Raw genomic sequence first — 57,671 nt, forward strand, 5'->3', positions numbered from 1 at the left:
CATTTTCAGCCAGACCCTGACCGGCTTCTCCAGTCGTGTTTGTTCAAGTTGTTTTATCTGCTCCGGACTTTGGACGACAATATCAAGGTTTTCTGAGGCAATCTCTGTGAGTTCGCAAGGATCAAAGAATCCTTCGAGAATAAGCAGGCGGTTTCTGACGCCGGCTGCCCTCAGCTCCAGGGCTTCTTCAATGCAGGCCACCGCAAATCCGTCGGCTTCCTCTGACAGCGACTGTGCACAGCGGATGGCACCATGACCATAAGCGTCAGCTTTTACAACGGCCAGAACATTGCCCCCGGCTGCCAGTGATTTAGCCAGTCGATAGTTATACTTGAGAGCGTCAAGATGGATGACGGCTCTGGCCGGACGACTCATAGTTGCTGCATTTCCCCCGAGTCACATCAAACAGTCACGAGCTGAAAATGCAGCTCACGCTGAAGTCTGAATACTATCAGTTAATAATTTATTGCTCTTTAAGTGTTTTTATTAATTCTATTAGAGACTAAATAATACCCTGTATAGCTATATCTCCCTACAGTTTGTTTCTTATTGTTCTAAACAAAGAAGCACCATCTGTATCTAAACTGTCTCTCCACATGAACGTTCACAAGCGACTGAAGCTGTTTTTATACCTCCCCGATAGAGGTAACGTTTTTTCGGTCACGGCAAACACAGCGAACAAGCTAAAGAGGATTAGTATGATTTTTGTTGAAGGGCTGGAGTATCCTGAGTCCGTTTTGATACTAAACGACGGCAGTCTAATTATTTCAGAGGTCGGTCAGGAGAGAGGTCGGCTGGTTCGGATTGCGGCCTCAGGAAAAGAACGTCATGTTTTTGCGCAGGTCGACAGACCCAACGGTATTTTACAGGACAACCATGATGGCAGTATCTGGGTTGCCGAAACCCATGAACCGTCACTGATCAGGCTCAACCCGGATGGCTCGCTGGCAGAGAGGCTTTCCGGAGGCAGTGAAAGCCCCTTCCTTTGGCCCAATGATATGACTCTTGGGCCTGATGGGGCCATTTATCTGACGGACTCTGGTATCCGCGTCGCTGACCTGATCACGGAAGGGGGAGCCGATCCGGAAGTCTGGGAGGGGCCGATGCAGGGAAAATTGTTTCGAATTGATCCTGTCAGCAAACAGGTGGATTGTCTTGATGACGGGTTTCGTTTTGTCAATGGTATTGCCTTTGCTCCTGATGGAAAGCTCTATCTCAGTGAGTCGGTAACAGGGAATATCTATCGCTACCCGTTTACGGACAAACTGGAGGTTTCCAGTCGGGAATGGTTTGTATCGGTCACCGATACCGCAGGTCCATGCCGGGTTGTAGGGCCCGATGGCATCACTTTTGACAGAGAGGGTAACCTTTACGTTGCGATGTTTGGTCAGGGGCATGTGGCTACCGTCTACCCCAATGGTGACATTCATCGAACGATTGTGACCAGAGGCTCCTGCCCCACTGATGTGGTTTTCGGCGCAAAGGGCAGTAAAAGACTTTATATCACCGAATATCAGCGGGGTAGAGTTGAAACGACTGAAGTGTCTAACGAGGGTTTTACTTGTTAATTTTTGTGATTTTGGAACCTTCCAGAGTCAGGTTATACATCAATCCTTTGTTATTGCTGATAAAGCCGATGATGGGGGCTTTAGCGGTTTTGGTGTCTATAGCTTCTCCGGCACCAAACTCAGCAATGGCAATACTGCCATCGACACCTGCTTCCCAACCCTCGCTATTCAGGAAGTCGTTCAAAGCTTCGTTGGTCATGAACATGACAATCTGGGAACGAGCCTGTGCACCCAGCTGGAAACCGATAGAGGCTGATAACGTATTGTAGTAGTCTTGTATTGCTCCACCTTTTATAAGTGCGCCTTCACCGTATTCGCCACCCACAACCAGTCCGCCTTTAAGTACCTTGGGGAAGACCAGAATTCCTTTAGCTCTGCTGCCAAGAGATTTTGCAGCACTGCTCTGCGCATAAAGATTTTTTAACGCTTCATACACGGTCGCATTGAGTTCAGTGCTTGAAGCGGCGTGAGCAGAAAATGACAAGAAAAGGGTAAAAGCCGTTACGAGGAGATGTCTGAGAGAAGCCATATTAGTGCGATTCCGAGAAATACTGTCGGTTAATGATGTGACTTGCAGGTTGTGTAAAACAAATGTACCTGTTCAATTTTCCGGGAGGATAGTATCAGATAAATGAATTCAAAGGAGTGTTAAAAACTGCAATTTGGAAGGACGGGTGAGGAGGAAAACGAGAGTACAACACTCTGAAACAGAGTCCTCTCGAAAGCGTCAAAGCTTAGAAGTCGTACTTCATTCTCAGATAGTAGTTCTGGGCTTTGTAGTCTGAACTCTGGTTCAGTTCATAACCGACAACGAAGCTCATGTTATCGTTGCGACGATAGGTAACATCGGCTGAAACCTGATAGCTGTTCTTGACGGCGTCGGCTCCTTTAGAGGTGAACTCGGTGCCACCCAGAACGTAGCGTGTAGTGGTTTCTACCACGTCGCCCTTGAAGTCATGCCAGGCCATCAGTCTCAGAGAAGGCTCGACTTCGCCCTGACTGACTCTGAAAGCCTGACTGATTTCTACGCCAGCACCCAGCTCAACCTTTTGATACTTCTGGCTGTCTACATCCAGGGCAAAACCGGTGGCATACTTGTCTTCTTCTTTAAAATCTTCACTTTTGACCAGGGAATAGTTGAAACCGACCATTGGCACTACCTTCATCTCACCAAAGCTCTGGTTCATCCCCAATATGGTGGTCAAGCCGAACTGGTGACTCGTATAGTCTGAAGTAATCGGGGCATCGACAAAGCCATCGATGAAGCGGCTGCGCTCGTTGTTACTGCGACCGACGTTAATCACGCCATCCAGGAACCAGTTCTCCTGCTCCCATGAACCATAAAGGCTGAACTGATAGTTTTTGATGGTAGAGTTGTCATTAGAGTTGTGTTTGTTGACTTCAGCATTGGCCACTGTGAAGGCAGCTCCCAGCAGGTAGTCATCGCTGATGTTGGTTTCAGCGCCCAGTGTCAGACCGCTGAGATCTGCATCGAAACCAAACAGCTTGTCCCCACCATCGTTTCTGCGATCATCCTGAGTGACGTCTGAGCCCAGAACCTGCAACCAGAAACCCTGACTGGTGTAACTGCCACCGTATGCCAGTCCGGTGTTTGAAGCCTCATCCTCCTGAACTGCTCTGACGTGCGCCAGGACGTTGCTCTTAACCTTGGCTTCTGCCGTCACGTTGGTGATCTGGATGGCGTCAGAGTTGTTGAATTTACTTTCTCTGGCGACCTCAGCCAGTTTCTTTACATCCGTTATATTGGAGACCGTGCGGTAAAAGTTATTGAAATTCGTGGAGTTCACGGGATCTTGGGTAATGACTGCCATCATAGCGGCCAGAGCTTCTTCAGTAGTGGCGCCAGCGCCTTCCTGTGCAACCAGATTCTGAAGTGATTCGCTGGTTCTTGGTGTCAGATCTGTGATCAGAGTATTGCCGGTCTGTGTGACCGCGGGAGTATCAATCAACACAGAGTGCTCAATCGTTATATCGGAAGCATTCAGGTTGGTGGTGGCTTCAATGATTTTTGCATCTTCAACGGTGTTGCCAGATTCTACGACTTCCTGAGAAGGAATAATTTTCAGCTTTGAACCTGTACCAATGTCGGCAGTACCCGTGACAACCAGAGCTGCATTAGTGTCGGAATCTGTATCCAGCTCTGTTGTAAGGAGTCCTGTTGAATAAACAGTCAGATCACCATCAAGCGTCTGTGATCCGGGCTTGTCAAAGCTTGCAGTACTAAAGACTTTGACGTGTGTTGAACCGGAATTTTTCTTAATATCACCTCGGAAACTGGTGACGTCCGAACCTGATCCAGCGACTGTAATGGTTTCAATATCCTCAATATCGCCACCAAATGTCGAGTTACCAGCTATCGCCAGACTATCACCGGTGAGAGGAGAGCCCAGCACTTTTCCCTCTATCGTACCGTTAGTGACGCCCATGAGAAGGGCACCACCGGCACCGCTGAAGTCAACGGCAATCTCACCGTTTGTTTTCAGCGTACCGCCATTAACGACGATCGAAGCACCTGCTCCCAAAAAACCTCCATCGGCTGCTGTGATGGCTGTGTTACCTTGCAGTGTACCGGTTATGGTGACAGTGCCTAGCAGCTCTTCTTCAATTCTGAGAGCATCTCCGTCCTCGACCTGAATGGTACCGCCCAGGTAGGTCTCTCCAACATTGATTTGAACGACGCTGGAGGTGCCGTCTTTCAGCAGAATACCGTGAGCTGTACCTTTACCATAAAGGCCGCTGAACGCAGGCATGTGCACGGCGTAGCTGGTATTGGCTCCGTTATAGAGCAGAATGGCCACGCCATCGGGGTTGTCGAGATTGATATTGACGGGTTGGAATACAGAGCCCTGAACGTAGAAAGTACCGTTGTCTGCATCCAGAATGAATGCATAGGGGTCAGTCGCGTCAGCATTAACATTTCGAGTCACTGCGCCGAAGAGTCCGGTGGCGGCATAAGTATCACCATCGTTGGTGACTTCTGTAACGGCACTGGACTTGGCAGCAATAAGTGGAATGGTCGCAGCAATGACTGCTGCGAGAGTCTTCTTCCTGAACAGGCTCTTTTTCATCTTTTCTTCCTTGAGTAGAGGTCTGCGACTTTTTTCTATTTCAGAACTGGCTGAATCCGCTATCGGCAGAGAGTTGAGAATACTTCAGGGTTGAAGAGAAAAAATTGGAAAAAAAGCCTGGCCCGGGTCCATGGGCAGGTCTGGAAGTCGATATTTTTTATTCCGTTACTGTTTAGGATTAATGGATTGGTAAAACGCTTGCAGTAGCAATGAATCAAAGAGCCAGTGTTCCCATCATTCTCAGATAACGGATCGCAACCTTTATTGCTTCGGTCATGCTGACGGCAGAAGCAACACCTTTTCCGGCAATATCATAAGCGGTGCCATGATCTACTGACGTTCTTAGAAAGGGCAAGCCACAGGTGATGGAAATGGTTTTATGGAAGTCCACCATCTTGGTCGCGATGTGTCCCTGATCGTGGTAGAGCGAGATGACGGCATCAAACTGTCCATTCAGAGCCTGATAAAACACTGAGTCGGCAGGCAAGGGGCCCGACACGTTGAATCCAAGTTGTTGCAGTTTACGGACAGCGGGCCAGATTTCTTCTTGTTCTTCATGTCCAAACAGTCCGTTATCTCCACAATGAGGATTTAACCCTGCTATAGCCAGGTGAGGGGCCTCAATACCTAGCGATTTCAGGGCATCAACCGCGCTTTCAGCACATTGAATCAGGTTCTTTTGAGTAACGAAGTCACACGCCAGCCTGAGAGACAAATGTCGTGAGAGAAAAAATACTTTCAAGCCTGCAACCTCAAACAAAGTGAGTGGGTGTTTGCTGTCTGTCAGATCGGCAAGAATTTCGGTGTGTCCTGTTTCTCTGATATTGGCTGCGTCCAGAGACATCTTGTTAATGGGAGGCGTTACAAGAGCGTGGGCTTCTTTGTCCAGAGCCAGTTGAGTTGCGAGTTGAATACAGTCGTAGGCCATCTTTCCTGCGGCAGCGGAAACCTTGCCCAGCTCGAAAATTTGGCGGGGGTTGGGAGGCTCAAGGACATTGAGAATACCCGTCCGGGGATCAATATCTGCACAGGTCTTCACAGACTTGATAGTAAGGGGCAAATTGCAGGACGAGATAGTTTGCTGAAGGATCTCCACATAGCCGACGACCAGTAATCGAGAGGCATCGGAAAAGTCATTGGCTGAAAGTGCTTTTATCAGGACTTCCGGGCCGATTCCGGCCGGGTCGCCCATTGGCATACTGATCAGGGGTTTCATTACTCACAGCAACATCTGGCTGGTCTCAACCTATTTTATAGCTGTGAGTTTAGAAGATGTCACCACGCCAAAGAAGCTGTCGCAAAAGGTGTGATGAGATGCTGTCGCATCATCAGGAGCGGATAATATGACCGCCTGATTCCCTGATGGCCGCCAGACTCTCGTCATCGAAACGGCTGTCCGTGATAATGGTATCCAGCTCATCCAGCTGACAGATAGTCTTCATGCTGGAAGCTCCGAACTTGCTGGAGTCTGCCAGCAGAACACTGCGGGTTGCACGTTCCAGCATCTTGCGACGAATAAAGTAATGGTCGGTAGAGGCAGTGGTCATACCGTGTTGCAGACTCCAGCTGTTGGTCGCCAGAAAAGCAATGTCTGCGTTAATGCTGTCCAGGAAAGACAGGGCGGTTGTGTCACAGTGAGCCTTGGTAATGGCGCTGACCAGACCTCCCGTGGTGTAGACCCTGGCGGTGGAGGAGTCTGAAAGTTGCAGAGCGATCTTCAGGTCCGGGGTCACAATGGTGACCTTCATGCGCATCATCAGTTTGGCCAGGGCCATGGTGCTTGTACCGGCATCCAGCAGAATGATCTGTCCTTCCTTGACCAGCTTGAGGGCCTCGTGAGCAATGGACTTTTTCTCTTCAATGTTGACAGCGTTCTTCTTTTCGTAGGGGATATCTTCCATCAGGAAGCTTTTGGATACTGCACCGCCATAGGTGACGCGCAGTTTGTCCTCCTGCTCCAGAGTGCGTATATCGCGACGAATAGTCATCTGGGAAACATCGAATTTCTCCGCCATCTCTTCGATATTGGCACAACCTTTTTCTTCAACGTAAGACAGAATGTGCTCTCGACGCTCAACGGGAAGCATACCTTGACCTCTTGAATCATTGTGTATCTGTTATTGACGCCTCACAGTGAACCGGGGCGCAGTACTGGTCCGTGCTGCCGATATAGAGACAAGGCAATCAGAACAGCTAAAATTCACTGGCAGATTATATGGCAGAATTTGTTCAGTTTCTTCCCCAGATATACCTGTATGGTTAAAAAAGAGACGAGTTTTGATTCAGGCATCAGGCTTTGTCCTGACTGTGACCTGATGATAAATACCCCGGTCTTCAGACATGATCCAGCCTATCGGCAGCAGGCTGCATGCCCTCGATGTGGCTGTGTGCTGGAGTCTCACCGCCCTGCAGGCATCCAGCGTTGCCTGGCTCTTGTTGTGACCGGTTTAATTCTGTTCATACCGGCCAATTATTACCCTGTTCTGTCCATGGACATTCTGGGGAATGTTCAGCAAAGCACCATTTCCGGAGGTGTTGTCGCTCTTTATCAAGGGGATTATGGTGCAATTGCCTTACTGGTTCTGTTGTTTGCCATTCTGATCCCTCTGCTGCGTCTTTTGATTCTGCTTCAGATCATAGTGACTAGCATCAAAGTTCCTGCCGTCAACGGCCGGTGGCGCAGGTTATCCAGAAGTCTGCTCAGACTGTATGCCCATCTGCAAGAGTGGGGTATGACGGAAATCTATTTTCTGGGTGCCCTGGTGGCGGTCATCAAACTGGCAGATATGGCCAGTGCGCAGGTAGGCATAGGCTTGTATTGCTTTGCCGGGCTGATGCTTTGTGAATTGATCATCACCCTGAACCTGAATGAACATGAGATCTGGACAATGCTGGGAGAGGATGAATGACTGCATCGGATCCGGATCAATCCAGCCTGATGTCCAGTGGTGCTGACCGTGGGATAAAACTGTGTCTGGATTGCCACAAGGTTTGTCAGGCAGAAGATGACCGATGTCCCCGTTGTGGCAGTAAAGTGCGGTTAAGAAAAAAAGACAGTCTGTCCCGGTCCTGGGCTCTGACCCTGACCGCCGGACTGCTCTACATACCTGCAAATATGCTGCCGATAATGACCGTAAGCCGATTTGGGCGCAGCAAGCCGGATACCATCATGTCGGGTGTTATAGAGCTGGTGCATCATGGTATGGCACCCATTGCTCTGTTGGTTTTTACAGCGAGCATCCTGGTCCCTCTGATGAAACTTTTGGGCATGGTGTGGCTGCTGGTTTGTGTGCATACACGAAGGATGAACCCGGGTCGTCAGACCGTCTTGTATCGACTGATTGTCTGGATTGGCCGCTGGTCCATGCTGGATATTTTTATTATCTCGCTGCTCGTTGCACTGGTGCAGTTCGGGCATTTGGGCACTGTGACGGCGGGTCCTGCGGCTTTTGCGTTTGCTGCGGTAGTGGTGCTGACTATGTGGGCGGCAATGAGTTTTGATCCCAGATTACTTTGGGACCGGTCAAGGCAGTTCAGTCTGAAAGGAGATCAACAATGAGCGATAAAAAGATCGCTGTGAACGCTGATCTGAAAGAGCGTCGTCGTGTTCCAGCCATCTGGCTGCTGCCTGCCATTGCTTTGATGATCGTTGCCTTTCTGATCTGGAGAACCCTTTATCAACACGGTCTGGAAGTTCACGTTCACTTTGACAGCGCCAAAGGCATGCAGGTGGGCAAAACAGAAGTCAGGTACAACGGTCTGGCGATCGGTAAAGTGGCCCGAATGACCATGACAGACGACCTTGAAGGTGTCGATGTCGTGCTGGAAATGGACCGGCAGATGGAGAATTATCTCAGGGATAACAGTCAGTTCTGGCTGGTTCAGCCGCAACTTTCTGTAGCGGGAGTGTCTGGTCTGGATACTCTGGTCTCTGGCAACTATATCGCTTTTAAGCCTTCTGGGAAGGGTAGCAAGCAGCTGTCCTTTTCGGCGCTAAAGTCGCCACCCACGCCGGGCATTAACGAAGGTGGACTGAGCCTGATACTTCAGGCTGATGAGTTGTCTTCTGTGCAGGAGGGTAGTCCGGTTTATTATCGTCGTCTAAAGATTGGCGAAGTAACTCGTTACGCTCTCTCGTCCGATGACGAAAGGGTCGATATCCATATATACATCAAGCCGATGTTCAGACATCTGATTAGAAAAAATACCCGCTTCTGGAATGCAGGGGGAGTGGATATTTCCGGAAGCCTGACCCACCTGAAGGTGAGAACTCAGTCGTTGATTTCCATGATTCAGGGCGGGGTTGCTCTTTACACTCCGGAATGGGAGGAAAAAGAGCCGGAAGCTTCCGATGGAGCCCGCTTTCCTTTGTATAACGATTATGATGCAGCGGAAGCGGGTATCCGTATTTCTATTAAGTTCCCTCTGGATGTTGCCCTTGGTCAGGAGAAATCAAAAATACTGTTCCATGGTATGGAAGTGGGCGTTATCAAAGATACGTCGTTTAATGAGGATTACTCAGCCATTATTGCCGAGGCCGTTATTCGTCCCGAAGCCGGGAACATTCTGGTAAAAGGTGCCCGTTTCTGGATGGTGGCACCACAAATAAACCTGAAAGGCATCACCGGTCTGGAAACCTTGTTGGCTGGCCGCTATATCGCTATGGATGTCAGTCAGGTTGATATGAAAAAAGCAGAACCGGAAAAAGAGTTCATGGGTCTGGCCAATAAGCCTCCGGCTTCACCCTCCTCTCCGGGCTTGCACCTTGAACTCAGGGCCGACTCTCTTGAAGGCCTGAATCAAGGGAGTCCTGTCCTCTACAGAAAGATGCCTGTCGGTGAGGTGGAGTCCTACTCGCTGGGAAAAGACGGTGTGGTGGTCAAAATATTGATCAAGCCTGAATATCAACATCTTGTGAATAAAAGTACACTTTTCTGGAATATCAGCGGTGTGACATTGGAAGGTGGATTGCAGGGGTTCAAGGTCAGGGCGGGCACACTAAATTCTATGCTATCAGGCGGCATTGCATTTAAAACCCCTAACCCTGATGCAGCCAGAGTTCCCAACAAAACCCGGTTTATTTTGTATGACGATATTAATCAGGCAAGCGAAACAGGCAAGTTCATACACATTCAGTTTGAATCTGCGGATGGCCTTCAGGTAGGTACACGACTGAAGTACAAAGGTTTGGAAATGGGAAGAGTAACAGAGCTTAATCTGGATGATGCCAAAAAAGCCATACAAGCCACAATATTGCTTAATGAAAGCGCAGATTGGCTGGCTCGCAGAGGTTCCAGATTCTGGCTGGTCAAACCCAAACTTGGCCTGACTAACACGGCTCATCTGGAAACACTGCTGACGGGTCTTTATATCAGCGTGTCGCCGGCACGCTCTCAAGCTGCTGCCAAGCGTGATGTTTTTGTTGCAGACCCACGAGCGCCTGACGACCAGCCTCGCTCTGGTGGTCTGCGTATTCAGTTGGTCAGCACTCAACTGGGCTCCATTAAACCGGGCAATCCCGTTTATTACCGGGAAATTCCGGTAGGTGTGGTCACCGGATTCAAGCTAGGTAACCCGGCCAACAAAGTCATTATTTTTCTCAACATCGAGGATCGCTACGCTCCGCTGGTCACCAAAAAAAGCCAATTCTGGAATGCCAGTGGCGTGGATTTCCACTTTGGTTTGTTCAGTGGTGCCAGCATTCGAACAGAGTCTCTCGAAGCGGTTCTGGCAGGTGGCATCGCCTTTGCGACACCAGAGCAGGGAGTTCGGGTTGCTCCGGAAACGTCGTTCGAGTTGGCTGACGAACCGAAGCCTGAATGGCTGAAATGGACTCCTGCCATTGTGTATCCTGAATAGCTTCAGACATGCTAAACGACTATTTGCATCTTTTTCTCATGCAGGCATCATAGGAAACTGATTAAACAATAATACTGACAGCAGGAAGCCATTGCAGTCTATTCAAAGCAGGTTTCCAATTATAAAGAAGAATACTGATGTACCTGCATACCCTCTCTCCCCGCTTTTCTGAGACAGATGCCCTGGGGCACATAAATAACACGGTTCTGCCCGTATGGTTTGAACAGGCCAGAGAGCCGATCTTTCGTCTGTTTTCTCCGGGTCTGGATACCGAAACCTGGCGACTGATCATTGCCAGAATTGAAGTGGAATATACAGCACAGCTAAAGTACGGGGCTGATGTTGAAATCAGAACCTGCCTTGAGAAGGTGGGTAATTCATCCATGTGTATCTATCATGAAGCTTGGCAGAAAGACGTTCTGGCGGCACGAGGCAAGGCAGTGTTGATTCACTATGATTATCAGGCCGGGAAAGCTTCTCCCATCCCTGAAGATATCCGACAAGCGTTGTCAGAGCAGTCCGGTAATGGCTGATGTCCTTGAAATCAGGGCCGGTTCCGGGGCTCTGGCAAAAATACGAGATGAAGGTCTTCCTCAGTCCGGTATTGATGTCATGCTGGGAGCTTCGGGCGGTCCTAAATGGTTCGTGCTAACAGGTCTGGACAAGTGTCTGATAGGAGAATACTTCAAAGACAGGCAGCAACCCCTGAACCTTCTGGGTACCTCAGCGGGAGCCTGGCGTCTCAGTTGTTATGCTCAGGCAAATGCCCGGGAGGCCCATCACCGACTTGAGCAGGGTTATTTGCTGACGGAGTATTCAAGCAGGCCTGATGCCAGGGAGGTCAGTCGAAAGTGCCGGGTTCTGTCTCGGGACATGCTTGGGGAAAATGGAGCAAACGAGATTGTTGCCAACGAAATCATGCAGTTTAACCTGATCGCCGTTAAGAGTCGGGGGCCTATCAAAAGCGATGTGAACTGGAAACAGCTCTCGGGACTCAGCCTTGCAGCTATCAGCAATGCCATCAGCCGCAAAACACTGGGGGCTTTTTTTACCATTCAATGGAGTCAGCACAACAAACGTCTACTGACTCCTGAACTTGTGATGATTGCACTTATTGACTTATTCCACCATCAGTGGCGATTACGCTGACGGGAAGGCCAGGATTAATCCGATCTCTGAGATTGAGTCTACACAATGGGTGATATTCGTCATCCTGAATAACATAGGTTCGAGGGGTTGTAAAAAGGTGTAAAGATAAATCTGCATTGTGCTCGTTTTCACTGACTACATTCATAACGGCTGTGAGTACATTCATTAAGTTATGTTGTTTAAAACGCACTGGCAGGGGCAGGTTTTGTTCATTGATATCCATTGTCGGGGTTCCCCATACCAGATGAATATACGTAGAATCTGTTTGACCGTCACCGCTGCAAAGGCTGCACCCAGTGAATGCATCCGGAATAATAGCTGCAAGCATCACCGGCGTGACTGTGCTCGCGGCAGCCTGATTACCCCCATCGGCCACTGCCATTCGGGTAATGATCAGCTGTATCAAATTTCCTTCCTGAATAGCTTGAAAAACAGAAGTGAGATCGATCATCAGTGAGGCGTTCTGAAACTCAGCAGTGAGCAGGTGAAACATTCCCATATCTGACAGATCCGGCCATTGGGATGAGTCTATTTTCGCGGCTCTTTCTTGAGTCAGAGTTTCTACCCTTTCATGGATTGGGGACTTCATTACATGGATTGGGTGATTTATTACTATTGGCCATTCGGCTCCGGCTCCTGCTCTGCGCGCTGCCAGAAACATTTTTTTCAAGAACTCCATCTGCTTTTGCTTTTGCTCCACCATCTCAAATAGCTTTGGCAGACGCTCCCTATCCCCCTCGTCCAACTTAAAATTTACATGATCTAACCCCCTGAGATTGGCCACATCTACCAGATTAGAAGCAATCTGCTCAGCCAATACCCTGACACATTTATCGGCATCTGCTTCCCGCTCGATGGCATCAATAATCCTGCGTACGACTTTAACATGAACAATTAACGCATCATTATTTTCATCCTTCTCTACCGTCAAGAACCTATAGGGTAAGGGATAACCCTCATCGGGATCAGGTGTCTCAGAGCTCGTTGCTCCGGTGGTGTTTTTTGCTGCAGAGCTTTCCAAATCTTCATCAGCGCAGGATGACGAACCAGGTGGTGGAGAAGTAGAATTCCCGGAATCACAGGTTCGGCAGAACAGCTCTTTGCCGCAACGCTGACAGGTACAGGGGGCAGCCAGCACTTTCACACTAAGCAACAAAACAAATAAAGAAAGCCATCTCGATGGATGAATAACATAACCATGCATATCTCAATCCGTCCTTAATAAAAAAACGAATATGAGCATAGACTAAAATTTTGCACTGCCCGCCAACAGAATTCATAGAGAGAGGCAAGTCCCATACTACTCGATCATATGACGAGCTCGTCCGGGATCAGAGGTCAGTTCATGATGCGTTCAAATCGCATCGTCAGAATCAGTAGAGTAAACGTCTTCTGACTTATAAGTCAGTGATGATTGCACTGAATGTATTAATTCGACAATACTGTGCGCAGTCAAAAGGACTTATCAGTGGCAAAGCCGCCAAGAAAAGGATCAGGATTAATCGAATGTTCGATATTGATCGTTGATGGTAGAGGATCTTCGATGTCCTGAATAGACATTTGAGGGCTCAGAAAAAAGTGTAAAGATAAATGAGCATTGCGCCGTCTTTTACCGAGCGCCTGCATAATGGCTGTAAGTACGTTCATTAAATTATCCTGATTAACATGCACTGGCAGCCGCCCTATTAGCAGGTGCATATCCGTAGACTCTGTATGACCGTTCATAGCAGGGTCCGGAATAATAGCTCCAAGCAATATCGGCTTAACTGTGGCGGCGGCAGCCTTGTTGCCCTCATCGGCCACTACCATTCGAGTAATGATCAGCTGTATCATATTTCCTTCCTGAATAGCCTGAAAAACTGAAGTAAGATCCATCATCAGTTGGGAATTCTGAAACTCAGCACTGAGCAGGAGAGTCATTCCCATATCTGACAGGTTCGGCCATTGAGAGGGGTCTATTCTCGCAGTTCTCTTATGAGTAAGGGCTGTTGCCTTTTTGTGGATTGGCATCTTTTTTATCTGCAGGGCTCCTGCATTAAGCTGTGCCTGATGCAGTTCTTGCAACCTCTCCAACTGACTGTGAGCCCCCTTCTTCATCTGTTTTTGAAAGCGACGCATAAAAAATTTCAGGGACTTATGCAGGTTTTGAGGATCCCGCCTCTCCATTTTCTTTTGACAGTGATGCTCCCCCTCCAAACTAACATCCAATTCATTCACATCCATGTCTTCAGCAATCTCGGTCATATTCAGAGCAAGTATCTTGGCAACTGCCCTTGCATATGCATTGCCGTCTTCCCGCTCAAAAGCATCCAAAGTCTCGTCACTAACTTGAATTCGAGCCTTCAACGAACCTTCATTTTCATCCTTCGTTAACCAGATCCCATAGGGTGACGGATCTAACTTGGGGGGAACAGGTATCTCATCGTTCGTTGCTCCGGTGGCGTCCTTTTTGGCTGCAGAGTTTTTCAAACCTTCATTAGCGGGGGATGACGGACTGGAAGCCAGAGAAGTAAGCTTCTCGCAATCACAGGCTTGGCACAACATTTGCGGATCCTTACCGGGCTCATTCTCTTTACCGCAATTCTTACAGGGGCTAGCTGACACTTTTAGGCTAAACAACAAAATAAATAAGAAAAACCATCTCGCCAGATGAATAAAATAATGCCGCATATCTCAATCCGCCCTTAATCAAAAGCGAATATGAGCATAGACTAAAATCTTTCCCTGCCAGCCAGAATATGTCTCAACGAAAGGCAAGACCCGCCCGGCCCGATGATATGTCGGGGCCATGAAGGATCAGGGTTCATTCCATGATGCGGTTCAATCGCAACATCAGAACCAGCAGTCTGGCCGTTTAAAACTTTTCAACCTGAAGCGCTGATTTGAGGACGTCTTCAAAAATCACAACCCGGCTGCAAGCTTTTATCCCTCACAACGCAGGAGATACCCATCATGAATCAATTAACAAAGCACTTCCCGCGTCACCTGAGAACAGCGGCAAAAAATACATCCTCGGGCTGATCAAATACTGTTTGTGGTCAAAAGACCTTGTCGAAGGCAAATCCGCCAAGGGAAGGATTAAGATTAATTGAATTTTCGATATTAAACGTTGATGGTAGAGGATCTTCGTTATCGTGAAGATACGTTGGAGGGCTCAGAAAGAAGTGTAAAGATAAATGAGCATTGTGTTTGTTTTCACCGAGTGCCTTCATCATGTCTGTGAGTACGTTTTTTAAATTATCTTGATTTACTTGCACTGGCCGGGTTCCCGTGAGCAGGTGCATATCTGTAGACTCTTTATGACCGTCCATAGCAGGGTCTGGAATAATAAAGCCAAGTATCATCGGCGTAACTGTACCTGCGGCAGCCTGACTGCCCTCATCTGCTGCCACACTCTGAGTAATGAGCAGCTGTATCATATTTCCTCCCTGAATAGCCTGGAAAACTGAGGTAAGATCCATCATCAGTTGAGAATTCTGAAACTCAGCACTGAGCAGATTAGTCATTCGCATATCTGACAGGCTCGGCCATTGAGATGAGGCTATTTTCGCCGCTCTCTCATGATTAAGAGCTATTAGCTTTTCATGAATTGGCATCTTTTGTGTCTTCAGAGCGCCTGCATTGAGCTGTGCATGGTACAGTTTTTGCGACTTTTGCAACATCTTCAACTGCTTTAGTTGTTGTTCCACCATCTTCAACAACTTCTGCAGATGATGACTCTCCTCCAGCTTAACTTTCAGATGACTCACCTTCATGTTTTCATCAATCTCCATCAGATCCTGAGCAATAACCTTGGCAAGCACCTTAGTAAATGCATCGCTATCTTCCCGCACATCGCCATCAACAACCATGTCACTGACATGAATTCGAGCCATGTCATTGACGCGAATTTGAGCCATCAACTCATCATCATTTTTACCCTTCGATAACGAGATGCTATAGGATGACGGAGCTACCTTGGGAGAAGGTGTGATGGAGTTTATTGTTTCGGTGGCGTTCTTTCGAGCTGCAAAGTTTTTCAAACTTTCATTATCGGAGGATGACGGGCTGGGAGGTGGAGAAGTAAACTTCAATGAGTTACAGGTTTGGCAGAACATTTGCCCATCCTTACCGGGCTCACTCTCTTTGCCGCAATTCTTACAGGGGGTGGCTAGCACTTGCGGGCCCGTTAACAAAACAAATAAAAAAAGCCATCTTGATTGATGAATAAAATAATGACGCATAGCTCAATCCGTCCCTAATAAAAACGAATATGAGCATAGACGAAAAATTTGACCTGCCAGCCCGAAAATTTCTTCAAAGAAGGGCAGGTCCCCTCCAACCGGATGAGGCTCTAAGTCAGTGGCCGACAGATGGTTGGGCAGTTTAATTTCACTTCAGGAGTGGCTGGAGAGTAGTCCAGATATTTTTGAGCAGTTTTGGTTGTGCGCCGGCGCTTGGGTGGATGCCATCAGGCTGATTCAAATTACTGTTTCCTGCAACACCCTGAAGAAAGAAGGGTACAACAGTCAGGTTGTAGGTTTTGCCCAGTTCCTGAAAAATGTTTGTAAATTTACGGGTATAGATTGGTCCGTAATTGGGAGGAATCTGCATCTCAAACAGGACGGTTTTGACGTTATTGGCCTGGGCCATTTCAATCATTTTTTCAAGGTTCTGTTTCGTGCTCTCCAGAGAAGTGCCCCGAAGCCCGTCGTTTGCCCCCAATTCCAAGAGTATGAGCTTAGGCTTATATTTATCTAGTGTCGTTTTTAGCCGACTCAGGCCTCCCGCTGTTGTCTCGCCACTGATACTGACATTGACCACTTTCCAGTCAGGGTTGGCTTGTTGCATTTTTTGCTGTAATAAATGAACCCATCCTTGATTAATTTCAATACCATAAGCCGCACTGAGACTGTCACCATAAACCAGCAGGGTTTTCTCGGCTGCGGATGTATTCCAGCTCAGGGTGAGAGATCCGATAAACAGCCATGAGCGTATAGAAAGCCATGAGAAAAAAAGACTATTTTGTGTCATCCTCGAATATGAACGCGGGTAAAACGCACTATTTTTCACAGAAAAAAACCGCCCAATAACAATTAATTTATACATCGGCAAACAACTGCGTATGATTATTAGCACAGGATCCCCCATTGCCGTTTCGGCGCAATCTCTGATTAAAACAGTGACAGCCCGGAGTGGATCGCTCACCATCTTGTCCGGACTCGATCTCAAGATCAAGTCCGGGGAGTCTGTCGCCATCATCGGGACTTCAGGGTCCGGCAAATCTACTCTGCTGGGCATTCTTGCAGGTCTTGATCAGCCTACTCAGGGTGAGGTGGCTCTGGCTGGAAACCGGATTGATCATCTGGATGAAGACGCCAGAGCCCGGGTCAGGGCTGATCATACCGGCTTTGTTTTTCAGTCTTTCCATCTTCTGCCCAATCTGACCGCACTGGAAAACGTCATGCTACCCCTGGAACTGGCAGGAAAAGAGAGCCCCCAGACGCATGCCAGAACGTTACTTGAAAGGGTGGGATTATCTCAAAGGCTGACTCACTACCCCAGACAGTTATCCGGTGGAGAACAACAGCGGGTTGCCATTGCCAGGGCTTTTGCCGGGCAGCCAGACATTCTGTTTGCAGACGAGCCGACGGGCAATCTGGATGAAAAAACCGGGGAAAGTATCATTAACTTGCTCTTTGAAGTGAACCGGGAAAACAAAACAACCCTGGTTCTGGTGACTCACGATTTGCAGTTAGCCCGGCGCTGTCAGCGAGTCTTAAAGCTGACTCAGGGGCGTCTGGAAGAAGAGGTTGAACACTCCGGAGCAGCCAAATGAGTCGAAGTCTTATGCTCTCTTGGCGTTTTCTGGTGAGGGACTGGCGATCCGGTGAACTCTGGCTGCTGATGTTATCTCTTCTGATGGCAGTGAGCGTCAGCACCGCTATCGCGATTTTCAGCGACAGGCTACAACTTTCACTGGGTAGACAGGTAGCCGAGGTGATGGGGGCTGATCTGGTCATTAGCAGTCCCACAAAGCTGTCTGAAGAGGTGAGTCAGACGATAGCAAGCCAACCTGTTGAGCAGGCCACTGTTCTGGAGTTTCCTTCAGTAGTCATGGCTGGAGATCAGATGCAGCTGGTTTCAGCTAAAGCGGTATCCAGTAATTATCCCCTACGTGGGCAAATGAGAGCGGCTGATCAGCCTTTTGCACCGGATGAAGTGACTGAGGATACGCCTGACGAAGGGGAAGTCTGGCTGGAGCCCAGATTGTTTCCGCTCCTGGGCGTTGAAGTAGGCGACACTTTGATACTTGGGGAGTCAGAGTTCAAAGTCGCACGTGCCATCACTCTGGAAACCGATCGTGGGGGTGGTTTTTACAGTCTGTCTCCCCGCCTGATGTTCAACATAAACGATCTGGATGCTACTGGAATTATCCAGCCAGGCAGTCGGGTTCACTGGAAAACCTTGATTGCGGGCGAAGAACACCAGCTGACAGGATTCAAAAATAAGATTGAGCCCCTTTTATCCGACAGCGAAAAGCTGAATCTGGCAGAAGACGACCGTGAAGACCTGCGCAGTTCTGTTGTACTTCTAAGGCAGTTTTTGGGACTGGGCAGTATTGCTGCCATGCTTCTGGCAGGTATCGCAGTTGCCATGTCCAGTCGCCGCTTTGCCGAACGACGCTTTGATGGTATCGCTGTGATGCGGTGCATGGGAGCGCAGCAGAATCAGCTCATGCAGATTTTTATCGGAGAGCTGCTCTTGATGGCTATTCTGGTTGCACTACCCGGAGTGTTCATTGGCTGGTTGTTACAAACGGGAGTGGTCAAACTGTTGGCGGGTGTTTTACCCGTATGGCTCCCGGAGGCCGGTTCTATGCCCATGGTTCTGGGTGGTTTGACCGGAATTATTACACTGATTGGATTTGGACTGGCTCCCTTACTGAGGCTGAGGGAAGTTACGCCATTGAGGGTGCTAAGACGTGAGCTGACACCGTCTGCCGCAGGCGTTTGGTCAGTGTATGGGCTATCTCTGCTTTCCATGTTGTTGCTGCTCTGGTATCACACAGGCCAGTTTTTGATGACAGCGGGAATCATTCTTGGGGTCGGCACCGTCATATCAATAATCATGCTGGCGGTCAAAGTCGGACTAGCAAGCGTTCATCGTCGCCTTTCAGAGCAGCCCGTACCTATGGTCTGGCGGCTTGGTGTGAAACGACTGCTGCAGGAACAGGGACAAACATCTGCCCAGCTGATAGCCTTTACCCTGACGTTCATGGCTATGGCGTTGGTGCTGTTGGTAAGAACAGATTTACTGCAACGCTGGCAGCAACAATTACCTGAGAAAACCCCCAATTACTTTGCGATCAATATTCAGTCGGCAGAAGTGGAGCCCTTTCAGAACTTCCTGCAGAGCAATGATATAGAAGGAACGTCCCTTTATCCTATGGTTCGGGGTCGTCTGATTGAAATCAATGGTCAGCCGGCCAAAGAGGCTGTTTCAGAAAAGCAGAGGGATCATAACTCCCTGCATCGTGAGTTGAACATGACCTGGTCAGACCAACCTGTATCTGAAGCCGAGATAGTGGCAGGGGATTGGTGGCAACCGGGTGATACCGGTGAGATTTCCATTGAGAAGTCTATTGTCGAACACCTGGGGGTCAATCTGGGTGATGAACTGTCGTTCATGATTGCGGGGACGAAACTGACTGCCGAGGTCACCAGTATCAGGGAAGTTCAATGGGAGTCCTTCCAACCCAACTTTTATATGGTTTTGCCAGAAACTTCTCTGAAGGGGTTGCCAGCCACCTGGCTGAATAGTTTTTATCTGCCACCTGATGACCGGCTGGTTTTGAATGAACTGGTTCGACAGTTTCCAACCATCAGTCTGTTGGATATGGATGCTGTTATCAGTCAGGTTCAGATGATGCTTGAGCAGTCCGTTCTTGCGGTGGAAGCCATGCTTCTGGCGCTGCTGCTGGCGGGTTTGCTGGTACTGGCATCGGCTGTAGAAGCCAGTCTTGATACCCGACTGCGTGAGGGCGCTTTAATTCGATCTCTGGGTGGAAGCAGAAAGCAACTTGTGATCATGCAGACAGGAGAATTCTTCATTATGGGAGCATTCTCCGGCGTGATCGCCGTTTTAGGCACAGAACTCTGTAGCGTTTGGTTGAATGTTCAGGTCTTTGAGCTTTCCTGGCAGCCTGCTATCTGGCTCTGGTTTACGCTACCCATTATCAGTGCTTTGCTGATTGGCCTGTCAGGTTGGCTAGGTATCAGACGTGTGATCAGACAGCCGCCGGGTGCCGTTCTTAAGTAGCCGTCAAACCGCTTAAAAGGGTAAGTGGCCGGGCGAGGGTTATTTATTGAGGTGTTGGCTATTTTTTAACCAGCTCTTCAATGAAGCCGGATTCAAAGGCTGCTTTTCACTTATCCACAGTTCATTCAGGGGGTTGATAAGGGTTTTTGTGGAAAAGTGGATAACTTTTTTAACCAGAGATTTTTCCGGTTGTTGATGACCCCTGTTCAGAAGCTGGAAAATGGGTCGATTTTCTCTATGGGCAATTGTGATGACCATGTTACAGTGATTTTACGGGTTGCTTTCTGAAGGCTGTCTGAGTGACCCTCATCCGCAGTATTACTCAAGCCTGAAGACATTCGTAAGTCTTCTGATGAGGAGTTCTGGGTGCCCTAAAGGACCGAGGAGACACTTCATGACTGATCAGGAAGAAGCTTATCTATCCCTTTTGTGTCTGCGCAACAGCACTTTTCGAATTGCTCAGTTGTACTGGACCTATATCAGGCTTCGTTCACTAACAGGGCAGGCTCCTCCCATTCTTATCATTATGCTCAGTGTTCTCTGGGAAAAGCAGCAGGGACTCCATGACAGACTGGTAGCGGCTTACCCGGAAGATATGGCTGCTGAAAAATGGCACGGACAGGATGAAATGAATGATCGACTGGGTGATATGAGCAGGGAGACCCAGGCAGATCTTCAGAAAATTTGCCAGACAGAAATGCAGATGCTGCAACTGGTTGGCATGATGATGAAGCAATAGTGATAACGCAGAAATAATCTTTTTTCGCCAATGTGGGAAAAGATTATTTCTGTATTGCAACCCCCTTTCCTTTCTCACTGGCAACCGCTTTATAACCTTTCTGTAAAATCAGGTGTATCCTGTGGATAACTTGTTGGATAACTGTGTTTTTGCTGTTGTTTTTATGGTAGTTTTCCCCAATTGCCTGTCCTGTGAGCCTTGCTAAATCTGAGAGCCAGCTATACTCCCCTCTCCTGAATTGATAGGGGTATTTATGAACCGACTCACATTTCCTCCTGGTAGCCTCATTTTAATGCTGCTCCTTTTGACGCCCTGGGCCAGTGCTTCTTATTGGGTAGGGGTCAGTAAAGCGGATATCACCGGCCCGGCAGTGGGCAGTGGCATGATGGGTTATGCCGATAGCAGTCAGATCAGTGCCGGAATAAATGATCGTCAGTGGGCCAGAGCATTTGTGGTGAGTCAGGATGAGAAAAGTCATCGTCTTGCCATTGTGGTCATTGATGCCGGAGCTGTTTTTGCCAGTGTTTACCAAGCGGTTCTCACCCGGTTGGAACAGCAGTTTGGTTCTCTTTATAACCGTCATAACGTCATCCTGACAGCGACTCATACCCACAGTGCAGCAGCCGGTCAGTCCCATCATTTTCTATACAATATGCCTCATGGCGTATTCGATGACAGGGCTTTTGAAAAGATGGTATCGGGCATTGTTCAGGCCGTCAGGATGGCCCATGAAGACCTCGCTCCTTCTGAGATCTGGATGAAAACCGGGTTATTGGACAATGCCAGCCGCAATCGCTCTTTGTCGGCCTATGAAAATAATGTGGATGCCAGCCAAAAGGACTCTATCGACCGGATTGTTCAGCAACTCAGGTTTACCCGGGGTGGTCAACCATTAGGTGCCATCACCTGGTTTGCCACCCATGCAGTCTCCTATCCTGGCAGCAATCATTTATTAAGCAGTGACAACAAAGGCTATGCCAGCTGGGCTTTTGAACGTCATGCAAAGTACAACTGGGGAGTGGCTTCATTCATTGCAGCCTTTCCTCAATCTAACGCTGGGGATATGACGCCTAACCTGAATCTTGATGGCACCGGACCGGGTAAAACTCCGGATGAAAGTGTCAGGGAAATCGGCCAAAGACAGTTTAAAAAAGCCCTGGAACTGTTTAATGCCAGAGGCAGGAAAGTTTTTGGACCCATTGTGTCGGTGCAAAACTGGGTGGATTTTTCCAACTATGAAGTCCGGCAAGAATATTCGGGACAGCCAGAGCTGGTAAAAACCTGCAATCCAGCTATGGGGTATAGTTTTGCTGCAGGCACAGAAGATGGCCGGTCACCTTTTCTGGTGAGGTTAATACTGGGGGCTTATGAAGGCCGAAAAAATGAGCAATGGTGGATAAGAAAAATCACCGATTTTCTGACCTCTCCGTCAGAAGAAGAACTGAGATGTCAGAGACCCAAACCGGTCATGCTGTCATTGGGAAGTGAAAAAAACTTCCATTATTTCAATGATGTATTTCCCTCGGGTAACATGCATCGGGAAGTTATTAATCAGCCCTGGGTTCCCGAAGTCTTGCCTTTAATGCTGGCTCAGCTGGGGAATTTTCAGATTGCTGCATTGCCCGTTGAACCGACAGTCATGGCGGGGAGAAGGCTTCGAAAGAGGTTGTCAGAACTTTCCGGTATTCCCTTGAGACATATTGTAATCGCTGGGTATTCCAACGATTATGCCAGTTATTTGAGTACAGCAGAGGAGTTCTCTAAACAGCATTACGAGGGAGCCTCCACTTTATACGGTCCTTGGGAGCTGAGTGCCATGTTGCAGGCTTTTTCCAGTCTTTACATGCAATTGAGCAAAAAAGAGCCACCACCTGTGGATGAAGCGACACCGTTGGATTTGAGTTATCTGTACGACGATGTCCATATGGAGGATGTTCTGGAAAAATATGATGCTCTATTCGGAAAGGTGGTGACTGATAATCAGAGTAATATTCACTCAGGCCAGTCATTGAAGCTTCGTTACATTGCATCACACCCAAGATCGGGAATGGATCTTGATAGTTTTTTCTATGTGCAGAGGAAGGATGACTGTACAGGACTATGGGATACGATTGCTACAGATGACGACTGGACTACCCGGTTCAAATGGCAAGCTGGTGTTGCTACCGTCGAATGGACTCCTGATATGTACGACAAAGAAGGTTTGTATCGTATCCTCATTCGTGGTGAGTACTACAAGGCCGGGCCCAGGGGACGTCGACTGAAAAAACGTTATGAGTCTGTATCAGGCACATTCTATTACTCTGCTCATTATCCTGATACTGACACCCACTCCAGAGATTCATTCAACACTCTTCGAGGATCGGGAACCAACCGTTCTTGTGAAAAATGACATGAGCAAGAGAAGGGAAGTAGCTTATTTCGAGCTGCCACCTTTCAGCAGGTTTTTGAACTGAACAGCAAAATCCTGCTGATTTTCCTTCTTATCAGGCAGCAAGGGAGATTCGTCAAACGTATGAATCAGACTGACTTGCTGATTGGTGACTCCCAGCAGGATATCCTTTTCGCCAATTCGAATCAGACAGACTCTGGCCTGACTGGAAACCGGAATGCTGGAAACCACTTTTATCCCCTGACCTGCCGTGGGTGTGCCTATATTCAGTTTCTTCACGATCCAGGCCAGGGCAAAAATCAGCACAATGACAAAAAACAAAGGCGCAATGACCTGGGTGAGACTGAGGTCGGCAGGCCTGTCTACCGTTTCTTCTGCAAGAGCAAAGGCTGAAAAGCCGGACAGTAAAAGCAGACTGAGTCCGTGAGGATATTGTTTAAATCCCGGGTACGAACAAAGACTTTTCAGATAAAAAAATAGGCTTTTCACGCAGCCTCCTGCTTGCGCTGGGACGGTCCAAACACCTTTCATTAATTCTTATCATATTCAAGGCAAAGCGTGAAAAGCAAATTCCCGGAGGCTAGCAGCCTGTCGGACTTAAGGCTGTCCTACTGCGGTTGCAATAAATTGGTCTAAAAATTCCTGCTTCTTCGTCAAATAGCTCGCTATTCTCCTCAGAAGCAGAAATTTTTATCCTCAATTTCTTGCAATCCTCGCTACGGACGCTTAAGTCCGACAGGCTGCTAGTCTACCAATCCATAATATTCATCAGCATTCTGGTGAGCTTAAACAATAGCAAAAACTCAACGATATAAACTGGAGTGATCATCGTCTTAGACACTTCATTTGGCAGATGCCGTTAGCATGACTGTCTACACTCAGGCTCAGGCCGACATCGCTGATGGTAGAGAGGTTACCGATGAACAAAACCGACATTGTCAAAGAGAAGCTCCAGAATTCCATTTATACTCTTGGCGAGGCTATCCGAAGCAGGGATTGGACAACGCTGGAAGTTTTGGATTCTGAAGCACGTCAGGCGATCGAAGAAGCGCTGGAAAGTGGCTCTGCTCCCTCGGAAGAGGTGAAGGATCTGCTCGAAGAACTCCAGACGCTCTATCAGGGAATGATATCAGCCTGCCAGCTTGAACGAGATCGTGTACAGGAACAGTTGACGGTCAGTAAACGTCGCCAGCAAGCGATTGAGAACTATCAGAAAAGTAACAAACGTTGAGGTTGCCCGGTTCTGGATTTTGCAGACATTCATTCGAAGAGCTGCGGAATCATGGTGTTAATAAATCAGAACCAGAGTATTTCGAAGCCCACTTTCTTGGGGTGATCTATCCTTCTTGTCTGTGAACCAGAATGCCAGGATAGAATTATTCAATACCTACTCCTTATGGCGCCGCTGTTTTTGGTACTCGGGTTGTCTGTCGTCTGTCAGGCTGAACCGTGGACAGGATGTTTTGCTGTCGGGGCTGAACCAAATGCAGGATTTTCGCATCAGAGCTTTTCTATCAAAGGTGTCCGACATTCACCGCAGGGTAACCCGTCAGATATTGCCGACACAAATGGCTATACAGGACCAACCAGGCCGCCTGATGACAAACCACACAGACTTGGCGGCTATGGGATAAAAGCGACCATCATTGAGTCGATTTCGTGGCAGTTACTTTATGCCACTGACCTGCAGGTGGCTCACAAACTGATACTGACCATCAAAGACGCCCCCCTGAATTCCAATCCTTATTCATGGTTATCTGTAGAAGTGCTTGTCGCTGTCGGTTGGCTTTTAAAAAGCTATTGGAACTCCGGGTTACTGATGTCTAACCCGATTGAACAACAAAAGGTGAGTCAGGACCATTCGTTAGACACTATTACAATGATGTTTGGCTCTGGACACAACCAGCGACCACATCAACCATCAACATCATCGGGACAGCGAGCTCCACAAGCTGCTAATCTCCCCGGAGGCTTTATCTCCAGCCTCATGTATTCTGACTCAGGCGGTAGTGGAGGAGGTTCTCAACAACACTCACATACTTTGGGTTTAAATTGTTTCGTTCACCCTTGTCGTGGTGTTTGTAGTTTCCGACCATTCTCTGATAATGGAAGCCCCGATAATTGGCTGCTGAATTCGGCAGAAACTTCGATGGGCTTCAACGGAGCAAACCCCGGACAGAGCTCATGCCCTCATTTGGCTAATAAACACAGCATTAGTCGCATAGACGATTTTGATCCTTTTGAAGCGACGCATTTCGAACAAAACGAAATACTGGATGATCTTTCTGGTATTCAACTCTCGTTGATTTCTAATCAACTGCTTGATTTGGCGTATGAGTTTGACTGCAACCCTGCCAACAATGCCTGCGCTTTGGATGAGGTTGCCTTAGACAGGGACACCTCAGACTCAATGCGTGCGGGGGGCACCTATCCAACTGACGTTGCCGGGCCGCTTAATGGTCTTGTGCTAATGAACGACGGATTGCGTTTTACAGCGAATGAGTTTGGGGTCATTAATGGGTTAGTCGATCCAACTGAACTTTGCCAGGAAGCTGGGTTTTCCCTTGCGCTTGACTCTTCAGAAACACCACAGACAATCACTGAATTATCCCAGTCAGGTCAGAGCCAACCCCATCTTTCCCGGACAGACGAAGCACAAGCCAGGAACAACAGCGGGCAAAAAATCTGTCACGTGATCTTGGTTGGAGAGGGTGGCCAAGAGCGACTATGTGGGAGAGTTTGCAAGAATGCTCGGGCTCTGTCATCTCACAAAAAAAGAAGTCATCCAAGGCAACATAGCTGTGATGTCAGAGTGGTCGGGGAGGATGGTCAGCCGCGGCCATGCGGGAAAGTCTGCAAGAATGCTCGTGCCCTGATGGATCACAATAGAAATAATCATAAAGGGCCAGAAACCTGTAACATGACTGTGGTCGGGGAGTATGGTCAGCAGCGAGCATGCAAGAAGATCTGCAAGAATGCTCAAACCATGGCGAACCACAAAAAAATGGTGCATGGCAGGCAACAAACCTGTTACGTGACCGTGGTCGGAGAGGATGGCCGACAGCGCCCATGCGGGATGGTTTGCAAGAATGCTCCTTGTCTGGCGTCTCACAAAATAAGAGCCCACAGCGGGCAACAAATCTGTGACAGGATCGTGGTTGGGGAGGATGGTTTGGTGTGGCCATGTGGTAGGATCTGCAAGAGTGCCGGATCCTTGGCGGATCACAAAAGAAGAGAGCACAGCGGGCAACAAATCTGTGACCGGATCGTGGTCGGCAAAGATGGCCAGCAGCGCCCGTGCGCGAAGGTTTGTAGGAGTTCTAAAGTTCTGTCAGATCACAGAAGAAAAGACCACAGTGGGCGACAAACCTGCTACGTGACCGTTGTCGGATTGGACGGCCAACAGCGGCCGTGCGGAGCAGTCTGCAAGAATGCCAGAGCTCTGACGGAACACAAGGGTAAGCATCGAAAACGCAAATTTGTTGGCATGAACCGGGACGTTGATCTCAAGTCTCAATAAACACTTCACTGTTAGAAACAATGTGACCAGGACTTTATCGGCCATCAGGCAGAGTGAAGCAGGGCTCACTCAATCTTCTGAGCCCAGCTTTCTGTTTCAGGTTCAAGGAAGACGTGTTCGAGGATTTCAGCAGCCCAGGGGTATTGCCCTGAGATTTGGCGAAGGACTCTGACGGACATCACCTGGGCGGCCGGAACTTGGCTCCAGACGCTTTTGCCCAGACAGCGCCAGTGGTCAACGTTCATTTTTGCGGGTTTCCTTTCAAAAAGGCTGAGTTGCTCACCGCAAATGTCACAGGTCATCAGGCAGTGCTCAAAATCGGGCTCTTCAGGAACAGGAGCTACTTCCCAGATGTTAAGCGGAACACCGGCTGCTTCACAAAGCTCACACTTTGAACTGGCCCTGCGGGCAAGATCCTTGCCAAGCAAGTTCAGTGCAGCCTGTCGTTCCTGATGTTTCAGTAAGCCTTTGGCCATATTCTTTCTCCCAAATGAGCTAATGATACAGGGAATTGAAAAGCTGACTATGGCGCAAATGAAGCTCAAAGTTCCTTGATCGGGTGATAAATACCTTAAAATACGCCCTTGATCTCTGACTGGATGGCTGGTTACGCTATCAGTTCAATGGATCCCAGACTTTTTACAGGCAAATCAATGGCTTTAAGTTTCATTTCACATCCCAGCCCCAACTTTGACGCCCGGGAAATTCCTGTAGAATTTCTGGTCCTGCACTACACGGCTGTGGACCTTCAGGGTACGCTGGACATGATTTCGAGTCCAGGTTGTGGGGTTTCAGCTCACCTGGTGATTGATCTGGACGGGACCGTCTATGAGCTGGTCAGTTGCCTGAATGGAACTGCTCACAGAGCCTGGCATGCTGGTATCAGTCGTTGGCAGGAAAAAGAAGCGCTCAACGATTTTGCTATTGGAATAGAGTTGGTTAACTACAACGGGAATGTTTTCCCTTTCACCGATGCACAATATTCAGCTCTGAAAGATGTGATTCGCCTGTTGCAGGAGCACTACCCCAGCCTGGGTGATCCACAACGGATTATTGGCCATGAACACATAGCTGGTTTCAGGGGAAAAGCCGATCCGGGTTGTCATTTTGACTGGGATCGTCTTTTTACAGAGAGTTTTCCTGATCAACCTCGGCCCGTTCGGGAATCTGTTTGCCCAAAGGAGCTTCAGGCTTCTCTGGAGAAGTTCCAGTCGCTGGAACCTGCTGATAGAGAACAGCGAACACTTTTCTGGAAAAGGGTTAACGAGTTAACAGAAACCTCGGTCAGGCTGATTCAGGAGGGAGTCAGATCTCATTCATGATCTCAATAATCGTTGCTCGACGTACTATTTCTGAAAAGAATATGTCATTTTGAGATGCTGACAAATTCTATGGAAATACTCCATGCCCCTGTGTACGAAGTTTTTTAAGTGCGTTGTCACCCTCCTTCTACAAGCTCGGGACGAGCCAAGTGTGTTTTATAGAGCCAGCAATATAGCCAGAGTGGTTATAACACCTAAACCCGTAGTCATTCTGGTTGCATCCGACGGTGAACTGGGGCTCGCGCTCTTAGCGGACATCGTGTTGCTACCAAAAGCCACATTGTTAACAAAAGCAGAGGACGTAGCGACTGTGGGGCAGACTCCTGATTCAAAGAAGAAACGACCTTCGAAGTTGGTCAGTCCACCACAGGCCGTGGCAGAGGAGTTAATGGCTGTCCAGGTGTTCAGTATCTGACTGATGTTATAGGGAACGGTTGTTGGCATGGTTGTTGGCATGAAAACGGTTGAGTTTACCGATGGCGTGACAACGGTTGAATTTGGCGTTGGCATTTCAACGGTCGAAGTCATCGGCCTTTCGCACTCACCTCCCAACGGTAATGGATCAGCCGCTTTCAGGCTGAAGTGTTCTTGAAGTTGTTGCCACGGACTAACGGCCTGCAGGTGGTTACAGGCCAGGGCCAGTTTAAGAGGGGCGCTGACGTTTATAGCGGCCGCTGTTCTCGCGGTTACCCGGATGTGATTGCCTGCCAGGTCAAACTGAGGAGGCTCTGCATTGCCATCGGTATGACCTATAAGCGTGAAGCCTCCCAGCCGTGGCGATCGTTGGGCACGGGCGTCGCGAAGTGTGTTAGTACTGCCATGATTGGCAATGTCTACTGTATTTCTGAAAATATCCAGGCGAGTTCCGGACCCAAGAGTAAATTCACCCGCTTCTGCCATTCTGCCCAGGAATGTATTACCAGTAACAGCGATTCTGTGTGACTGGTTCCTGATAGCAGGAAGATTTACAGACACCCCATCTTCGGGCATGTAGTTCAGGTACCAGTTCTTGATGATGTGACCTTTGATCGTGTTATTGGCAAATTGGAGGCCAGGGCCAGGGCGGCTGCCATCGGCGTCTGCATCCAGAGATTGTTTGCAGTCAAGATGAACGGCGGATCGGACAGGAATATGAAATACATTGTCTTTTATAATCAGTCTCCGGTTATAACATTCTGCGAAAACAACAGTGTTAGTTCTGGGTTCATCAGGGCGTCCAAATGGCCAGAAAGTAATGTGTCTTATATTGCTGTCTCTTGTTTCTCTATACCGGAAATTTTTAGTGGTTCCTACCTTGATTACAGAGTTGCCCCCTAAATGGGAACCGATGACGATTTCAAAACCATCATCAGCGGCTCCAATAATGTCCTGACCATCCTTCAAAACGATTTGATAGTTTGTAACGTATATAGCCTGTTTTTTACCTGCATGGACAGAGTTGGATGAGAGCAATACCACGGTGTTTTGAGGAGCCTGGCGGATCAACTTAGCTAAATCCTTTTTCGGGTTAGCACTGAGAACAAGACACTGTTTTCCGCGAAAAAGCTCTCTATACTGGTTTAGCCGTCTCTGAACCCCTGACGTTTGTCCTGTGAGAGAGTCGCACGATACTGTCATAGAGGCAGGTTGAGTCGCCGCCTGAGCCTCTGAAGTCAGAGTGTGCAACAAGAATATCTGGGCGACTAACAGGACGAAACAAAGCTGCAGGCTAGTCATGTTAAGGTTTCCGTAGAAAAAGTGGATAGGAAGCCTAGACGCTGCATTGATACTTAGCCAATGATTTGAATGTTCGCTTTTAAGAGACTCTCGGCAGGGCCGGGACGGTCAGGTGTATTCCTCCAACCCCAACAGTTTTTTGCCCAGTTCAGTGAGCCGGGCAGGCTCTCCTGGTTCAGGGTCTTGTTGATGGTTTAAGCCCCGCCACTTTTTTGGTGCTCTTTTTTCCTGCCAGAGTTCTATGCGTTCCTCAGCCGTCTCTTCCAAGCCTGCCGGAAACATAGAAATATAGACTGCCAGCCTGGGCTTGTCCGAAATATTCAGCATGCCAGAATGAGGGAGTCCTGAGTCCCAGATAATCAGTGAACCTGCCTCGCCTTCTATAGGTTCGATCGGATGTTCACTCAGCTCCTCTTCAGAAAACCAGAGACTTTCGCGGTGTTTAAGAACCTCATCTTTTTTGAAAAGGCTGGGCACGCAGCAGAATGCTCCCTGATTTTTTCTGGTCTCGGTTAGATAGAGAATGCCCTGCAAGCGCAACGATGTTAGTTTTTCAGCCGGAAAGTCGAGATGGATATGACTTTTTAGCTGGTCCGTTTCGGGATCAAGAGAAGGGGGCTTGAAGGACAGTCTATCCATTCGAACCCAGAGTTTTTCGGTGCCAAGGAGTTGTGTGAAAAGGGCGTGAATATTAGGGTGCTGTCTTATATTCCAGAGGCTCTGGTGCTGGTGAACGGGCACAAGGCCGTTGTAACCCAGATCTTTTTCGTACCAGCTTTGGGGGTTGCAGAGATCAATATCGAGAAATTGTGTGATTAAATCGATGGCGTCATCACACAGGGACTGGGGAACAGCATCAGGAATGACCGTATAGCCGTCCTTGCTGAGTTGGCGCCTGTTTTCCTTTGACAGAGTCAACATGCTTACGCCTCACTGATTCAGTTCAGGTATTCTTTATTAGAATAAACAGCACTGAGCTTAACAAACAACCCTGAGCTGAATAAAAAGCCTGAGCTGAATGAACAGTCTTTGGGTCTCTTATCAGTGAATTGTTTCGTTGGCTTCTCTTTCTTCCAGGTCTTCCAGCAGCGATTCGAGAACGACCTTAAGAGTATCCGTCTCTTTGTTGAGTTCGTAATGGCGAACCATGGCGACCAGAGCCTGTGCCATCGGATAGATACGAAGGAAGCTTTTCAGGTCCTGTGGCTGAACAGCCTGACCGGAGTGCTCGACAAAGTGGTTGGCACCGGAGGCTGATCCTTTATTGGCGGATTCTACCAGAGACTTAATCTGCTCAAGATCTTCCAGATCATTAAATCCCAGAAGCATTTCAGCCAGGCTCTCTTGAAGACGTGCTCTCATAGTCATTACTCCCAGAGGAGTCCGTCGGACGACATCTGCCCCGTCAGACTCCAGGCAACCAGTTAATAAGTTGCAGAGTAAAGATTGATCAACTTGTAACCCATTCGTATGTCTGTCGATTTTTTGCGACTTACCAGCGTGTTTGTTCGCTTTTTCGTTGGTATTTCAGGGAAAAACACTTATCAGTAGCCTCTTTTCTTCAGTTTAAGAAAAGCATTGATAGGCCATCCACTAACAATTGTCGGCAAAGAGTGACAAACATCCCGGCATGACCGAAACGCTCTGAACCCTTATAATGCGCTCTTTCCTTTTTCCCTCTTGCCGCTCTGGTAGTCACTCCATGACGTTACAAACTCTCCGCCTCAAGAACCGGGCTGATCGTAGATTGAAAGCTGGTCATCTCTGGATCTACAGCAACGAAGTCGATACTCAGACTTCTCCCCTGAGAAACTTCGAAACGGGAGAACTGATCAGTATCGAAAGTGCTGAAGGCAAAGTCTTGGGTACGGGCTATATCAACCCAAACAGTCTGATCTGTGCCCGCTTGGTCAGCCGAGACAGCAAATATGTTCTTGATCGTTCACTGCTGGTGCATCGTATTCAGGTGGCGTTGAGTCTGAGGGAGAGAGTGTTCGATAAACCCTTCTACCGTCTGGTCTTTGGCGACAGTGATGGTTTACCGGGACTGGTGGTTGATCGTTTTGGTGATCATGTTGTTGCCCAGATGTCCACCGCTGGTATGGAAGCGGTCAGGGACGACATTGTTGATGCTCTGGTCAAGGTGCTCAAGCCCTCAGGTATTCTTTTGAAAAATGACGGGACCGGTCGACAGCTGGAAAAGCTGCCTGAGTATGTAGAAGTGGCTTATGGCGAAATGCCGGAAAAAGTCGAACTGGAAGAGAATGGTGTCATGTTCAGGGCGCCCGTCATGAAAGGTCAGAAAACGGGCTGGTTCTTCGATCATCGTTTAAACCGTGGACGTTTGCGTCACTACGTCAATGCTAAGAAAGTATTGGATGTTTTCAGTTATGTCGGAGGCTGGGGCGTTCAATGTGCGGCTTTTGGTGCCAGCCAGGTCACCTGTGTGGATGCTTCTGAACAAGCGTTAGACCTGGTCCATGAAAATGCCGGGCTTAATGGTCTTGCCGATCGTGTTGAGTCTATCCATGGCGATGCTTTCACGACTCTGAGAACTCTGAGGGATGAAAGTGAGAAGTTCGACGTCGTGATTGTTGATCCACCGGCCTTTATCAAGAAACGCAAGGATACCAAAGCGGGTGAACAGGCCTATCGCCGTATTAATGAATTGGCCATGAGGTTGCTGGAAAAGGATGGCATTTTGGTGTCCTGTTCCTGTTCCATGCATCTTCAAAAAGATTCACTGTTTGATGCTCTGAGAGCGGGCAGCCGCCATATTGATCGTAATTTGCAAATCATCGAGCAAGGCCACCAGGGCCCCGATCACCCTGTTCTGCCTGCCATACCGGAGACAGAGTACATCAAGGCGATCATTGCCCGGGTGACCCGAGTCTGATTAGCATTTCAGCCGGTTAATCACTGCAACCAGTTGGTCTGCGTCTTCCTCCGTATTGTAGATGTGAGGTGAAAAACGCAGGCCTTCGGATCTTTGATCGCAGAATATGTCAGCACCATGCATGGCTTTCATCGCTTTCTGGTTATCTGTAAATGAGATGGCCAGGGTGCCTCCTCGACGATTTCCCTGCAATGGAGAGCGAATCTCTCCTTGATTAATCCGAGCGATCATGCGATCAATCAGCTTCTGATTATGTTGGAAAATCCTTTCGGTACCGATATGACTCAGAGTTCGGATACTCTCTGCAGAGACGGTAAAAGGCATTATGGAAGGAGTTCCTCCGGTAAATCGTCTCGCGTCATCCGCATAGTTAAAGTGATGAATATCAAACGCCATGGGGTCCTGGTGAGAAAACCAGCCGAGATCCATAGGCCTGCATTGTTCGATGATGTCATCACTGGCCCAGAGATAACCACTGCCAGGTCCACCACACAGCCATTTAACACTGGAACCGATCACGAAGTCGGCCTGCCAGAGTTTGAGGTCAATGGGAACAACTCCGGCTGACTGGGCGATATCTACGACTGAAATAATCGACTTCCTTTTGGTCAGTTCTGTGATGTCAGACACAGGCAGGCGCAGGCTGTCATTGGACTGAACATGAGTGATAAAAGCCAGCCAGACATCGTCGGACAGCATTTCATCCCAACGGTTCAGGTCTGTGAGGTCAGCTTCATGGGGTACGAAGCGGGGCCTGAGTCCGAAACGATCACACAGGGTCTGGATCACAAATCCCATAGAAGGAAAGTCTCGCTCTGACAGTAAAACATGACTGTCAGAAGGTGCCGATGGCAGCGAACCTACTATTTTTGTCAGTGCACTTGAGAGGTTGGTCTGTGGGCAAAACTGCCGGGTTTTACCGTTCAGCAGAATGGCCAGAGCAGAATTGAATCGGGTCAGGTTATCGAGCCATTGTCCCCAAGCGTTACTGCCCTGCTGTTTCCAGGGTTCCAGGAAGTGACTCTGCAAAGCGGCGCTGGCGGTGATGGGCAGACAGCCAACCGAATGGTTCAGAAGATAGACACCCCGCTCCGGTCGATGGAAAAGCTTTTGAATATCAGTTGTCATGAGCAGCTTTTTTCTGGTTGCCCAAGTTGTCTCTTTTTACACCGTATTCTCCGCCCCAGGCATCGGTCATTGCGCCACGGATATCCCAGAGTTCGGGGAAGAAGCGGTGTTGAATGCCCTTTTGCAAAAGCTCTACAGAGCGGCCTTTTAAAGACTTGGCTCCCATGCCGATGGTTCTGTAGATCAGCTTAAGGTGATGAATACGGAAAGCCTGAAACTGTTCATCAAATTCGGTGAGGGCTTCTGCCACAACATAGGCTTCGCAGTGAGTGTATTGTGAGTTATAGATCTTTTCCAGCGTCAGCCCTTTCTGGTTGAGGTAATGTTTTTTATAACTCTCCCAGAGGAAGGGGGGCATTTTCAGCAGGGTTCTGAATCCGGGGGATTCCTGCCCGCTACCATTGCCCAGTTGCAGCCTGATTTCCTGATATTCTTTTGGCGACATGCTTTCCAGCAGATGCAGCTGGCTGGTCATCATGTCCAGTGTTTTGTTGACTCTCTGGAACAGGGTGATGACTCGGCGAGTATGGGTTTCCTGAAGGTAATCATCGATGTCCAGTAGTGTGTAACCGATCAGTTTCATCCAGAGTTCTTCGACCTGGTGAACGACCTGAAACATCAGTTCATCTTTATTACAAAGATCAGCCATGGGCTTCTGAGCTTTAAGAATTTGTGGAGTGTTGAGATAAACTTCGTAGTCCAGTTTACCTTCACCTTCCATCAATGCGTAGAAGTGGGATCTGTCCATGGTTTCTCCGCTTTTTTTAATCATTGTGAGCAGGTGGCCGGGTATGGTGCATCTGCTCTGGAGGTATCAGCAGTGAAGAGGACAAGTTGCTGATACCTCTTAAATAAAGCATAGAAACGGACAGTTCTTAAAGAATAAATCCGGTTTATCTGAGACTGATGACTGGCCATCCTTTCTCAGCAGCAACTGCGGTCAGTTCAGGGTCAGAATCAACAGCGAAAGGGTGATCCACCTGGCCCAGCAGGGGCAGGTCATTTTTTGAATCACTATAGAAACAGCTGCCTGTCAGAGAATATTCCGGGTTTTCCTGTAGCCATTGCTTAAGACGGATCACCTTTCCTTCCTGAAAAGTCGGTGTGCCGACCACTTTTCCTGTGTAGCGGTTATCTTCAATCTCAAGCTCTATGGCCAGTAAAGTGTCGACATCAAAGGCTTTGGCAATAGGCTCGGTAACAAATCGGCTGGTGGCGGTTATGATCATCAGGTGATCCCCCTGGTCCCGGTGTTTTTTCAGAAGGTTCGCAGCTTTTTCCAGCATAATGGGACGAATGATCCGCTCCATGAATTGGTCATGCCAGACTTTAAGTTCGTCCAGAGTGTAATGGGTTAGTGGCTCAAGACAGAAGTCAAGGTATTCACTAAGAACCAACGTACCCGCTTCATACTGACGGTAGAAATGATCATTGCCATCATGAAAGCGGGCAGCGTCCACTATGCCTTCATTGGCCATGAACTGTCCCCATAGATAGTCACTGTCACCGGCTATCAGGGTGTTATCAAGATCAAAAATTGCCAGAGCCACAAATACTCCTGCCAGACTGCACTGCTGAAAAACGAGGGGTGATTGTACTACGAAAATCTCCCCAGTGGCTGTTCATGATCTTTTCAGGAAAGCAAAAGTGGCATCCTGATTGCGCAGATCCTGATTGCTGTTTTACAGCGCTTTATGAAACAATGCAAAGTAATAGATAGTTTAAGGTAGTCGCTTAAGTGATTGATACAGATGGATTCAGGCCTAATGTGGGCATAATCCTCGCTAATCATCACGGGCAGGTTCTTTGGGCCAGGCGAATCAGACAGGAAGCATGGCAGTTTCCCCAGGGGGGTATAAATGATGATGAAAGCCCTGAGGAAGCCATGTATCGCGAGCTGTATGAAGAGATTGGGCTTCAGCCGGAAGACGTAGAAGTTCTGGCGTGCACTCGTGGCTGGCTGCGTTATCGCCTGCCCAGAAGACTGGTTCGTCGAGACCAGCATCCGCTTTGTATTGGGCAAAAACAGAAATGGTTTCTGCTCAAGCTGCTGAGCAGTGATGACGAGGTTAGTGTGGATCATACAGGATCACCCGAGTTTGATGGCTGGCGATGGGTCAGCTATTGGTATCCCCTGGGACAGGTCGTTTCATTCAAAAGGGAGGTTTATCGCCGTGCTTTGCGCGAGCTGGCTCCCCGAATAGGACACCTGCAAGCGAATAAAGAGTCATGACTTTTGACACTGAGACGATGTTCAATACTGGCATCAGCTTCAAAGGCTCAGACAATATTCAATCAAGTGCTATCCTTGCACTTGCGTGATGGAAGCCTGTTTCTGACAGTCACGACATGGAAAACCGTTTTAAAGTAAACAACAGAATCGGGCGTCTGTTATTTTGAGATAGCAGACTCAGGAGACTGATAAGTAGACTGGACTAAGTCACCATGCTGAACACCCTGCGTTCGATTGTACAGGAAGTCGGTGCCGCCTCGAATTTGCAGGCTGCGCTGGATATCATTGTGCAGCGGGTTCGTGAGGCCATTAGTACTGAAGTCTGCTCTGTCTATCTCTACGACGCTGAAAAGGCTATCTATACATTGATGGCGACAGAAGGCCTCAATAAAAAGGCTGTCGGTGTCGCCCGTTTATCCCAATCCGAAGGTCTTGTGGGTCAGGTGGGTCTTAGAGAGGAGCCCATCAACCTGAAAACAGCTTCTTCCCACCCTAAATACCGTTACATCAAGGAAACCGGTGAAGAAAAGTTTCATGCTTTTCTTGGGGTTCCCATCATTCATCATCGGATGATCCTGGGTGTACTGGTGGTTCAGCAAAAAGAACAACGCCGTTTTGACGAGCATGAAGAAGCTTTCCTGGTCACCATGTCTGCCCAGCTAGCAGGTGTTATTGCCCATGCTGAGGCCACTGGTTCCCTGCATGTTACAGTCAATACTCAGAAAACAGCTCGCTTTCAGGGGACGCCCGGCGCAACCGGTGTTTCTATTGGTGAAGCCGTTGTCGTTTCTCCGGTCGCTGATTTAGGGGCTGTTCCTGATCGAACCTGCCACGACATCAAGAAAGAGCTGGAGTCTTTGGATCTGGCTCTGGAATCGGTCCGTTCGGAAATGAAGGCCACCGCCGAAAAGCTCTCTGGCCATCTGCCGGCAGAAGAGCAGGCGTTATTTGATGTCTATCTTCGGATGCTGGACGACAATGCACTGGGGTTGGAAATCAGAAACCGGGTGAAACAGGGTAACTGGGCACCGGGAGCACTCAGGCAGGTTATAAACGAGCACGTCCGTAATTTTGAAATGATGGACGACGCTTACATGCGTGAGCGTGCTGTTGATGTCAAAGACTTGGGTCGTCGGGTTCTTGCCAGTATTCAGCAACACGATCATGAGTGCATAACCTACCCTGATCAAACCATTCTGATCAGTGAAGAACTGACAGCCAGTATGCTGGCAGATGTTCCCCGGGATAAGTTGGCGGGTCTTGTCTCTATACAGGGCTCAAGCAATTCCCACGCGGCCATACTGGCCAGGGCTCTGGGTATTCCTACAGTGATGGGGGCCGTTGATTTGCCCTATCACAAGATGTCCGGCAAGCAGCTGATTGTTGATGGTAACCTTGGGTTGGTTTATGCCTCACCTTCCAGGGAACTGCTGGAACATTATCAGGCCGTTGTTGAAGAAGAAAAAGAATTCAGTAAAGGGCTGGAAACGATCAGCGATCTGCCCTGTGTCACTCTGGACAACCACCGGTTACCACTGTGGGTCAATACCGGCCTTATGACTGATACGGTTCGTTCCCTGGATCGGGGCGCGGAAGGTGTCGGTCTTTATCGTACCGAAGTTCCTTTTATGCTCAAGGAACGATTCCCCAGCGAAGCAGAACAGGAAAAAATCTATCGCCAGCAGCTTGAAGCCTTTGCACCCAGACCGGTCACCATGCGTACGCTGGATGTGGGTGGGGACAAGGCGCTGTCCTATTTTCCCATTGAAGAAGACAACCCCTTTTTAGGGTGGCGTGGTATCAGGGTAACCCTGGATCATCCGGAAATATTTCTGGTTCAAATCCGGGCGATGCTCAAAGCCAGTGTTGGACTGGATAATCTTCGAATCATGCTGCCAATGGTAACCAGTGTCTTTGAAGTAGAAGACGCACAGCATCTTATCCATAGGGCTCACGGCGAAGTGTCAGCCGAAGGCTTGCCGGTCGTGATGCCTCCGGTCGGAGTCATGATTGAGGTTCCTGCTGCCGTCTATCAGGTTCGTGAACTGGCCCAGAGTGTGGACTTCATGTCGATCGGTTCCAATGACCTCACGCAATATCTTCTGGCGGTGGATCGTAATAATCCCAGGGTGGCTGATTTATATCATTCTTTTCATCCGGCGGTTTTGCAGGCGCTTCGAAAAGTGGTCGAAGATTGTCATAAAGAAGGCCGAACCGTCGGTATTTGTGGTGAAATGGCCGGTGACCCCGTAGCTTCCGTTCTACTTCTGGCTATGGGGTTTGACATGCTGTCCATGAGTGCCACCAACTTGCTTAAGGTGAAGTGGGCGCTCAGGAAAATCACTCTGGAAAGAGCCAGAGAGATTCTGGAGGATGTGATGACGCTGGACAATTCTCATCTGATCCGGAGCACTCTGGAGTTGGCCCTCTGTCGGGAGGGGCTCGGTAAAGTGATGGGCATCAAGAGTAAACGCTTTTCCAGCTAGAACGGGTCAAACCCATTGAAGCTACGCACTCAAGCTCAGAAAACAAAACCTGATTGTCTGGCTATGCCTACCGCTCCGACAAACCTTCCATGGTCTGACTCGCTGACAGACCCCGCATGCGGGTGACAGCTCGGCTGCACTAGGATTTCTTTTCAGAAGTGTCTGCTTTGATACCATAAACAACTACATTGGATGAGTGATCGAGGGGAGCCTCAATATAAAGTACAATTTTTTTAATAGAGCGGCCATGGTCAGGAATCGGGAAGCCCCGGGTTTCCAGTCCCGGTAGCATAAGCTTCTGGACACTCAGGTCTATCACTTGTCCATCACTCATATGTACCTTGGCAGAACGGATTTTCAAACTACCCTGAGTGATATGAAATTTCACAGTTTTGTAGGGAATGTCCCCGTTGTCAGAAGAGATTTTGATGGTTGCCGTGTCTTGAGAAGGGATGATATGTTTCTCGCCTATTTGATGCCAACCATCGGCCTGCAGGGTCATCGAGAAGAACAGCATCAGTGCGGCCAGCAGGGACTTATAAAGTCGGATAGGGGCTTGTAATCTCATCTTATACTCCTTACTTCTCACTACGAATTAACTGCGGATACGACACTTTGCGGAAGCTGCTGAAAGCAATGTTCCAGATCTTCTGAAAGGAATAGAGACAAACCATGTGTTATGAAAGTTAGCTGTTTTTGGCTGCTTTGTGGTCATTTTTTAGGTTGACCGATCTCGCGGCGGGTTGCCATGATACTGGAAATGCCATTGAGAGCTGGCGTTTTTTCCCGGTTTGTCCATGAGGCAGATAGATTTGCTCAGTCCAGCTGAGAGAACCCTGCCTGTCGAGAATCAGAACACTGGTGTTTCGTGTTCCATATTGTTCGCTGGCTATAAAACAGCTGGATAAAAACTTTTCCTGCTCCTGACTCACACCGGTATTGGGTAGTTGGTCATCGGGTGCTTTTGAGTCATCGTGCATCATAGAAATCAGTGCTTCAGGCTCGGGTTTCCGGTGATGTTCAACATGCTGAGCCAATCCCTGCTTTACTTTTTCCAGCTTGGGCCAGGGGCTGTTCAAGAGGTGGTTGCTTAGGGCGTGGAAGCCGGGCTTTAATGAAACAACACTGCCCATTCGATTGGAATAGTAGTACAGACCGCTGGAATCGCCGACCAGCAGGTTAAAGCCAGAGTAATGATCGGCTTTATGATGAATCTTGTTCAGGTATTCTTTGGGTGATAGGTTACTATTTAAAAAATTACTCACCAGATGACCACGGGACAGAGCTCCCGGTTGAAGGGGCCATTCCCGATAGTTGGTGATGGCGGCTATTCTGCCTCTGCAACTCAGAGCCAGCCAGCTGCCTCCGGCTTCTAAATCCCGGCCACCAAAAATCTCCGGATTGTCCTCCCAAAAGTGAACGGTTTTTGCTGGCCGCTCATAGAATTCATCGCGGTTGGCGACCAGAATCAGCGGGTACTCGGTATCCGGTTGCCAGGACAGGGTAATCAGACACATAGATTGAGATCATCTCTTGTTTTTATCAACAGGGTTGAGATTGTACAAACAGCAGCGAGCCAGGGTATCGTTTGGTAAAGCCAATAAACGGCACTTGGTTAACAACTGGCAACATTTTCTTAAGTAAATTTCGCTTAATCTGATCTGAACGCTGGTGAAAATTCGCTTCTTGAGAGGCGGGTCTGACCAGTATTAGGCTTTAGCCTTGCTGTTTGCGACTAAAATAGCATAATGCCATGCAGCGAGACAGGTTCAAAAATGCGTCAAAGTATCCGACTCAAAGCCCATCGAAAAGATCAGCAAAAGCTGATTCATTCTCAGTGGATGGGTTGTGTCTGGCCTATCAGCAATGCGAAATGTGATAAAGGCAGCGAAAGACAAGAAGTCTTTTGATTATCCTGAGAGTGCCTGGGAGAGGATAATTGGCGCGGGTCTTGACATTGCTACACCTCTGGTAGTGGCGGCAGCCACTTGGGCAGCTCTTATCATTGTAAGCTCGCCCCTCCGGGAGTGATGAGTTCACTCAGAGGGTGTCATATCTATTACACTGGAGAAGTTAATCTATGGCAGAGGGGAAAGCCTATGAGTAAAGCAGTCACCGCTGCTGTGGTCCAAATGTGTTCCGGACCTGATGTTCAAGCCAATCTAAAGCAGGCAGAGGATCTTCTTTCAGGAATGGAGTCATCAGCCAACATCCTTGTGCTGCCTGAATGTTTTGCCCAGTTGGGGGGGGATATTCCCGCTTTGGGCAATAATACCAGTGTGGTCAGAAACTGGATGTCCCGCATTGCCCGTCAATATGGGGCTTGGCTGGTAGGTGGTTCTATTCCCTGTGTCGTCAATGAAGGAGAGAATAGCAGGGCGTCCTGCTTTGTTTATGACCCCCAGGGTCATGAAATCACTCGCTACGACAAGATTCATCTGTTTAATGCCGATGTATCGGACGGCACTCGTCGTTACAGGGAATCCGATGACTATTCGCCGGGCAATGATTTGAATGTAGTGGATATGGAATTTGCCAGAACAGGCCTGACTATCTGCTACGACGTTCGTTTTCCAGAGCTTTATCGAGAACTGAGAGTCAGGGAGTCAGAAATCATTACCGTACCTTCAGCATTTACCAGGGTGACAGGACAGGCCCACTGGGAGCCATTATTAAGGGCTCGTGCCATCGAGAACCATTGTTATGTCCTGGCGGCTAACCAGGGGGGGACTCATCCCAATAAGAGAGAAACCTGGGGACATAGCATGATTATTTCACCCTGGGGTGAAGTCTTGGCAGAAGCCGATAATACTCCCTGTGTTTTGACCACTGAACTGAATATAAAAGCACTGCAGGAGATCAGGAAGCAAATGCCTTGCTTTGAACATCGAGTGTTATGAAAGCGTGTTGATTGATGGATTCAGGACAAAACCCACCTTGTCCCGGATCCCTGTCTGTGAATCAGTGAGTGTAGTTTGCCAGTGTTTCCAGCAACCTTCTCTGGGCATTTCTGCGACGTTGGCCCCTTGATGGTTTGTTCTGAAGATATTGACCATCACTCTGCAACTGCCAGCTGCGGGTATTGTCTGACAGGTAAAGTTCCAGCTCTTTCTTCACTCGTGCTGCCAGCTTCGGTTCTTCAATGGGGAAGCAAGTTTCAACACGCATATCCAGATTACGAACCATACCATCGGCACTGGAGCAGTACACTCTGGAATTTCCATCGTTCTCAAAGTAGAAAATGCGGGTGTGCTCAAGAAAACGGCCCACAATAGAACGCACCTGAATATTTTCAGACAGTCCTTGAATGCCGGGTCTCAGACAGCAGATGCCACGTATGATCAGATGAATTTCTACCCCAGCCTGAGAAGCCCGGTAGAGAGCCTTGATCATTTGGCTTTCGGTCAGTGAGTTTACCTTGATGATCACACGGGCCGCTTTGCCTTCTCTGGCATTAACAGCTTCCTGATTGATCAGTTCAATCAGGCTTTTCTTGAGCGTGAAGGGCGCATGAAAAAGTTTGCGCACACGCACAGCCTTGCCCATACCTGTCAGCTGCTGAAAAATCTTGCGAACATCGTTAGTCATATCCTTGTCGCAGGTGAGCAGGCTGTAGTCGGTGTAGAGTCGTGCGTTTCCCGCATGGTAGTTACCGGTGCCCAGGTGTGCGTACCGCTGGATCTTTTTGCCTTCCCGACGAACAATCAGAATCAGTTTGGCGTGGGTTTTATAGGCAACCACTCCGTAAACAACAACCGCCCCAGCTTCCTGAAGTCTTCTTGCCAGTGCAAGGTTTTCTTCTTCGTCAAAACGGGCTCGAATTTCCACGATAACCGTGACTTCTTTACCTTTCCTGGCCGCTTCTACCAGAGCATCGACCATTTCGGAGCGTGCTCCGGTGCGGTACAACGTCTGACGTATTGCCAGAACATTCGGATCAGTGGCTGCCTGGCGCAGCATATCCACAACCGGAGTGAAGGATTCGAAGGGATGATGCAATAGAATATCGGACTTACGAATAGCATCCAGCATATTAACAGAACGGGAGCTTCGGGCTTGCAGTACCTTCGGGTAGCTGGGTGTAAAGCTGGGGAAGGTCAGGTGATCAAACTCTGGTGACGTTTCGTTGCATACTGACATCATGCGGGTCAGGTTGACCGGACCATTGACGCGGTAGAGTTCATCTTCCGTCAGGCCAAATTCTTTCAGTAGGAAATCAACCAGCGGCTGTGGGCAGTTATCCACAACTTCAAGGCGCACTGCCTCACCGTAGCGGCGGGAGAGTAATTCACCCTGCAGGGCCTTGGCCAGATCTTCCACTTCATCTTCAAGGTCCAGATCACTGTTTCGGGTCAGCCGGAACTGGTAACAACCTTTGATGGTCATACCCGGGAACAGATCCTGCATGTGCAAATGGATGATAGACGACAAAAATACATAATTCCTGCCACCCTTGTCACAGACCTCTTCAGGCAGTTCTACGACCCTGGGTAAAGATCTTGGCGCAGGAATAATAGCCATACCTGTTTCACGACCAAAAGCGTCTTTGCCTTCCATTGCGACAATAAAGCAGAGCAGTTTGTTGGTCAGTCTCGGGAAGGGATGAGCCGGGTCCAGTCCAATAGGGCTGATGATGGGCATGACTTCGTTGTAGAAGAAGCGCTTGATCCAGGCCTTCTGCTTGTCGTTCAACTGGTTACGCCGAATAAATCGAATGCCCTGCTTGGCCAGACGAGGCAGTAGTTTGTCGTTCAGAATTTCATATTGCAGCTGAACATTTTCCTTGGCCTGAAGGCTGATCTCTTTCAGAACCGCTTGGGGGCGCAGGCCATCCAAATCCACTTGCTCGCGGGCAAACTCTACCTGTTGCATCAGGCCAGCAACACGGATTTCAAAAAATTCATCCATGTTCGAGCTATAAATCAGCAGGAACCGGAGGCGTTCAATCAAGGGGTGGTCGTCGTTCAATGCCTGTTCAAGCACACGACGGTTGAACTGCAAATGGCTCAGCTCCCTGTTGATGTAATAGTCCGGGCTACTAAGGTCTGTAATACGAGGCGTCTGGGCAACAGGCTCGAGACTCTCTTTTGCGTTGGCATTGAGTTCGGGGAGTTCCCGGTCTTGTGAATTATCCATGGGACCTCTTGCGACATCTTTAGTGGCAGTATACGAATTCATGTACAAGCCGGACTGACGGTGGCTTATTGTTTTAACGCAATTGTACGACGTTTTGATGACTGAGTTGAGTATTAAGACATTATCTTTGGGCACAGCCTTGTAGACAGCCTGCCTCGAGTTCAGTCAGACGCGATGTATTTAGCAAAGAAAAATGACAGCCCTATGACGCTTTGACTCGACAGGGCTGCCAGCTAGCAAACGTTTTTTATTAGATCGTATCTGGCACTTTAAGTTCCCTTAAATAACGGCCGCACTGTTATTGTCTGATCAGCCGGGCCGCTTCTTTAGCGTAGTAAGTAAGAATGGCATCGGCTCCGGCTCGTTTGAAGCAGAGCAAAGACTCCGTCATGATGGCATTTCGGTCCAGCCAACCGTTGGCAATCGCAGCCTGATGCATGGCATACTCGCCACTGACCTGGTAAACAAAGGTGGGTGCCTTGAACTCATCCTTGGCTCTTCTGACAACATCCAGGTAAGGCATACCGGGCTTAACCATGATCATATCTGCACCTTCATTGAGATCAGCTGCGATCTCGTGCAGAGCCTCATCAATGTTGGCTACATCCATCTGGAAGCTGTGCTTGTTGCTCTTGCCCAGATTGCCTGCAGAGCCCACAGCATCCCGAAATGGGCCGTAGTAGCTGGAAGCGTATTTGGCTGAGTAAGCGAGAATCCGGGTGTTCAGATGACCGGTTTCTTCGAGTCGGGTGCGAATGGCTGAAATTCTGCCGTCCATCATGTCGGAGGGAGCGACTATATCGGCCCCGGCTTCGGCATGAGACAGCGCTTGTTTAACCAGTACATTGACGGTTGGGTCGTTAACGACATAACCTGTTTCATCAATGAGGCCATCCAGTCCATGACTGGTGTATGGGTCCAAAGCCACATCAGTAATAATGCCCAGCTCAGGCAGTTTTTGTTTTAACTCACGAACGGCGCGCTGCACCAGACCTTCCGGATTCCAGGCTTCGGCCGCATCATCAGACTTCTTCTCAGCCGGTGTGACCGGAAACAGAGCAATGGCCGGAATACCCAGTTCCAGAAGCTCTTCACCTTCGCGAATCAGCTCATCGACCGTCATCCGCTCTATGCCCGGCATGGAAGGAATGGCTTCCCGGTGATTAGAGCCTTCCAGAATGAATACGGGATAGATCAGATCGTTCGGGGTAAGATGGTTCTCCCGCATCAGACGGCGGGAAAAATCGTCAAAGCGCATCCGTCTGGGACGGCTGGCTGGGAAGGGTCGCTGGATCATACTGATACTCTGAAGAAGATGATTAAAAGTGATTCTTTCGCCTGTTAACCCTGATCGTTATGAGGGATAAAGCCGAATACCCCGCTCATAACGTTTGAAACCTTAAGGGTGTGGCTAACGTATAGTCTGACAGGCATTATACGAAAAAGATGCGCTACGCGCTTTTCCGACAGAATGTTGAAAATCCGTTCCGGAGACAACAGGCGAAGAACCCTTGTATGAATAAAACTAAAATAATTTTGCTGGTGGCTGTTGTGGCAGCCATTACTGCCTTTTTTACACTTGATGTACAGCAATACCTGACTCGTGATAATTTCCAATCGCTCTATAGCGATAGCCCTGCCCTCACCATTGTCGTGTTCTTTGCTATTTATCTGGTTGTAACGGCACTTTCCCTGCCGGGCGCTGTTATCCTTACCCTGGTCGGTGGGGCTATTTTCGGGTTGACGACAGGCCTGATAGTGGTCTCTTTTGCCAGCACTATAGGGGCCACGCTCGCTTTCCTTATTTCCAGAACACTGCTTAGGGAATGGGTTCAGAACAAATTTGGTCATCATCTGGAAACCGTCAACAAAGGTATTGAGAAAGATGGCCTGTTTTATCTTCTGACCTTAAGATTGATTCCGGCAGTCCCATTCTTTGTGATTAACCTGGTCATGGGGCTGACGCCCATGAAAACCCGAACGTTCTACTGGGTCAGTCAGCTTGGCATGCTGGCGGGAACCGCTGTCTATGTGAATGCCGGTGCTCAGCTTGGGCAGGTTCAGGAATTGTCTGTCAGTGGTATTTTAACGCCGGGGCTTATCGGCTCCTTTGTGCTGCTGGGGACTTTCCCCTGGTTAGCACGCAAAGCTATTAGCCTGATCAAAAAACCTTCCGTGAGCGAAAAAAAGAAGGGGGATTAAGTCATGTTTAATTATTCCGGTGTTTACAAGGGTTTCAGAAAACCCCTTAAGTTCGATAATAACCTGACCGTGATAGGTGCGGGTTCTGCCGGATTGGTAAGCAGCTACATTGCTGCTGCCGTAAAAGCCAAAGTCACTTTAATTGAAAAGCATAGAATGGGTGGCGACTGTCTCAATACCGGCTGCGTTCCCAGCAAGGCTTTGATTCGATCAGCCAGGATGGCCCACTACATGAAGAGGGCTAATGAGTTTGGTCTGGAGAATGTGCAGGCTGATGTAAATTTCAATGCCGTTATGGAACGGGTGCAATCGGTCATCAGGCAGGTTGAGCCTCATGACTCTGTCGAACGTTACACCGATCTGGGTGTAAGCTGTGTAACGGGGACAGCCAGGCTGACCAGTCCCTGGGAGATCGAGGTGGACGGTCGGCCGATTTCCAGCCGAAATATCATTATTGCCAGTGGTGGCAGACCTTTTGTACCGTCTTTGCCCGGTGTTGATCAGATTACCCATTACACATCGGATACCGTCTGGGAGATTCGTGAAAAACCACAAAAACTGCTGGTCATCGGTGGTGGGCCGATCGGTTGTGAATTGACTCAGGCTTTCACTCGGCTGGGTGTCAATGTGACACAGCTGGATCATGGTCCCCGCCTGTTGCACCGGGAAGATCCGGATGTTTCTGTGGAGGTGATGTCCCAGTTCCGTGAAGATGGGGTTAATTTGCGGCTGAATCACGAAACCCGATCCTTTCACAGGGAAGGCAATAGACAGTGGCTGTTGGCTGAGCATGAAGGTCAGACTGTTGAAATCGATTTCGATGCCGTCCTTTTTGCCACAGGTCGCAAAGCCAATACCGCCAGTCTGGGACTGGAAGCACTCGGGATAGAAACCACAGAACGTGGAACGATAGCGGTGAACGAATATTTGCAGACACGGTTCCCGAATATCTATGCCTGTGGTGATGTGGCCGGGCCTTACCAGTTCACCCATGCTGCGGCCCATCAAGCCTGGTATGCCTCTGTCAACGCTCTGTTCGGGCGCTTCAAGAAGTTCAAAGTCGATTATTCAGTGATGCCCTGGTGCACCTTTACTGACCCGGAAGTGGCCAGAGTGGGCCTCAATGAAACAGAAGCCAGGGACCAGGGGGTTCCTTTTGAAGTCACCCGCTACGGTATTGATGATCTGGACAGGGCTATTGCCGACGAGGAAGACAGAGGCTTTATCAAGGTTCTGACCAAGCCCGGCAGTGACAAGATTCTGGGATGCACTATTGTGGGTTATCATGCCGGTGAACTGATCACCGAATACATCACAGCCATGAAACACAATATGGGAATGAACAAGATTCTTGGCACTATTCACATTTATCCAACGCTCAGCGAAGCCAACAAATATACTGCAGGTGAATGGAAACGTGCTCATGCGCCGGAGGGTTTGTTGAACTGGGTCAAAAAGTATCACGACTGGATGAGGTGCTAAACGAATCAGCTCCTGACTGTACTAGATTAACAATAAAGGGTCTCTTCCCTGAGGCCTTATGACAAGACATTCAGGTGCCAGATGCCTCAATCCAACATTTCACAGGCAGGGATATCACCAGCCCTCCCCAAAATCTCAGGAACGGATTCAGCGCCTGTCATACGGCAAGAAGCTGGAAATCCGGGCCGTCTCAATTGTGACTCTATCATCGCTGTTGATCTGAGAGTCAGTCTGAATGATGGCAGCCTTGAGCCTTCAAGACTCTCCGGCAGAAGCCTGCCGGAATTTAATATTCAGGCGGTTTTACCCGGCGATGTGGAGAAGAAGTTGCCTATACAAGCTTCCCGCGAAGATCGGCTTGCTGCCAAAACCAATGATGTTCAAAACAAGATTTCTCAGGAGCGCTCCAAAACAAGACCCAAGGTTGACAGAAGCAGCGAAGATGCCCTGAAAGTAGCTTTGAAAGACGCTAATGCATCGTTGAAAGAAGCCAGGAATCTTCAGTCCGAGGCGCACAGTCTGGCCAAGCAGGGCGTACTGGAAGAGAACTTGCTGGAATTGGGACTGGGCGGTAAGAGAATGACCAAGGCTGAAAACGACGCATTTTGCGCGGCCCGGGATTCTGACGAGCTGGTGAGTTCACGAAAGCAGGACGTGAAGGATCTGGAGCGTGCCCAAAAAGATCTGAAAGCAGAACAAAAGAGGGCTGCAAAGGCTGATAAGAAAGCGCATCAGGCGCTAGACCGATTGCAAAAAGACTCATTGTCTCTGGGTAGGTCGGTACCAAAAATCCGTAGTAAAGTGGTGACAGCCAAGGATCATTCCCGCAAAAGATTGGGAGAAGAACTCAAGTCTTTGCAAAGGGCCCAGAAGAAAGCTAAGGCTCTCGCAGCTCATGGTAAGAAGTTACTGGCTAAAGCCGATGAAAAGCAGATGAAGCATGGCATTGATACAGTGCCAGTGAAAGACGCGATCAAGCATCATATTTCAGACGCTGAAACCGAAGTCAAACAGCTGGAAATCGAAGTGGCTTCGTTAAAGCAAACAGTGAAATTGGCTCGACAATCTGAAAAAGCATACAAGAAACAGCAAAAAGAAGACGATAGAATTCTCAGGCAACAGGAGAAAGCAGCAAAAAAGGCTGCCCGAAAGAAAACCGGACTGTCTGAGAAAACGCAAAGTCCAAAAGAGCTGCTAAAGAAAAACGAAGCATCAAAAGTTGAAAAGCCGATAAAAGAGCCAATAATTGAGGGGCAGAAGCAAGAGGTTTCCAGAACACCATCCGACAGGGCCAGTTTCAGTCCATCAGAGCTGCCTCCTTTGAAGTCTGGTAAGACCCAGATGAGGGCTTTTCTTAAGGGGATTACGCCTCAAAAAGCAATGACTGCACAGGCGCTGGAAAAGGCCATGGAAACTTTGCACAAACCCAATGACTATCGACAGGTGTTGGCTGATATTGTGGCCTCAGGTCTGAATGTTGAGGAACAAGTCAGGCTCAGGTCCGGTCTCAGTGCTTGCATGTTGGGAGCCATGAGAGATCCGGAGAAATTTAAACTTTTCAATAGGGGGTTTATTGAACATATTATGTTTGGCGATAGTATGGTCGAAATCCAGCAGCAATACCCTGTGTCAGTGAAAAAAGACTTGGAAAGAATTGACAAAGAAGCAGCGAGGAAATAACACATTCATGGAATCCGACCATCTGCAGCAGCTCCAGCAGCGGGTAAGCGAGGCAGAAGCCTTTGAAGCCTCCGTTTTGAAAAATCTGGAAGAGGTCCAGCATAGGGTTGGAGAGTATTCCGAGAAACTGACCCGTCTCAATAGCAAGATGGCGCTGTTGGAAGCTAGTCAGGCAGCCGATGAAGAGCTGGCAGGGAAAATGGATGTACTTAAATCCGAGCGGGACGACGCCGAGGCAGCCTATCGTGAACAGACCGCCCAAGAGTCGAGACTACAAAGAATGGAACTGGACGCCATCAGCCACCTTAAGGTGGCCAGAAATGAGCTGAAAATCGCCCAGCTCAAATCCGGCTCCTGAAAGCAGCGTTACAACTCTCCGGTAGGCTTCTCGGCAGGGGCTGCTGGGGGTGGGGTCTGAAGTGGTCCATTCATTATGTTAATAGCGGCGTCAGCGCAGTCCCAGGTCCATGACACGTTGCCACTGAGCTGTACTCTTGCTTCCATCGCCGTTCCCAAGGTAAATCTGAATTCTTTGATCACCCAGCCCGGCTTGTCGCCGGTATCTGAGGCGATTATGAGGTCTTCAGAGCGCACCAGATAGGTAGGATTGGGCATATCGTCAAAGGTCAGTCTGGTAAGGCGAGAGTTAAACAAGCTGATGCCCACATCCTTAATACTACCCGGATGATTAAAAATGGATTGTGCTGGGTTTTTGATTTCTGCCTGGCTACTGTCGGGATTAACTCTCATTATACATTTGCCGAGATCAACGGTTCCATTCAAGCCAATGCCCTCGTTAAAAACAGCTTCTACCTGTTTCGTTGCATTGTCCGCAGGGTCAGCATGGCTGAGTGGAGTGAAGCCGATGAACAGGCCTGACAACGCAACAAGGGAAGCCCTGCGACATAAGCCGTCTGGTTGTAGCAAATTCATGATAGATATTCTCAATGAAAATGAAAACGAAAATAAAAATGAAGACGATGGAGTGTTGCGAGAGCAACAGGAAAATTATAGGCAGTGTTCAGGTATCTTCCCATTGATTTGATAGCTTGATCCGTTATGAAATAGCTGTTTTTTATTGATAAGAATAATTTATCCTGAATTTGCCTCAGATCCCCATTGAACCGGGGATCCAAACGAGCAGTGTGAAAGATTATCGGGTCGGAGTGATTTTTGGCTCAGGCTGTGGTCTTTTTTCTGGGAATACCCAGCCGTTGTCGTCTCTCCCAGAGCGTTTTACGACTGATACCGAGTTTCCGGGCCAGTTCGGTTTCGGTCATTTGATTCTGGTGTTCGAGCACGAAGCGCTGAAAGTAATCTTCCAGAGACAAACCGTCCTGAGTTTCGACCTCATTGTGACTGTTCGTGTTGCTGGTGTCAGCCTTGAAAAGAGTTGACTTGACGTGAACATCCAGATCCAAAGTCTCAGGCGTAATGATGTCATCGTCACAGAGGATGACAGCTCGCTCAATGGCATGTTCCAGCTCTCGCACGTTCCCTGGCCATTGATGCTGACAGATGGCTGCCATGGCCTCAGGAGAGTACGAATAAACTTCCAGCTCCATCTTCTTGCAGACTTTTTCCAGTAGCTTCTCTGCAAGCAGTAATACGTCGTTGCCCCGCTCACGCAATGCCGGAATTCTCAGCTCCACCACTTTCAATCGATAGTAGAGGTCTTCCCGGAAATGACCGCTAGCAGAGAGCTGGCGCAGATTTCTGTGGGTAGCGGCAATCAGTCGCACATCGACTTTCTGGGAATGCACAGAGCCCACCCTTCTGATTTCTCCTTCCTGAAGAACCCGAAGCAATCGGGCCTGAGCTTCCAGAGGGAGTTCACCGATTTCATCAAGGAACAGGGTGCCAGTATTGGCAGCTTCAATCAGGCCGGTTCGGGCAGCCGTGGCGCCGGTAAAGGAGCCTTTCTCGTGACCAAAAAGTTCGGATTCAATCAGTGTCTCCGGAATAGCAGCACAATTGACTGAGATCATTGGGCCATTGGCCCGGCGGCTGTTCTCATGGAGGGCTCTGGCGACCAGCTCTTTACCTGTACCCGATTCGCCCTGAATCAGAACAGTGGCATCGGTCGGGGCAACTTTCCGAATGCGTTTGAAGAGCAGCTTCATGGCGTCACAGTGACCCAGAATGCCGTTGTATCCTGAGTGGGTGTCACAAACCACTTTTTCCGTTGATTTATCAGGTGCAGACAGTTTGCTGGTCATGATAGCAGCAACACGGTCCAGCATTTCAGAGTGATCAAAGGGTTTGGCAATATAGTCAACAGCGCCCATTTTCATGGTGCTGACGGCTGAGTTCAGGCTGGCATAACTGGTCATAATCAGGACCGGTATGCCTTCAGCCAGGTTGATCATCTCGGTACCGGGTGAGTCGGGCAGGCGCAAGTCACTGATGATCAGGTCAAAATCTTTTAATGTGTAAGACAGCTCAGCTTCGTGGACAGAACCTGCTTCACTGACGCTGTAGTCGTTTCTTTCCAGCAGTCTTCTCAGGGAGGCACGAATAATTTCTTCGTCCTCAACAATGAGAATATTACCCTGGTTCATACAGTTTCCCCCTCCTGCTCCCATGAGTCATGGGGCCGATAAGTCATATAACCATGCTGCTGCCTGATGCTCTGCGGCTCATGACGCGGCAGGGAAATTTCAAAGAGTGTACCTTTATCCAGATTTTTATCGGTTGGACTGATGACTCTGATGGTACCAAAGTGTTCTTCAATGATATTCCAGGTCAGTGCCAGACCAAGACCGGTACCTTTACCCGTCTCTTTGGTGGTGAAGAAGGGTTCAAACAGACGTTCCTGAATGTTGGCAGGAATGCCATGACCCTGATCTTCAACTTCGATTTTGACAGTGTGGGCAGAGGCCGATGTTCTGATTGTGATTGTACTGTTCTCATCGGAAGCATCTACCGCATTATTCAGCAGGTTAATGAAAACCTGTTGCAGTTTCTGTGGATTGCCCGTCACTCTGTGTTCCGGATCACACAAGTTAAGAAAGCTGATATTGCTGCTCTTTCGTCCAAGTTGCAACAGGCTGATAGACTCCTGAACACTGGTAAAAAGATCAACGGGTTCATGAGTGCTCGTTTGTGATCGATTTTTACCGTTGTGGGAGTAGTTCATGAGCATTTGAACAATTCTGGAAATCCTCTGGGTTTGTTCGAGTACCTGGCCCGCTACTTCCCGGGTATCGCCTTCTTCTGAGAGGGCTTTCAGCTCCTGAGCCAGACAATCAATAGCGGTGACCGGGTTGCCAATCTCGTGAGCGACACCGGCCGCCAGCTGTCCTATGGAGGCCAGTCGTTCACTGTGAAACAGCTGATCTTCAAGCATCTGGTTCTCTGTATGATCTTCCAGCAGCATCACCTTGTTGCCATTGGGACCATACACCAGTGCTTCAAGGTTGGCCTTGTGAAGATTGAAGTAACGCAACTGCCCATTAATTTCTACACCATGTTTAGGCAGGTGCTGACTGTCTATCCGGGCAAAGTTGCTGAGAATGTCATTCCAGGGCTCTGGAATCCGGTTCAGAGGGCTGCCCAGAACCTCTGAGGCCGGGATAGCGGTCATGTGGCTCATGGCCTGGTTCCAGAGCATGATTTCTCCAGCCGCATCCACTGAGCAGAGGGCCATAGGAAGATTATTCAGAATGTCCCGATGGTAGCGCCTCAGGTCATCCAGTTCTCCGGCCAGACCGCTCAATCGACTGTGATAGGCTTCAAGCCGTGATTCCATGAAATGAATATCCCGGGCAACGTAGCCCTTGTTTTCATCCCAGGGCAAGAAGGTGTCAACAATATCGTGGGCTACGCTTGGCCCCATCAGACCCGAAAGGTTTTTCTCGATCCGCTCCCTCAGACGACGAAGAGCATGAGGGCGGTTTTCATCTTCTCTCATGTTGAGATCGCTGAGTGCTCTGGACACTTCCTTATGCGCCACCCGTCCTCCCAGAGGTTTACTCAGCATTTCATGGAAATCATGAGCAGACTTGGCTTCAGGAACTTTCTGATCGTTGCGGCTGTTGCTTTCAACCTGACAGGCACTGGCGGCTGAACGTTCTTCGGGGGACATACAGGTGAAGTTTGAGACCAGATATATCAGCACTGCATTGACCGTCAAAGAGGTCATACCCAGTAGATGCCACTGTTGATAAAGATAGGTCGACACCTCATCCATGGTTGAGCTGAAAAGGCTGAAGTCGACCATTTGGGGCAACATCATAGTGAAGAACCATAAGGTTGTGCCGCCGATCAGACCGGTAATAAACCCTTTATGGTTGGCTTTGGGCCAATACAGCACACAGAGTGCTCCCGGAAGGAGTTGCAGGGCACCCACGTAGGCAATAACCCCCAGATTATAAAGTGCCTTTTCGGCTTCAAGCATGCGATAAAAGCCGTAGGAACTCATAATGAGCGCCACAATAATGAATTGCTTGAACCAGATCAGCCAGCGATAGATATTCACCTCAATCTGAAGGTGGGGCGGGTAATAGGGCAACACTATGTGATTCATGATCATTGAGGACAGAGCCAGAATTGTGACAATCGTCAGGCCACTGGCGGCCGCCAGTCCCCCAATATAGGCGACAATAGTTAGCCAGGGCATGTCCAGAGCCTGACCAATGAACAGCGGAAAGTAGTCAGCTGCCACCGGGCTGTTCAGCTTGATACCTGCCCAAAGAATCAGCAGGGTGGGTAGACTCAGTACCAGAAGAAACAGGGGAAGTGCCCAGCTGGCAATATGAAGGGAACGCTGACTGCGATTCTCGGCAAAAGTCATGTGAAACATGTGCGGCATGACAATTGCCGAAGCAAAAAACATCAGCAGCATACTGCGCCAGGGACCATCCTGAAGCGGCGTTTGCATTTCTATCAGTTTATCCTGATGAACAGCAAGCCAGGCCTCCACGCCATCAAGACCATTAAAGACTTCAAACAGAATAACCAGACCCAAGGTCACCATCACCACAAGCTTGACCACTGACTCAACCGCCATTGCCATGACCAGACCCCGCTGCCTGTCACGGGTTGAGAGGTGTCGAGTACCAAACAGCGCTGCAAACAGGGCCACCATGACACAGAAAACGATGGCAAGTCGTTCCGGAGAGTATTCCTCACTGATCAGGTGAATACTGTCGGATACTGCCTGAATTTGTAGGGATAGCAGAGGCATGGTTGCCGTTAGCATCAGCACAGTGGCCAGGGTTCCGGCCAGAGGGCTTCGAAACCGGAAGGCAAAGAGGTCTGCCAGTGAGCTGAGCTGGTAGGTTCGGGTGATCCTCAAAATGGGATGGAGTAAAACCGGAGACAGGAGGAAAGCTCCACTCACACCCAGATAGAAAGCAAGAAAGACATAGCCGTGCTCACTGGCAAAACCCAAACTGCCAAAGTAGGCCCAGCTGGAGGCGTAGACACCCAGAGAGAGAACATAGACAGCAGGGTGCTGAGTGATTTTTCTGGGAATCAATCCTTTCTCGGTCGCCCAGGCACAGAGGAACAGGGCCAGCAGGTATGCAACACTGACAAGCAGAAGTTCTTCGAGTTCAAAACTCATCGGAGTTTCCCCTGGGCTGGAGCAGGAAACCTGCCAGAATCACGATAAACCAGAGAATCCAGGGTTGGTACCAGCTGTCGCCCGTCGTAATCCACCATCCCATGATGGCGGGAGAGAAAAGGTAGATACTGATAGCCAGAAGCAGAACCAGACGATAGATGTACATGAAACTTCAGTACGAACTTGATATCGGACTGTCCATCTTAACCAGTGTTGAGATAAACCGCAAAGTGGCTGGGTAGTGTTATCTGTGGGTATCGTTATCTGTCAGATACCCGGTGGATTATAGGTCACCCAGTAAACCATGTTGCCCGGGCAGTCGTCGCCCAGTATGTCGCTCATCAGCTCGTTGGCTTTCAGGTCACCCATCTTCTTGATCCAGTCAGTGTCTTCCAGCTTTTCTTCCAGAAACCAGTTGGGCAGGGCGTTGATGTGTTTATCGTAGTAAGCCAGTGGGAACCTGAGGTCCCTTGGCAGGCGAGTGCGTTTGATGCTCAACGCTGCATCACAACGAACCACCAGACTTTCTGCCACCTGTTTTCTTTTGCTGACGTAGTTGCCTGCTTCCCTGCGGTACTTATCTTCGTAGGGGCCCATCAATTCTTCGTAGCGGTTTTCTATGCAGTGATCGTAAGCCCGGCTGACATCGTCGTTTTGATAGCCCATGATCTTGCAGGCTTCTTTCACCCGCTCACGAAACTCACGGCTGATCTGTAAATACCAGGGAGCATGAGGACCCAGAATGTTTTGTGCTTCCTGATTGGCAATGAAAAACAGGTTTTCATCGGGGGTAAAACAGAGCGCAGCATCCTGAGCGTTAACGACATCAATTCTGGAAAGATCTGGCTCTTTGCCAACAGCGCTTTCGCGTTCAAAACGGGCTTTTTGACAGAATTCAGAGTCGGTAATATCGACAGCAACTCCTGGCATTGGGGTGATTTCCTGAGGGGTAATAGCCAGAGCATCAAGAGTAAAAAGCAATGAGGCCGCAGGCAGAAAACGACGCACAACCTTGTTGATAACGGACATATCCACTCCTTAGACACATCTTTCTCGACAATGTAATAGTCTATGTATACCACTCCCGATCATCAGGATAAAGCTGTCAGCGGCACAAATGCTCGTTTTGCGACATGATCGATCTGCCAGTGCTTTATACCCCACTCTAGAATTTCGGAAACACTGCTGCCTTCCAGTTCAGTATCCGGCCTCTGTCCCAGTGCCTGCAACGCTTTGATCAATTGCTGTTCAGGCTGATGGAGAGGAATCTCTGGAGCATGATTCTGCTTGCTCAGCTTGTCGCCGTTCGCAAGCGTGATAACAGGAACGTGAGCGTAGACAGGAGTGGCAGTGTTGAGCAAGGACAACAGATAGGTCTGCCAGGGTGTCGCATTGAGAAGGTCATGGCCCCTGACAATATGAGTAATCCCCTGATAAGCGTCGTCTGCACATACGGCCAGCTGGTAGGCAAAGAGACCATCCTTGCGCTGAATGATGAAGTCCCCCAGATCAGGCAGGGCATATTCGATAGAGCCCTGGATCAGATCCTGAAAGGCAATGATGGTTTCCGGGCATCTCACTCTCAGGGAGTATGGAGACTTTGTATTGTCTGTTTTGTCTCGACAGATCCCCGGATAGACGCCTCCTTTGCCATGAAGATCCTTGCGGGTACAGGTGCAGGGGTATATGAAACCTCTGTCCTTCAGGTCACTGATGATGTGTCGGTAGGCTTCGTGACGCGTGCTTTGGTAAAGTACCTGATCATCCCAATGCAAGCCGTAGACTTCCAGCGACTTCAGAATCCGATGGGCTGCGCCAGGCTGCTCCCTGGGAGGATCAATGTCTTCCATGCGAACCCGCCAGATTCCGTTTTGCGAGCGGGCGTCGAGAAAACTGGCCAGGGCGGCAACCAGTGAGCCAAAGTGCAATGGGCCGGAAGGGGAGGGTGCGAAGCGGCCAATGTAGTCTGGCTTTTCTTTGCCGTGGGCAGTTTTTTTCGCTGTGGGCATGTTCAGGGTCTTCAGGCCATAAGCAGACGAAAGGGTTTATTGCCGATGCCAGGGCAATAAGTTTTCACAAACACAAAAACAGCAAAGCCGCGATCTGATTCGCGGCTTTGCTTGAAGGCAGCAATGTCAGGGTATTATTGACCCAGTTGCTTCTCCTTGATTTCAGCCAGAGTTTTGCAGTCGATGCAAAGAGTGGCTGTAGGTCGGGCTTCCAAACGGCGGACGCCAATCTCGACACCGCAAGAGTCGCAGAAACCGTAGTCTTCTTCCTCAATGCGAGTCAGAGTTTTATCGATCTTTCTGATCAGTTTCCGTTCGCGATCACGGGTACGCAGCTCCAGGCTGAACTCCTCTTCCTGGCTGGCACGGTCAGCCGGGTCAGGGAAGTTTGCTGCTTCGTCCTGCATATGGTTTACGGTGCGATCCACTTCTTCCATCAACTCCTGTTTCCATTGTTTGAGGATGTTAGTGAAATGTTCGACCTGCTTCTCATTCATGTATTCTTCGCCTTCTTTCTCCACATACGGAGTGAAAGAGCGAAGCAAATTACCTTGATCGGCTTTTTTCTGTGCTGACATGATTACAGCCTCATCACCTTCTCATTAAGTAGCTCGACATACTGCCTGCCAAGCTTTCCATCCGAATGCCGGACAAAACCGGCTTCCTTGAAAGCTGAGGTCAACACCACGGGTTGCCAGTATCAGCTGCGTAATCTGGCCCCTATGCCTCTTGCCTTCCTCACAGAAGCGACGAAACTACCAAAACCTATGGCAATGCGCCATAAAAAAATGCTTCTGCCGCTGTCGACAAGTGATCATCCACCTAATACATAGTAATCACAAAATACTATTCGAGGAAACCGTCAACTGACTATCATAGAATTCAGTTTTGGAATATTAACGTCTAATTTAATGAAATATTAGTATGAAATTTGAAAAAGATCTTCAGTCAGCCCGACTTATTCGACGTTACAAACGGTTCATGGCGGATGTAGAACGGGAGGATGGCAGTACCCTGACTCTTCACTGTCCGAATACCGGCTCCATGAAAAACTGTCTCTATCCGGGCAAGCAGGTCTGGTATCTTGATTCTGGTAATCCTAAACGCAAGTACCCCTGCACCTGGGAGTTGGCTGAGATTCCGGTCATGTTTGAGTCAGGGGAGAAAAGCACTCTGGCCGGATTGAATACCGGCA

48 protein-coding genes and 3 pseudogenes (2 of these 51 running past the window's edge) are annotated in these 57,671 nt (G+C 49.0%); 22 read left to right on the top strand and 29 right to left on the bottom strand.

Annotated features, from left to right (window positions below; genetic code table 11):
* Positions 1 to 375, bottom strand: the 5' portion of a protein-coding gene (gene alr / locus KBW69_RS06495; RefSeq protein WP_257274639.1) for an alanine racemase. The gene continues 723 nt to the left of window position 1, outside the view; only the first 375 of its 1,098 coding nucleotides appear in the window; its start codon is at positions 373 to 375; the stop codon falls past the left edge of the window.
* Between the two features lie 323 nt (positions 376 to 698).
* Between alr and KBW69_RS06500 the strand changes: the two genes are divergently transcribed.
* Positions 699 to 1,568 carry an SMP-30/gluconolactonase/LRE family protein gene (locus tag KBW69_RS06500; RefSeq protein WP_257280343.1) on the top strand — a complete coding sequence of 290 codons (870 nt, stop codon included), beginning with the start codon at positions 699 to 701 and terminating at the stop codon, positions 1,566 to 1,568.
* On the opposite strand, the gene KBW69_RS06505 is transcribed toward KBW69_RS06500, so the two are convergent.
* From KBW69_RS06505 to KBW69_RS06520, 4 genes are all read right to left on the bottom strand, one after another.
* On the bottom strand, positions 1,558 to 2,097 hold the full coding sequence (locus KBW69_RS06505; RefSeq protein WP_257280344.1) for a YSC84-related protein: 540 nt from the start codon (positions 2,095 to 2,097) through the stop codon (positions 1,558 to 1,560). The two genes, KBW69_RS06500 and KBW69_RS06505, sit on opposite strands and share 11 nt — an antisense overlap.
* Before the next feature lie 205 nt (positions 2,098 to 2,302).
* Positions 2,303 to 4,657, bottom strand: a complete 2,355-nt coding sequence (locus KBW69_RS06510; RefSeq protein ID WP_257280345.1) for an autotransporter outer membrane beta-barrel domain-containing protein — start codon at positions 4,655 to 4,657, stop codon at positions 2,303 to 2,305.
* A gap of 214 nt (positions 4,658 to 4,871) precedes the next feature.
* A complete protein-coding gene (gene pdxA, locus KBW69_RS06515; protein WP_257280346.1) occupies positions 4,872 to 5,873 on the bottom strand; it encodes a 4-hydroxythreonine-4-phosphate dehydrogenase PdxA in 1,002 nt (333 codons plus the stop codon).
* 112 nt (positions 5,874 to 5,985) lie between these two features.
* Positions 5,986 to 6,744, bottom strand: a complete 759-nt coding sequence (locus KBW69_RS06520; protein ID WP_257274781.1) for a DeoR/GlpR family DNA-binding transcription regulator — start codon at positions 6,742 to 6,744, stop codon at positions 5,986 to 5,988.
* Positions 6,745 to 6,912: 168 nt separating this feature from the next.
* Here KBW69_RS06520 and KBW69_RS06525 point away from each other — a divergent pair, with 168 nt between their 5' ends.
* From KBW69_RS06525 to KBW69_RS06545, 5 genes are all read left to right on the top strand, one after another.
* On the top strand, positions 6,913 to 7,566 hold the full coding sequence (locus tag KBW69_RS06525; protein WP_257274782.1) for a paraquat-inducible protein A: 654 nt from the start codon (positions 6,913 to 6,915) through the stop codon (positions 7,564 to 7,566).
* Positions 7,563 to 8,216 carry a paraquat-inducible protein A gene (locus tag KBW69_RS06530; RefSeq protein WP_257274783.1) on the top strand — a complete coding sequence of 218 codons (654 nt, stop codon included), beginning with the start codon at positions 7,563 to 7,565 and terminating at the stop codon, positions 8,214 to 8,216. Before KBW69_RS06525 ends, KBW69_RS06530 begins: the two co-directional genes overlap by 4 nt.
* Entirely contained in the window at positions 8,213 to 10,516 is a 2,304-nt protein-coding gene (locus KBW69_RS06535; RefSeq protein ID WP_257280348.1) for a PqiB family protein, read from the top strand. Before KBW69_RS06530 ends, KBW69_RS06535 begins: the two co-directional genes overlap by 4 nt.
* Before the next feature lie 137 nt (positions 10,517 to 10,653).
* Positions 10,654 to 11,049 carry a thioesterase family protein gene (locus KBW69_RS06540; protein ID WP_257254119.1) on the top strand — a complete coding sequence of 132 codons (396 nt, stop codon included), beginning with the start codon at positions 10,654 to 10,656 and terminating at the stop codon, positions 11,047 to 11,049.
* Positions 11,042 to 11,665: a hypothetical protein gene (locus KBW69_RS06545; protein WP_257254118.1), complete on the top strand. Its 624-nt coding sequence runs from the start codon at positions 11,042 to 11,044 to the stop codon at positions 11,663 to 11,665. The genes KBW69_RS06540 and KBW69_RS06545 overlap by 8 nt, the downstream gene beginning before the upstream one ends.
* Here the strand turns inward: KBW69_RS06545 and KBW69_RS06550 are convergent.
* The 4 genes from KBW69_RS06550 to KBW69_RS06565 form a co-directional block, all read right to left on the bottom strand.
* Positions 11,628 to 12,869 (bottom strand): hypothetical protein, encoded by a 1,242-nt coding sequence (locus KBW69_RS06550; protein ID WP_257280349.1) that lies wholly within the window; start codon positions 12,867 to 12,869, stop codon positions 11,628 to 11,630. The genes KBW69_RS06545 and KBW69_RS06550 overlap by 38 nt on opposite strands.
* Before the next feature lie 248 nt (positions 12,870 to 13,117).
* A complete protein-coding gene (locus KBW69_RS06555) occupies positions 13,118 to 14,335 on the bottom strand; it encodes a hypothetical protein (protein ID WP_257280350.1) in 1,218 nt (405 codons plus the stop codon).
* Between the two features lie 368 nt (positions 14,336 to 14,703).
* Positions 14,704 to 15,762, bottom strand: coding sequence for a hypothetical protein (locus KBW69_RS06560; RefSeq protein WP_257280351.1), 1,059 nt, complete (start codon positions 15,760 to 15,762; stop codon positions 14,704 to 14,706).
* Positions 15,763 to 16,036: 274 nt separating this feature from the next.
* A complete protein-coding gene (locus KBW69_RS06565; protein ID WP_257274789.1) occupies positions 16,037 to 16,678 on the bottom strand; it encodes an arylesterase in 642 nt (213 codons plus the stop codon).
* Between the two features lie 91 nt (positions 16,679 to 16,769).
* Between KBW69_RS06565 and KBW69_RS06570 the strand changes: the two genes are divergently transcribed.
* From KBW69_RS06570 to KBW69_RS06585, 4 genes are all read left to right on the top strand, one after another.
* Positions 16,770 to 17,483, top strand: coding sequence for an ABC transporter ATP-binding protein (locus KBW69_RS06570; RefSeq protein ID WP_257252497.1), 714 nt, complete (start codon positions 16,770 to 16,772; stop codon positions 17,481 to 17,483).
* Positions 17,480 to 19,966 carry an ABC transporter permease gene (locus KBW69_RS06575; RefSeq protein WP_257280352.1) on the top strand — a complete coding sequence of 829 codons (2,487 nt, stop codon included), beginning with the start codon at positions 17,480 to 17,482 and terminating at the stop codon, positions 19,964 to 19,966. Before KBW69_RS06570 ends, KBW69_RS06575 begins: the two co-directional genes overlap by 4 nt.
* 394 nt (positions 19,967 to 20,360) lie before the next feature.
* Complete coding sequence (locus KBW69_RS06580; RefSeq protein ID WP_257280353.1) at positions 20,361 to 20,705, top strand: hypothetical protein; 345 nt, start codon at positions 20,361 to 20,363, stop codon at positions 20,703 to 20,705.
* Positions 20,706 to 20,958: 253 nt separating this feature from the next.
* A complete protein-coding gene (locus KBW69_RS06585) occupies positions 20,959 to 23,097 on the top strand; it encodes a neutral/alkaline ceramidase (protein WP_257280354.1) in 2,139 nt (712 codons plus the stop codon).
* A gap of 24 nt (positions 23,098 to 23,121) precedes the next feature.
* Here the strand turns inward: KBW69_RS06585 and fliO are convergent, their stop codons facing one another.
* Positions 23,122 to 23,586 (bottom strand): flagellar biosynthetic protein FliO, encoded by a 465-nt coding sequence (gene fliO, locus KBW69_RS06590; RefSeq protein ID WP_257274794.1) that lies wholly within the window; start codon positions 23,584 to 23,586, stop codon positions 23,122 to 23,124.
* 430 nt (positions 23,587 to 24,016) lie between these two features.
* Here fliO and KBW69_RS06595 point away from each other — a divergent pair, with 430 nt between their 5' ends.
* Together KBW69_RS06595 and KBW69_RS06600 are read left to right on the top strand one after the other, a co-directional pair.
* The gene (locus KBW69_RS06595) at positions 24,017 to 24,328 is read left to right on the top strand and encodes a hypothetical protein (protein ID WP_257253359.1); all 312 of its coding nucleotides are present in this window, start codon (positions 24,017 to 24,019) and stop codon (positions 24,326 to 24,328) included.
* A gap of 165 nt (positions 24,329 to 24,493) precedes the next feature.
* On the top strand, positions 24,494 to 26,617 hold the full coding sequence (locus tag KBW69_RS06600) for a hypothetical protein (RefSeq protein ID WP_257275307.1): 2,124 nt from the start codon (positions 24,494 to 24,496) through the stop codon (positions 26,615 to 26,617).
* A 65-nt stretch (positions 26,618 to 26,682) separates the two neighbouring features.
* On the opposite strand, the gene KBW69_RS06605 is transcribed toward KBW69_RS06600, so the two are convergent.
* The gene (locus KBW69_RS06605; protein WP_257253163.1) at positions 26,683 to 27,093 is read right to left on the bottom strand and encodes a phnA protein; all 411 of its coding nucleotides are present in this window, start codon (positions 27,091 to 27,093) and stop codon (positions 26,683 to 26,685) included.
* Positions 27,094 to 27,270: 177 nt separating this feature from the next.
* Between KBW69_RS06605 and KBW69_RS06610 the strand changes: the two genes are divergently transcribed.
* The gene (locus KBW69_RS06610; protein WP_257253161.1) at positions 27,271 to 27,939 is read left to right on the top strand and encodes an N-acetylmuramoyl-L-alanine amidase; all 669 of its coding nucleotides are present in this window, start codon (positions 27,271 to 27,273) and stop codon (positions 27,937 to 27,939) included.
* A gap of 156 nt (positions 27,940 to 28,095) precedes the next feature.
* Here KBW69_RS06610 and KBW69_RS06615 read toward each other — a convergent pair whose 3' ends face one another.
* The 3 genes from KBW69_RS06615 to KBW69_RS06625 form a co-directional block, all read right to left on the bottom strand.
* Positions 28,096 to 29,655 carry a hypothetical protein gene (locus KBW69_RS06615; RefSeq protein WP_257280355.1) on the bottom strand — a complete coding sequence of 520 codons (1,560 nt, stop codon included), beginning with the start codon at positions 29,653 to 29,655 and terminating at the stop codon, positions 28,096 to 28,098.
* Positions 29,656 to 29,763: 108 nt separating this feature from the next.
* Positions 29,764 to 30,576, bottom strand: a complete 813-nt coding sequence (locus KBW69_RS06620; protein WP_257280356.1) for a phytanoyl-CoA dioxygenase family protein — start codon at positions 30,574 to 30,576, stop codon at positions 29,764 to 29,766.
* Positions 30,577 to 30,696: 120 nt separating this feature from the next.
* Positions 30,697 to 31,017 (bottom strand): hypothetical protein, encoded by a 321-nt coding sequence (locus KBW69_RS06625; protein ID WP_257280357.1) that lies wholly within the window; start codon positions 31,015 to 31,017, stop codon positions 30,697 to 30,699.
* A gap of 340 nt (positions 31,018 to 31,357) precedes the next feature.
* Here KBW69_RS06625 and KBW69_RS06630 point away from each other — a divergent pair, with 340 nt between their 5' ends.
* Positions 31,358 to 32,551, top strand: a complete 1,194-nt coding sequence (locus KBW69_RS06630; protein WP_257280358.1) for a class I SAM-dependent rRNA methyltransferase — start codon at positions 31,358 to 31,360, stop codon at positions 32,549 to 32,551.
* Here KBW69_RS06630 and KBW69_RS06635 read toward each other — a convergent pair whose 3' ends face one another.
* The 3 genes from KBW69_RS06635 to KBW69_RS06645 form a co-directional block, all read right to left on the bottom strand.
* Positions 32,552 to 33,679, bottom strand: a complete 1,128-nt coding sequence (locus KBW69_RS06635; RefSeq protein ID WP_257280359.1) for an aminotransferase class V-fold PLP-dependent enzyme — start codon at positions 33,677 to 33,679, stop codon at positions 32,552 to 32,554. It abuts the gene before it with no gap.
* Entirely contained in the window at positions 33,669 to 34,427 is a 759-nt protein-coding gene (locus KBW69_RS06640) for a tryptophan 2,3-dioxygenase family protein (protein WP_257280360.1), read from the bottom strand. The genes KBW69_RS06635 and KBW69_RS06640 overlap by 11 nt, the downstream gene beginning before the upstream one ends.
* A 145-nt stretch (positions 34,428 to 34,572) precedes the next feature.
* Entirely contained in the window at positions 34,573 to 35,229 is a 657-nt protein-coding gene (locus KBW69_RS06645; protein WP_257280361.1) for an HAD family hydrolase, read from the bottom strand.
* A 188-nt stretch (positions 35,230 to 35,417) separates the two neighbouring features.
* Here KBW69_RS06645 and rppH point away from each other — a divergent pair, with 188 nt between their 5' ends.
* Together rppH and ptsP are read left to right on the top strand one after the other, a co-directional pair.
* Positions 35,418 to 35,912 (top strand): RNA pyrophosphohydrolase, encoded by a 495-nt coding sequence (gene rppH / locus KBW69_RS06650; protein WP_257280362.1) that lies wholly within the window; start codon positions 35,418 to 35,420, stop codon positions 35,910 to 35,912.
* 212 nt (positions 35,913 to 36,124) lie between these two features.
* Positions 36,125 to 38,398 carry a phosphoenolpyruvate--protein phosphotransferase gene (gene ptsP, locus KBW69_RS06655; protein WP_257280363.1) on the top strand — a complete coding sequence of 758 codons (2,274 nt, stop codon included), beginning with the start codon at positions 36,125 to 36,127 and terminating at the stop codon, positions 38,396 to 38,398.
* Positions 38,399 to 38,537: 139 nt separating this feature from the next.
* Here ptsP and KBW69_RS06660 read toward each other — a convergent pair whose 3' ends face one another.
* Both KBW69_RS06660 and KBW69_RS06665 read right to left on the bottom strand, forming a co-directional pair.
* Positions 38,538 to 38,966, bottom strand: coding sequence for a hypothetical protein (locus KBW69_RS06660; protein ID WP_257280364.1), 429 nt, complete (start codon positions 38,964 to 38,966; stop codon positions 38,538 to 38,540).
* 118 nt (positions 38,967 to 39,084) lie between these two features.
* A complete protein-coding gene (locus tag KBW69_RS06665; RefSeq protein WP_257280365.1) occupies positions 39,085 to 39,915 on the bottom strand; it encodes an NRDE family protein in 831 nt (276 codons plus the stop codon).
* A 258-nt stretch (positions 39,916 to 40,173) separates the two neighbouring features.
* Between KBW69_RS06665 and KBW69_RS06670 the strand changes: the two genes are divergently transcribed.
* Positions 40,174 to 40,308 (top strand): hypothetical protein, encoded by a 135-nt coding sequence (locus KBW69_RS06670; RefSeq protein WP_257280366.1) that lies wholly within the window; start codon positions 40,174 to 40,176, stop codon positions 40,306 to 40,308.
* 189 nt (positions 40,309 to 40,497) lie between these two features.
* Positions 40,498 to 41,298 carry a carbon-nitrogen hydrolase family protein gene (locus tag KBW69_RS06675; protein ID WP_257280367.1) on the top strand — a complete coding sequence of 267 codons (801 nt, stop codon included), beginning with the start codon at positions 40,498 to 40,500 and terminating at the stop codon, positions 41,296 to 41,298.
* A 61-nt stretch (positions 41,299 to 41,359) separates the two neighbouring features.
* On the opposite strand, the gene ppk1 is transcribed toward KBW69_RS06675, so the two are convergent.
* Positions 41,360 to 43,534: a polyphosphate kinase 1 gene (ppk1, locus tag KBW69_RS06680; RefSeq protein WP_257280368.1), complete on the bottom strand. Its 2,175-nt coding sequence runs from the start codon at positions 43,532 to 43,534 to the stop codon at positions 41,360 to 41,362.
* 298 nt (positions 43,535 to 43,832) lie between these two features.
* A complete protein-coding gene (gene hemB, locus KBW69_RS06685; RefSeq protein ID WP_257280369.1) occupies positions 43,833 to 44,831 on the bottom strand; it encodes a porphobilinogen synthase in 999 nt (332 codons plus the stop codon).
* Between the two features lie 218 nt (positions 44,832 to 45,049).
* Between hemB and KBW69_RS06690 the strand changes: the two are divergent.
* From KBW69_RS06690 to KBW69_RS06700, 3 genes and pseudogenes are all read left to right on the top strand, one after another.
* Positions 45,050 to 47,218 (top strand): annotated as a pseudogene (locus KBW69_RS06690) (FAD-dependent oxidoreductase).
* Between the two features lie 81 nt (positions 47,219 to 47,299).
* Positions 47,300 to 48,898 (top strand): hypothetical protein, encoded by a 1,599-nt coding sequence (locus tag KBW69_RS06695; RefSeq protein ID WP_257280370.1) that lies wholly within the window; start codon positions 47,300 to 47,302, stop codon positions 48,896 to 48,898.
* 7 nt (positions 48,899 to 48,905) lie between these two features.
* The gene (locus tag KBW69_RS06700; protein WP_257275619.1) at positions 48,906 to 49,256 is read left to right on the top strand and encodes a hypothetical protein; all 351 of its coding nucleotides are present in this window, start codon (positions 48,906 to 48,908) and stop codon (positions 49,254 to 49,256) included.
* 8 nt (positions 49,257 to 49,264) lie between these two features.
* Here the strand turns inward: KBW69_RS06700 and KBW69_RS06705 are convergent, their stop codons facing one another.
* The 8 genes and pseudogenes from KBW69_RS06705 to dksA all read right to left on the bottom strand — a co-directional run bounded on the left by KBW69_RS06705 (position 49,265) and on the right by dksA (position 57,054).
* The gene (locus KBW69_RS06705; RefSeq protein WP_257280371.1) at positions 49,265 to 49,831 is read right to left on the bottom strand and encodes a hypothetical protein; all 567 of its coding nucleotides are present in this window, start codon (positions 49,829 to 49,831) and stop codon (positions 49,265 to 49,267) included.
* A 245-nt stretch (positions 49,832 to 50,076) separates the two neighbouring features.
* A pseudogene (locus KBW69_RS06710) lies at positions 50,077 to 51,006 on the bottom strand (sigma-54 interaction domain-containing protein); the annotation flags it as partial.
* A 180-nt stretch (positions 51,007 to 51,186) separates the two neighbouring features.
* Positions 51,187 to 51,483: pseudogene (locus KBW69_RS23665) on the bottom strand (response regulator); the annotation flags it as partial.
* Positions 51,456 to 54,467 carry an ATP-binding protein gene (locus KBW69_RS06715; protein WP_257280373.1) on the bottom strand — a complete coding sequence of 1,004 codons (3,012 nt, stop codon included), beginning with the start codon at positions 54,465 to 54,467 and terminating at the stop codon, positions 51,456 to 51,458. The gene KBW69_RS06715 and the pseudogene KBW69_RS23665, both read right to left, overlap by 28 nt.
* Entirely contained in the window at positions 54,457 to 54,633 is a 177-nt protein-coding gene (locus tag KBW69_RS06720; RefSeq protein ID WP_257280374.1) for a hypothetical protein, read from the bottom strand. Before KBW69_RS06720 ends, KBW69_RS06715 begins: the two co-directional genes overlap by 11 nt.
* A 101-nt stretch (positions 54,634 to 54,734) precedes the next feature.
* Positions 54,735 to 55,496, bottom strand: coding sequence for a hypothetical protein (locus KBW69_RS06725; RefSeq protein WP_257280375.1), 762 nt, complete (start codon positions 55,494 to 55,496; stop codon positions 54,735 to 54,737).
* 62 nt (positions 55,497 to 55,558) lie between these two features.
* Positions 55,559 to 56,476: a tRNA glutamyl-Q(34) synthetase GluQRS gene (gluQRS, locus tag KBW69_RS06730; protein WP_257280376.1), complete on the bottom strand. Its 918-nt coding sequence runs from the start codon at positions 56,474 to 56,476 to the stop codon at positions 55,559 to 55,561.
* A gap of 134 nt (positions 56,477 to 56,610) precedes the next feature.
* On the bottom strand, positions 56,611 to 57,054 hold the full coding sequence (dksA, locus tag KBW69_RS06735; RefSeq protein WP_257280377.1) for an RNA polymerase-binding protein DksA: 444 nt from the start codon (positions 57,052 to 57,054) through the stop codon (positions 56,611 to 56,613).
* Positions 57,055 to 57,400: 346 nt separating this feature from the next.
* Between dksA and sfsA the strand changes: the two genes are divergently transcribed.
* On the top strand, positions 57,401 to 57,671 hold the start of the coding sequence (gene sfsA / locus KBW69_RS06740; protein ID WP_257280378.1) for a DNA/RNA nuclease SfsA. The gene runs 464 nt beyond the window's last position; 271 of the gene's 735 nt are visible here — the first part of the coding sequence; the start codon lies at positions 57,401 to 57,403; its stop codon lies off the right edge, out of view.

This window comes from Endozoicomonas sp. ISHI1, from assembly GCF_024606225.1.
In the GTDB taxonomy this organism is placed as follows: Bacteria; Pseudomonadota; Gammaproteobacteria; order Pseudomonadales; family Endozoicomonadaceae; genus Endozoicomonas_A.

Coding starts and splice junctions, on each gene's coding strand:
- KBW69_RS06670 (WP_257280366.1), top strand. CDS start 40,174: ATGCGTCAAAGTATCCGACTCAAAGCCCATCGAAAAGATCAGCAAAAG.
- KBW69_RS06620 (WP_257280356.1), bottom strand. CDS start 30,576: ATGTTGACTCTGTCAAAGGAAAACAGGCGCCAACTCAGCAAGGACGGC.
- hemB (WP_257280369.1), bottom strand. CDS start 44,831: ATGATCCAGCGACCCTTCCCAGCCAGCCGTCCCAGACGGATGCGCTTT.
- KBW69_RS06705 (WP_257280371.1), bottom strand. CDS start 49,831: ATGAATTTGCTACAACCAGACGGCTTATGTCGCAGGGCTTCCCTTGTT.
- KBW69_RS06500 (WP_257280343.1), top strand. CDS start 699: ATGATTTTTGTTGAAGGGCTGGAGTATCCTGAGTCCGTTTTGATACTA.
- KBW69_RS06610 (WP_257253161.1), top strand. CDS start 27,271: ATGGCTTTAAGTTTCATTTCACATCCCAGCCCCAACTTTGACGCCCGG.
- KBW69_RS06700 (WP_257275619.1), top strand. CDS start 48,906: ATGGAATCCGACCATCTGCAGCAGCTCCAGCAGCGGGTAAGCGAGGCA.
- KBW69_RS06625 (WP_257280357.1), bottom strand. CDS start 31,017: ATGAGAGCACGTCTTCAAGAGAGCCTGGCTGAAATGCTTCTGGGATTT.
- KBW69_RS06545 (WP_257254118.1), top strand. CDS start 11,042: ATGGCTGATGTCCTTGAAATCAGGGCCGGTTCCGGGGCTCTGGCAAAA.
- KBW69_RS06580 (WP_257280353.1), top strand. CDS start 20,361: ATGACTGATCAGGAAGAAGCTTATCTATCCCTTTTGTGTCTGCGCAAC.
- KBW69_RS06695 (WP_257280370.1), top strand. CDS start 47,300: ATGCCTCAATCCAACATTTCACAGGCAGGGATATCACCAGCCCTCCCC.
- KBW69_RS06635 (WP_257280359.1), bottom strand. CDS start 33,679: ATGACAACTGATATTCAAAAGCTTTTCCATCGACCGGAGCGGGGTGTC.
- KBW69_RS06560 (WP_257280351.1), bottom strand. CDS start 15,762: ATGTTCTGCCAAACCTGTAACTCATTGAAGTTTACTTCTCCACCTCCC.
- KBW69_RS06605 (WP_257253163.1), bottom strand. CDS start 27,093: ATGGCCAAAGGCTTACTGAAACATCAGGAACGACAGGCTGCACTGAAC.
- KBW69_RS06530 (WP_257274783.1), top strand. CDS start 7,563: ATGACTGCATCGGATCCGGATCAATCCAGCCTGATGTCCAGTGGTGCT.
- KBW69_RS06540 (WP_257254119.1), top strand. CDS start 10,654: ATGTACCTGCATACCCTCTCTCCCCGCTTTTCTGAGACAGATGCCCTG.
- KBW69_RS06535 (WP_257280348.1), top strand. CDS start 8,213: ATGAGCGATAAAAAGATCGCTGTGAACGCTGATCTGAAAGAGCGTCGT.
- KBW69_RS06550 (WP_257280349.1), bottom strand. CDS start 12,869: ATGCATGGTTATGTTATTCATCCATCGAGATGGCTTTCTTTATTTGTT.
- KBW69_RS06715 (WP_257280373.1), bottom strand. CDS start 54,467: ATGAGTTTTGAACTCGAAGAACTTCTGCTTGTCAGTGTTGCATACCTG.
- gluQRS (WP_257280376.1), bottom strand. CDS start 56,476: ATGCCCACAGCGAAAAAAACTGCCCACGGCAAAGAAAAGCCAGACTAC.
- pdxA (WP_257280346.1), bottom strand. CDS start 5,873: ATGAAACCCCTGATCAGTATGCCAATGGGCGACCCGGCCGGAATCGGC.
- dksA (WP_257280377.1), bottom strand. CDS start 57,054: ATGTCAGCACAGAAAAAAGCCGATCAAGGTAATTTGCTTCGCTCTTTC.
- KBW69_RS06570 (WP_257252497.1), top strand. CDS start 16,770: ATGATTATTAGCACAGGATCCCCCATTGCCGTTTCGGCGCAATCTCTG.
- KBW69_RS06555 (WP_257280350.1), bottom strand. CDS start 14,335: ATGCGGCATTATTTTATTCATCTGGCGAGATGGTTTTTCTTATTTATT.
- KBW69_RS06615 (WP_257280355.1), bottom strand. CDS start 29,655: ATGACTAGCCTGCAGCTTTGTTTCGTCCTGTTAGTCGCCCAGATATTC.
- KBW69_RS06565 (WP_257274789.1), bottom strand. CDS start 16,678: ATGACACAAAATAGTCTTTTTTTCTCATGGCTTTCTATACGCTCATGG.
- KBW69_RS06575 (WP_257280352.1), top strand. CDS start 17,480: ATGAGTCGAAGTCTTATGCTCTCTTGGCGTTTTCTGGTGAGGGACTGG.
- KBW69_RS06595 (WP_257253359.1), top strand. CDS start 24,017: ATGAACAAAACCGACATTGTCAAAGAGAAGCTCCAGAATTCCATTTAT.
- ptsP (WP_257280363.1), top strand. CDS start 36,125: ATGCTGAACACCCTGCGTTCGATTGTACAGGAAGTCGGTGCCGCCTCG.
- KBW69_RS06525 (WP_257274782.1), top strand. CDS start 6,913: ATGGTTAAAAAAGAGACGAGTTTTGATTCAGGCATCAGGCTTTGTCCT.
- KBW69_RS06675 (WP_257280367.1), top strand. CDS start 40,498: ATGAGTAAAGCAGTCACCGCTGCTGTGGTCCAAATGTGTTCCGGACCT.
- KBW69_RS06520 (WP_257274781.1), bottom strand. CDS start 6,744: ATGCTTCCCGTTGAGCGTCGAGAGCACATTCTGTCTTACGTTGAAGAA.
- KBW69_RS06585 (WP_257280354.1), top strand. CDS start 20,959: ATGAACCGACTCACATTTCCTCCTGGTAGCCTCATTTTAATGCTGCTC.
- KBW69_RS06630 (WP_257280358.1), top strand. CDS start 31,358: ATGACGTTACAAACTCTCCGCCTCAAGAACCGGGCTGATCGTAGATTG.
- KBW69_RS06660 (WP_257280364.1), bottom strand. CDS start 38,966: ATGAGATTACAAGCCCCTATCCGACTTTATAAGTCCCTGCTGGCCGCA.
- KBW69_RS06720 (WP_257280374.1), bottom strand. CDS start 54,633: ATGTACATCTATCGTCTGGTTCTGCTTCTGGCTATCAGTATCTACCTT.
- KBW69_RS06665 (WP_257280365.1), bottom strand. CDS start 39,915: ATGTGTCTGATTACCCTGTCCTGGCAACCGGATACCGAGTACCCGCTG.
- KBW69_RS06725 (WP_257280375.1), bottom strand. CDS start 55,496: ATGTCCGTTATCAACAAGGTTGTGCGTCGTTTTCTGCCTGCGGCCTCA.
- KBW69_RS06600 (WP_257275307.1), top strand. CDS start 24,494: ATGGCGCCGCTGTTTTTGGTACTCGGGTTGTCTGTCGTCTGTCAGGCT.
- KBW69_RS06505 (WP_257280344.1), bottom strand. CDS start 2,097: ATGGCTTCTCTCAGACATCTCCTCGTAACGGCTTTTACCCTTTTCTTG.
- ppk1 (WP_257280368.1), bottom strand. CDS start 43,534: ATGGATAATTCACAAGACCGGGAACTCCCCGAACTCAATGCCAACGCA.
- KBW69_RS06510 (WP_257280345.1), bottom strand. CDS start 4,657: ATGAAAAAGAGCCTGTTCAGGAAGAAGACTCTCGCAGCAGTCATTGCT.
- KBW69_RS06640 (WP_257280360.1), bottom strand. CDS start 34,427: ATGGACAGATCCCACTTCTACGCATTGATGGAAGGTGAAGGTAAACTG.